Raw genomic sequence first — 57671 nt, 5'->3', positions numbered from 1 at the left:
AAACGAAACCATTGTAGGAATGCAATAACTATCAGAAAAAGTATAATAACGGAAATGACTAGCGGCTGAATCCAGCCAGGAATCCCTTCATTCTTCCCAGGAATAACGATTACTAATAAAAAAGGGATAACTAACTCCTTGATTGATTTAATAATGTTAAGCAATACAGCTATGGGGTGAAGCCTTTTAGGTTCAGACATCTTCTTCCTCCACACTCGCCATTCTGGAAATATAGTGCCGCAGTTCATCTGCCTCTTCAAGGTCCAGGGCAGGTATGACATGAAGGGTCGCGGCAGTGGAAATTTCAACGGAAGCTAAATCATATTTTCTTAATAATGGACCTTGCTTCGTTTCAACATGCTGAACCCTAATCATCGGTATGAGTGTTCTTTTAATGACAAAAATACCACTTTGGATATCAATTTCCGTATCCTTTACTTCGTAACGCCATCTCTTCCATTTCACCGAAGGAATGAGAAAAATGGACAGATAGGATTGGATTATCGAAATTATGATCAATGCTCCAAATATCCAATATGTCCAATCAAAAATGATTGTAAGCACGAGTACGGCAATGCTTATAATCCAAGTTATTGAACAGCTTATAAGACCACTGATTTTCCATACGGTTAAGGCCCTATTCGATATGCGATTTTCGGGTTCCATGGTTTCTCCTCTTCCGTCAAGGTATTTTTGAATGAATCTTCATCATCCATCCTTCACTTTCATCCATTATACTATAATTAAATGCTGGGATTTAACCACTTTTCAAACAAAGTCTTTGAACAGTTCATCCAAAAACCGCAACTCATTTGGAAACCATGGAATATGGAGATGCACATAAAAAAATGCCGCTCAATTGAGCGGCATTTCCAATTCAATTAAATCTTATTTGATTTTTCTCTTTTTTGGCTCGTGCTACGGTTTCCGTAACCATTCGATTTACGGTTCGTGCTTGGGCGTTTACTTGCCCCGCTACCGTAATCTTTTCTGCCTGAAGAACTGCGGCCATTGCGCTGTCTGTTACTAGAAGAACTGCTTCCTCCGCGATTACGACGCATTGGAGATGGAGACTCTTCCGTTAACTTGATTGGCGTTTGATCCGGTTCTTTTGTCATTGATTTAAGCATAGCTGCCACTAAATCCGCCGCGCTATGTTTTTGTAGTAATTCTTCCGCTTGACCAAGGTATAATGATAAATCATCATTCTCGATTGTAGTAAGGATTTTTTCCGTTACTGCTTTTTGTTGACCTTCCAACGCTTCAGTCAACGTTGGAGTCTTAAGTTTCTCCATACGTTTTTTCGTTGTATGTTCAACCGCATGCAGTTGGCCTCTTTCCCTTGGTGTTACAAACGTAATGGCAATACCGTGTTTACCCGCACGTCCTGTACGTCCAATACGGTGAACGTAACTTTCCGGATCTTGAGGGATATCAAAGTTGTATACGTGAGTTACGCCGGAAATATCAAGTCCACGTGCAGCCACATCAGTAGCGACAAGTACATCGATGTTTCCTTCTTTGAACTTTTTCAAAACGGAAAGACGTTTTGCCTGGCTAAGGTCACCATGAATGCCTTCAGCCATATAACCGCGGATATTCAATGCAGAAGCCAATTCATCCACACGGCGTTTCGTACGTCCGAAGACGATGGCAAGATCCGGTGTTTGAATATCGAAAAGACGTGCCAGTGTATCGAACTTTTCACTTTCTTTTAACTCCAAGTAATATTGTTCGATACGATCCACTGTCATTTCTTTCGCTTTTACACGAACAAGAACGGGTTCACGCATGAATCTTTCAGCAATTTTACGGATTGGATCAGGCATTGTAGCTGAGAAAAGCAATGTTTGCCTTTCGTCAGGAACTGTTGAAAGGATCAATTCGATATCCTCAATGAATCCCATGTTAAGCATTTCATCCGCTTCATCAAGAACTACAGTGTGAACTCCGCCCAATTTAATATTTTTACGTTTGATATGATCTAAAAGACGACCAGGTGTACCAACGATAATATGTGGTTTTTTCTTTAAAGCACGGATTTGACGGTCAATATCTTGTCCACCATAAACCGCTAATACACGAGCGCGTTTTCCGTAACCAAGTTTGAAAAGTTCTTCAGAAACTTGAATGGCAAGCTCACGTGTAGGTGCAATAACAATCCCTTGCACGTTTTCGTTATTAATATCGATGTTTTCCATCAATGGGATACCGAATGCTGCGGTTTTACCTGTTCCTGTTTGCGCTTGACCAATGATATCTTTACCTTCAAGTGCTAGTGGTATCGTTTGGGATTGAATCGGGCTCGCTTCTTCAAAACCCATTTTTTCTATTGATTTCATAGACGTTCTATCTAATCCTAATTCGCTAAACAATGTCAATGTTTTCGTACTCCTTTTTATATCGTAAATTTACACGTGCATTCATGAATCATGCACAGATGTTTTTGTTCAAATCCTCATCATCATGACGGATGTTCTACTTTATCTCTTATGAAAAAGTTTATCATTATCACCTAAAAGTATGTCTGCCTTTTAGTTCAAATGAACTCAATATGATTTTTTAAAAAGGAAATATACCAGCACGAACATTCACTGGCATTTTTAACTTCGCGCACGTGTAAACTTATCATTAACATACGCTCATCTTTTTAAAAGTACATGTAACCAAAATTAAATTCAATATGGAAAATTAAAAGTAGCATAAACGGGTGTTTCACCGTTTTATTCAGGTGAGGGCTGCTGCACCTATTATTCATCAGACTTAAAAAGACTGTATGAACAAAACTTGACGAGAGCCAAGATTCTTATACAAAACAGGCCCGGTGCGTTGAGGATTTGCAGAAGTGGAAAAGCGCTAATATGCGGCTTGATTCCCTAATAGCTACTAAAGCCGCCAAGAGATGCAGCTTTTATATATGACCAGACGCGCGGCCTATTTAATCTAAAATAATCTCAAGAATGAACTCATGAAACATGTAAGAACATACAATTTTGTTGCCTCAACCTGATTAATCTAAATAATCATCAATGATAAGACATTTAAACTCATACTTCATATTACCATTTTCAAACTGTTATTGCAATAAAGGATATCTCCCCATTCATGGTTACTAAAAACTTTAGATCGTTTCAAAAATAGGAAAATTGGTATATTCCTACATGGAAATGGCTGTCTTGATACGTTTGAGAAAGAATATAGCATGTTCATTCAATGTGCCATTTAATAAAGGGTTAAAATGTTCCGATTGATTTTTATTTTTCCTTTAGAGATGCTACATCGTCTGATTCTAGGATTACCGTAGTTACTATATCCATTTATGAGTAAATGGATTCTTAAAATTGGAGCGGAAATATTAAATGATTTTACAAAACGAACATCTATTTATATACATGATATGTGTTTTAATGAAATAGTTTCAACAATCCTATTGCAGGAGGTTTTATTCAAAAAAATTGGGTACCTTCCTCGTTTACTCCCATTGAAAAAGATAGGGCTTACTACCAATCCCCTTTACATTTCCAGGTATATAAGATCATCTAAAGTTCGAAATTTCCATTAATTCACCCGAAAATTATAGTAAATCAGCCTAAATGCAGTATGATTGACCTATCAACAAATTAATGGGGGGTTATATGAATATATACACAATAGATGTTCCTTTATGTAAGGATTTTGGTCTGATGTTAGAGTCACTGAACAAGAAAGTCACCTTTTTGGAGGATCCACTCAATCAAAGTGATCTATTCCAGGATTCAACGGACTTAATGCAATCATTATTTATTTTACCTTTACACATATCAAAAGATTCTTGGCAGCAAACCTCGTTGTTCGCCTTAGCTGAATCTCATGATATCCCTATCTTATTTATTTACAAACGTACTAAAGGAATGAGGCCCCCTCCGGCGTTGCCAAAAAGGACCTTTTATGAAACCATGGCAGTCCCTGCCGATTCAGTAGAAGTCAGGATTAAATTAAAATCACTCCAAAACATCAGCATGCAACTGTTTTCAGCAAAAATGAAGGGGCATGAGCTTGAAAAGATTAACCAGAAATCAGCAAGGAGCCTGCGAATTGCAAAGGACTTTCAACTTTCAGGTTTACCTTTGTCGATCAATAAAGAAGATATAGAGGTCAAAGGTCTTTCCCAGCCTTCCAGTGAGTTGTCGGGGGATTTATTTTACTGGACGGAAGTTGATGACAGGACATACGGCTTCATAATGATCGATGTATGGGGAAAGGGCATTCATACAGCACTTATTTACATGTCCATACGAACATTGATTCCTGAGCTTATCAAACGTGTAAAAGACCCTATTTTTATAACGAAGGAACTGAACAAACATATGCAGAATCTATTTCAAGGAGTTAAAAGGGAAAATAAAAACCATGTTTGTTATACAGCCTTCATTGCATACGTGAATACAAAGGATAGACTCATCGAATATGTGAACTGCGGGCTTCCTTCAGCCTTTTTGTATTCCCCATGCACCAATCAACTCCTCAATTTAAATGAAGGGTCTAACCCAATAGGACTAATTCCTGAAATGCCCATTAAAAAAATAGTATTTCATTATGAACCAGGAAGCCGTTTCATCATCTATACAGATGGACTCTCTAAAACGCCGGGACCTTCTGCCATTGACAGATCTGACAATATTGAGATGGACTTTATCGAAAATGTACATCTCGATACACATGACCTTCTTAAGGAGCTTTTGGTTTCAAGGATGAGGCATTCAGTTATTAACGATGATATCTGCATTATTGCCGGGACACTTTTTTAAATACGATAAAAAAGGCCGTTTCATAGAAACGGCCTTCAGACTATAGACTAACTCGATAATAATTGAGTTTGTCTGCATTCCTTTTTAGGTTTTTAAATTTTAACCGTTCTCACATAAAGGGAATTCCAAAAGGGGTTCTGAATTTTCAATTCCGAACCCCTTTTCTACTGAAGCCGTTAAAAAAAGAAACGGCTTTTCTACTCTTTTTTATTTTTGCAAGGCTTGAACGACTTCCTCCAGCTTCATGCCCCTAGAAGCTTTAACGAGAATGATATCATTCACCTGTGTTGACGATTTAAGTTCCTCAATAAGCTTCTGCTTATCTTGAAAAGGACGAACCTTCTCTGATGAAAAAGCCTTGCTCGCTCCCTTGGCAATAAATTCAGCCAAAGGACCATACGTGAAGATCTTATCAATCCGCTCACTTGAAATCAATTCACCAATTTTCAAATGAAAGTCTTTTTCCTGTGGCCCTAACTCCAACATATCTCCCAGTACAAGTATCTTTTTCTCAAAACCAGATAATCCCTCAATCAGCTCTATAGCGGCCTTAACTGAAGTTGGACTGGCATTATACGCATCATTGATGATTTTCTGCCCTTTTGCACCCTCGACCAATTCCATCCTCATATTAGTTAACTGAATGGTTAACAGACCTTTACGGATCGCCGAATCATCTACATGGAATTCTTTAGCCACCAAGATGGCCGCCAATGCATTAAGAACATTATGTTGGCCTAAAACAGGTATCTCATAGTCGATTTCCTTTTCATCAGATGCGATTGTAAACGTTGTACTGTCTGACCCTTGGTTAATAGTCTGCGGAAATAAATCATTTTGTTCTGTACGTCCAAAAGATATTACGTTTAAATCAGGAAAATCCTTTTTGATTCGACTGCGAAGCAATGGTTCATCACCATGATATATGAGCGTTCCATCTTCCGCCAAACCTTCGACAATTTCCAGCTTCGCATTCGCTATTTCCTCGCGTGATCCTAAATCCAATAAATGTGATTCACCGATATTGGTAATGATCGCTACATCTGGCTTTGCCATTTTGGATAAGAACTCGATTTCACCGCGGCTGCTCATTCCCATTTCCAAAACAGCGGCTTCAGTATCCTCTTCCATAGAAAGCACCGTTAGTGGTAAACCTAGATGATTATTGAAGTTACCATTGGTTTTATGAACTTTATAGGTAGTCGCCAGCAATGCAGCCGTCATATCTTTCGTAGTCGTCTTACCGTTACTGCCTGTTATCCCAATGACTTTTATATTCAATTGCTCACGGTAAGCACGCGCTAATTGCTGAAGTGCTTTTTCGGTATTTTCAACAATGACTATCGGTAAATCATTAGGGGGATTCGGAACATCCCTTTGCCAAAAAGAAGCCGACGCTCCTTGCGCTATAGCTTGCTTGACATACTGATGGCCGTCAACCTGCCCACCCTTAAGAGGAATGAACAAACAACCTTCCTTAACCGTTCTTGAATCGATGGTAACCCCATTGATCCCTATGGTCTGGAATGGAGTGATATCATTCAATCCATTTGCCATTTCATGTACTTGTTTTAACGTTCTCTTTATCATTTTGCTCCTCCTACATTCATCGAACCGGTAACCGCTCTCTTCTTCCATTAACCAAACGAAGCAGAAACCAGTGTAAATCGCACCGGCTCCTGCTGATTGGATCCATCAAATCAATTTTTGAAGGATTGTGAAGTTTACTGATACATTACCTGCATGGTCAAACTGTATATTTAATTTGTTGTTTTTCTTGATGACGTTCCAAGGCAAGTTTCACGAGTTTTTCAATTAATGTTGGATAGTCGACACCTGTGTGTTTCCACAATAACGGAAACATGCTGAATGGAGTGAACCCAGGCATTGTATTCACTTCATTAATATAGATTTGGCCCTCTTCCGTCAAGAAGAAATCAGCTCGAACCAATCCAGAGCAATCCAATGACTTAAAGGCCGTAATGGCCATTTCGGATAAAGCTGCATACTCGCTTTCCTTTATCTCCGCTGGGATGACCATTGCGGAATTACCGTCAACGTATTTTGCTGAATAATCATAGAAGGCAAAATCTTTCTTAGGGATGATTTCCCCTGCCACTGAACAAGACGGGTCATCATTACCAAGGATGCCAAACTCGAGTTCACGAGCTATTACCCCTTCTTCAATGATGATCTTCCTATCGAATTGAAAAGCTTCCACTACCGCTTTTTCCAATTCATCAGCATCATTACATTTGCTGATACCGACACTCGAGCCTAAGTTAGCGGGTTTGACAAAGCATGGGTACCCCAATTCATCCGCTACCTTTTTAATGGCGCTTTCAGTATTTTTCTCCCATTCAGAACGAATGAACCAAGTATATTTAACTTGAGGTAGTCCCGCCTGGGCAAAAATATTTTTCATGATAACCTTATCCATTCCAGCTGATGAGGCTAAAACGCCATTACCCACATAAGGAAGATTCAATAGTTCCAGCATCCCTTGCACGGTTCCATCTTCTCCATTTGGTCCGTGAAGCAATGGGAAAATTACGTCATACCCTGTTGATTCACTATTTTCATCAGTTGAATGCGCTTGTAAGGCAAGAGGCGAGCTCGATTTTTCCGGTGAAAAAGTCAAAGCCTCCACACTCTCAGCTGGTCCTGTCAACTTCGGTCCATTAATCCATGAACCCTCTTTTGTTATGTAAATCGGATATATATCAAACTTTGCTAAATCGAGAGCTTTAATGACTGCTAAAGCCGTCTGCATAGAAACTTCATGCTCCGCAGATTTTCCACCATAAAGCAAACCAAGTTTAGTTTTCATGAGTATTACCCTCCAATATTCTTTTAACCATGTTCATTGTATCATTTTACACTAAAACGGATAAAGCGAAACTTCCATCATTGATGCTTTTCCAATGATGGTTAGTTGAGCCAATCGGGCATTTACAGGCTGTTGGCCCACCACATTTCTTTTTCATTACATTTGCCATCCGTTCCCTTACAGCCTGTTAATGCGGGGTAAAGCGAAACTTCCATCATTGATGCTTTTCCAATGATTATAGGCCAACCCACTTCAGTGCGTCGTCCTCTCTAATCTTTTATGCATGAGATAGTAAGTCTTAAACCTGAAATATTCCAGGAGTTTAATAATCCAATCCACGAATCTGGAAGTTAGGATAATCAGGATAATTATATATTTTTTATAATGCTTTCCCATACTTTTTCTTTTCGATTGAACGTAATAAAGACATCCGGCTCCTTAATATTTCTATCCGAAAAGTCATCATGCATCTCATCCATATTTAAATAATCCCCTACGACCCATGCTGGTATCTCAATCTTCGTTCTCGAGTACTTAACATGCCGAAAGGAAAAAATGAGCCCCTCTGCCAGAATATGAGCCAAAGAAGAAATCATTTCTGGAGGGATGGCCGTCAGTTCTCTTTTCTTTCTGATTCCAAGCCACGACCTCTCCACTTTTAATGGCTCCAGCTTTAACGGAATCAAGCTTCCTAACATCATATAATATGTCGAAAGAGAACGAAAATAAATTTTATTGAACCAGCCATCATCCTGGGCAAGGTACACAAATTGATTATTCAATTTACGGAAAAATGGAGGTTCCAGATGGGTTTTAGCATGCCCTAAATATAAAAGTTCCGCTATTTCCCTGCCATCCAATTCATCCAGCCCTTCAGCTTCTTCAAAATCAATCCAACAGAAATCTCCATATGCCCGGACATTTTCTTTAACGAGCTTCGCAATATCCTCAGATGAAGCGCTCTCAAGCAGGACATTCAAATTGTATTCCCCACCATCGAATTGATGTTTCAATAATAAGATGGAATCCATGGTATATGGCAACGAATAAACAAATTCGCGGAAATTGAGTCCATTAAAAAGGACAAACCGTTCAGAAGCCTGCATATGCATATATAAGATATCATTGTTATCACTCTTCATAACCTGATCCCCTCCGAGCTCTCAATCATTAATGTTATTTTATCAAACTTTTGGGTTTTCACGTAAGTTATATAACCCAGAATATTAATCATCATCAGCATCGTCTATATAATGTGAAACCCGTCTCTATATTACCTATAAGGTCAAGGAACGAGTTCGACAATATCAAATATCTATATTATGGAAAAAATTAAAATTTGGAGGAATTGACGATGGATAAAATTGAAAAAGGTTTTATCAATAATTCTTTACATGAGGCCGCTTCACTTTATGCTGATGCAACAAAAAATTTAGATCTTTGGCAATCAGAAAAATATGCATTCGAAAAATATTTATATCAGGATGATACAATCCTTGATATTGGCTGTGGAACTGGAAGATCCACATTTGCACTGTATAAAAAAGGATTTCAAAGTATAACGGGATTCGATATAACACCTGCCACGCTTCATGAAGCCGAAAAAATATCGTACGAATATAACCTGGATATACCCTTTATCCTTGGAGATGCAACGAAATTCCCTTTCAACAATTCATCATTCGATAAAGCAATCTTCGCTTTTAATGGTTTAATGAAAATTCCCCAGCGAAAAAACCGTACATTAGCTTTAAAAGAAATCAATCGTATTTTAAAACCAGAAGGCATTTTCATTTTCACAACACACGACCGTGATAAAAACGAATATTATATGAATTTCTGGGAACAAGAGGAAATTATTTGGTGTGAAGGTAAACAAGATGAGAGGCTTTATGAGTTTGGGGATATTTTCACATTCGGAAAGACACCTCAAAAAGATACTTACCTCCATATCCCAACACAACTTGAAGTACTTGATGGCCTTGAAGAAGCAGGGTTTACAGTCATCGAGACCTTTTACAGAAGTGAATTATTCCATGAAAGCGATGATGTAAACGCTTTCCCTTCTGATTGCCGCTTCTGGATCGTTCAAAAATAAGGTACATTTTTTAAAATTCAAAAAAAATCCAGAGTGGCATATCACTCTGGATTTTTTGTATTAAGAAACTTGTTCTAGTTCTTTATCGGAAGGAGGGTTGAATTGACCTTCCCATTTAGAGATGACGATTGCTGCAAGTGAATTACCAATAACGTTTACTACTGTACGTCCCATATCAAGAATACGGTCGATACCAGCAATAAATGCTAGACCTTCAATAGGAATACCAACTGTTCCTAATGTCGCTAAAAGAACTACGAAAGATACACCTGGTACACCAGCAATCCCCTTAGACGTGATCATTAACACTAGCATTAGCGTAATTTGCTCATACGCGCTTAAATCAATTCCGTACATTTGAGCGATGAAGATAGCTGCTAACGCTTGGTATAATGTAGAACCATCAAGGTTAAAAGAGTATCCAGTCGGAATAACAAATGTAGCAATATGTTTCGGACATCCCGCTTTCTCCATTTTTTCCATGATTTTCGGAAGAACAGCTTCTGAACTTGCTGTAGAGAACGCAAGAATCAATTCTTCTTTTAGAAGTTTAATCAACGTAAAGATATTGAATCCTACAAATTTCGCAATAAGACCCAGAATGACAATTACAAAGAAAATCATTGTTCCGTATACAGAAAGCGCTAACTTACCTAACGGAATTAAAGATTCCAGACCGAACTTGGAGATGGTCACACCGATTAGTGCAAATACCCCGATTGGAGCGAATTTCATGACCATATTTGTTAGGTAAAACATTCCTTCAGCTGTTCCTTGGAAGAAACGGAATACTGGTTTACCTTTTTCACCGATAGCCGCAATACTAAGTCCAAACAATACGGAGAAGAAAATGATCGCTAGCATATCGCCTTCTACCATAGCTTTAACTGGATTGGATGGCACAATGTGAACAAGTGTATCTACAAACGACTCATGCTGCTTAGTTTCTGCTGTATCAACATAAGTGGAGATATCAGTTTGTTCCAGATTATTCATATTTACACCAGCACCAGGCTGAATGATATTCGCGGAAATTAAACCAACAGCAATCGCAATCATAGTTACCACAACAAAGTATGATAGTGATTTAGCACCTAGTTTACCTACTGCTTTCAAATCACCTACACCCGCAACAGCAACGATAAGGCTTGATACAATGATTGGCACAACTATCATTTTAATCATTCGTAGGAAAATGTCACCGAATGGCTGTAAAAAGTTTTGAGCCGTCTCATTACCATAAAAAATGGCACCCACGATAATTCCTAGAATTAAACCAATGAAAATTTGGCTAGCTAAACTTAATTTAAATTTCTTCATATACTTTCCTCACCTTCCATAAAGTCTTTGATGCAAAAACATTTTGTCTCGGTAAGGGAAACAAGATACTAATAAAAGAAAGTAATTTTTCTTTTTTTGAAAAACTCTGTCTTTACGCCGAAAAAAAAGACACTTCATGTGTCGATTTCTTATTGGCGTGAATATTCACACATGTTCCCTTAAAGACGCTGACGAGGTTAGCTGTCGGGTTAGGAATTGGAAACACAAATGCCCTTTCATTTCTGAATTCACCCCTAGCGGATAATAAAATCCACAATATTGGGTCCCCCGTTCTTGGAATAAGATTAAGCGAGTTAACTTATAATAAAATATTATACTAAAAACGTTAATCTGTAAATATTTATTCGCATTCATTCTTGAAAAAATCTTAAAATATGTCTGAATATTCTGTATCATTGACTATTGTATCTATAATTCCATTGCCCAATTTTAATTCATATAAGTTATATGGATATAGAAATAACAACTAATTTGACATCCTCTCTCCTGATGTAAGAAGCGATTATTTTTCCAAAATGCCAAGTAACAGATATCTTACTTTTTCCCTAGAGCTGAATTTCTTATAAGTATTAGTTTTCACTTTTTCAAATTGAATTGGAGTAATAAAATAAGAATGGTTCTTCACTACTCTTTTCGGTTCTAATAGGATGACGTCACCTACGGACGGTCCCTTTAAGAGTTCTTGCTTTCCTTCAGCTTTAAGTCCTTTTGTGATGTAGTGTTTATCCACAAAGCCTTTTTTAGTCAACTTGTAGACATGCGGCTGTTTTTTGTAATGGACTGCCTCTATAGGAATGGAGGGTACACCCGCTTTCTCATTGGTTATTACAGTAAGATTGACTTTGGATCCCACCAACAAAGGTTCGGTTTCTTCACCTTCAGGTTCGATTAAAGCCTGAAATGGAAATCTGTTATCTTTTTTTATGGACGGCTCTTCTGCCGGATAGGAATGGATACGGCCAATCTTTCCTTTCAAAGTCTTTTTTGAGTCAGAAGAACTTGCTTTTATAGTCATGCCCACTTCAGCCTTTTTCATCTCCTCTTCGGAGAAATCACCTTCAATTGCCATATTTGTCGAAACAATGGATATAATGGGATTATTCAGGTTTTCATTGATATTCTTAACTACACCATCAGCCTCACTCGTCGTCACAATCGCGCTGGACTGCTCCTCAATAGACCTTAATTTAGCATCAAGCATTTTAACTTTTTCATTCAAACTGTTTTTTTCGAGTTCCTGCTTGTACAATTCTTGCTCAATATTACTTTTAATAAGGTCCGAAGAGCTTGTTGTTATATCGATATTCAAGTTTCTTTCCACTGAATCATCAATGACCGCCTTATCGGGATCACGGGTCAATGTCCCTTGATAAGACCTCAACTTCCCTAAGTATTGGTCAATCCCTACAATTTCTCCCTCAGCGGCAGCTTTCTCCGATTCTACATTCGCTTTAAGCGCATCAAGTTCGGTTGCCGTATACTCAAACAACGAGGAGCCAGCCGTTACCACATCACCTTCTTTTACAAGGAATTTCTTAAAATCATTCTTCTTGGTATCGAAATAGATATCATACTCTTCCAAAGGTTTAATTACACCATTCGTTTGAATGGTATCCGTAATTGTATCTTTTTTTACCATTGTCCAGTTTTCCACGAAAACAGTTCGTTCCACTTTGCTTTCCTTTTTTTCAATAAGGTATAAGTTAACGGTTATCAAAACAGTCGACGCAATAGAGACCGCTGCTATTTTCCATTTCCCGCTCATTCTTTTCACCCCGCCTTATACAAATACGCCCACTTGGATATATGCTAAAAAGGCTTTAACAAACCAAGTGGCCAGATAGAATAGAACAATCATTAAAAAGATCAAATAATTATTTCGTTCTGAAAATTCCTTTAAATAAAAATATTGCAAGGCAATAATAAGAAATTGAAAAATGGTGATTTCGCTGAAAAAGTGAATAAAGTAATCACTTCTGAGAAAATACTGACTGATGATTCCTAAAGAAAAAGGATTGGCATCGTTGCCTATATCCATTAATACGAATAGAGGAATCAATAATATTTTTTCCACCAATTGCAAACCAAAAATGATCATTTGAACGATGACTATTTTTATGTACGGGATATCCGTAACGATCCAAAAGAATAGAGCTGATAAAAATATGTATATGGAAGGGTGGATTATGCCTGCTATTATATTGCCGCTCAATATCAGCAACTTTCCTGCTTCATATTCATTAACACCCATCTTCGTGATTTCTTTTGAAAATGATTCAGATCCAATGCCAAAATACCCCTCAATAGCAAATACTAAAAGACTAAGAAGATATAAAAATAGTAATTTCCAACCAAGTCGTGTGACTGCCTCTGCATTTTGCAGCTGATAACGACTCCGATTAGGCTCTAAAATGCCCTTTAACAATCTGACCTGGTACACCATATGTGTTCCTCCTGCAAAAAATGATATATCACCCTATATTTTATCTTATTTTGGAAACAAATGCAGAAATAAGGAATGATTGAAACAAAAAAAACACATAATCCTTACCCTCTATAATTAATCTTCCTCTAATTGGGAATTAATACTGATAAATGATGGTCAAGGACTTTAATTCGAGTAGGTGTTTGGCTATAGTTCTCTCCATCCATATCCACATCAAGTGGCCTCTTGGATTCAATAGTCAGGGTACTGGCCTGCACATATGTCACTCCAGCTTCCGAGCTCAGATTTTCTGTCCATGAACGTTTCATCGCTATTATTTCCAAAAATGCACCAAGGTTTGCGTTCTCCAAGATGGCAACGCCAAAGAGCCCATCGTCTGGACTAACCATGGGAAACGGCAATAAATTAGTACCGATAAAACATCCATTCAAGACCAAAATCATGATTGCTTTCCCTTCAATTAAATTCCCATCATATTCAAGTTTATAGGGAAAGGGGGCACTATCACCAATCGTCCTTACCGCACTTAATAAATACCCTATCTTTCCGAATCTGTTTTTTTCCTGCTCATCAATATTGCTTGAAGCTTCAGAAATAAGTCCAACTCCCCAAAAATTAGAAAAATAATCGTTATTGGCCTGCCCGATATCAATTGAACGAACCTTGCCATTTACTATTGTTTCTGCAGCTTGACGAACATTTTGAGGAATATTCAATGTTCTGGAGAAGTCATTGCAAGTCCCTCCAGGTAAAATCCCAAGTAATGGCCGCTTCTCCAGCGGCGAAAGGCCGTTTACACACTCATGTACAGTTCCATCTCCTCCTAATACGAAAACTACATCCATGTCTTCACCATATTCCGAGCAAAAACGAGATGCATCGCCTTTTTCCTTCGTTTGTAGAATGAGGAACTCATCAATATGAGGAGCTATAACTGGAAGACATGCCTCAAGATTCCTTTCGAGTTTACCATTTCCAGCATTTTTGTTATAAATCAGCATTCCCTTTTTCCATCTCATGATCTAGCCCCCATATTAATGAAAGAATTATCTTCTTCCTGCTACTTATACTTTTCCCTAACCCCCGCTTTTGAAACTCAATCATTATCAAATGGAAAAATTCATATGGCTTGAAATCTAAGTCATATCAAAAGTAAAAAGAGGCTATACGCCCCTTTTCAGTAAAGCCTTCATATATTCGTCAAATATTCCTTCATCGTCAAGATAAGCTTTGAACATAAGTGACTTCTTTTTTCATTTTTTTCCAAAAATAACAAAAGACTTTCCAAGATAATGGGACTTGGCCTCACTTTCGAAAACTCTTCTTGGATCACCTTTAGAGCTTCCGTATATTTATTTGTTTCCATTCCTTCTTCCTTACGTGTTTCCACTTCAAGCATCCTGCTTATGATTGAATGGATTTCCTCTTTTGGGCTCAAATCCCTCAGTGAGCATTCGTGTAAAGGAAATTGTTTCAATAATGGATCATCCTTGATCTGCAGGCTTGCGATAATCGAATCCATCCGATTCAAAATGAAGTTAGGTAACAATTCCACTTCGAAAGCATTTTTTTTCCTGATTAATATTCCGATATATCCTTTGAAAAGTGAATCTAACATTATTGTGCAATCCGGCAGAAGGTCAGCCGAAAGTCCTGGGTATAACTCAATGATTTTACGCTTGAACCAAATCATGCCCTCTTCATGGATATAATGTAAAAATCTATCTAGTTCTTTGCTGATATGAATCATTTGTTCCTGCATCATCATTTTGATTAAGTTGGTATTTCCCGTCACATGCTCAATATGAACAGTGATTTGCCTTAAAAACTTATCTTTACTTGATAATGAAGCATCCAGCTCAAGGTCAAGTAAAGAGTCCGTCAACGCTTCATAATAATATTTAAAAATGGAGACTAATAATTCTTCCTTCGATTTAAAATAATTATAAAAAGACCCCTTTGCTATCCCACATTTTTCAGCAATTTCCTGAACGGATGTAGCATGATAGCCTTTCTCCGCGAAAAGCTCTACAGACTTATCTATGATCATCTTATGTTTTTCATTCATCAAATTCATCCTATCTCTTAAAGATTGTTCACTTATGACCGCTCAGTCATTTCTTCCAAATTGTATCCCAAAACCCTTGGAATCACAACGATAAAACTCATGAATATTATCTGTTGCAATCATAATCCATATACTATATATTTGAGTTTATGACCGACTAGTCACAATTTTAAGTATGGAGGGTACAAGTTTGAATTCAATAATTAAATTTTCCTTAAAGAATAAATTGGCAATCTGGTTACTTACGATCATCATCGTTGGAGCGGGTTTATACTCCGGTTTAAACATGAAACAAGAAACCATTCCAAACATCTCGACTCCTTTAATAAGCATCTCCACTGTATACCCCGGAGCTGCACCTGAAGAAGTAGCAGATAAACTCACAGACCAGATAGAGCAGAAAGTCACGAATTTATCAGGAGTCGAATTAGTCAGTTCGTCTTCCATGGCTAATGTGTCTTCCATCCAATTACAATACGATTATGATACTAATATGGATGACGCTGTAAAAGAAGTGAAAGAAGCATTAGAGAAATTAGAATTGCCTGAAGGAGTGGATGACCCAAGCGTATCCAAATTGGAATTAAACGCTTTTCCTGTTGTTGCACTTAGTGTAACAGATAAGGATTCGGATTTACCTGCCCTTACTAAAAATGTCGAAGAAGTGTTAGTACCTAAACTTGAAGGAGTTGACGGCGTAACATCCGTATCAATTTCCGGACAACAAGTAAATGAAGGCAGTCTTATATTCGATCAAGAAAAGATGGCTCAATACGGGCTCGATGAAGACACCGTAAAGAAGGTAATCCAGGCGGCAAACGTCAACATGCCACTTGGTATATATAACTTTGATGATAAAGAAAAAACGATCGTTGTGGATGGAAACATCTCCACATTAAAAGACTTGAAAAATATAAAGATACCTTTAACGGGTGGCTCTAAAACAGGAACGCCAACACAAACCGTACCTGAAACCAATCAATTATCTCCTGAAATGGCACCGGCTACTGCCCAACTGCAAAATGTCAAATTATCAGACATTGCCGATGTTAAAATCACCGGTAAGGCTGAGTCGATATCAAGAACAAATGGTAGCGAATCGATTGGAATCCAGGTTACAAGATCGCCTGATGCCGATACAGTTGCGATTGTTGACGAAGTAAATAAAGAAGTTTCGAATTTCAAAGATGAATTTAAAGGCGTAAGTGTACATACTACGCTTGATCAAGCCAAACCGATCAAAGATTCTGTTGAAACCATGATCAGCAAGGCACTCTTCGGCTGTCTGTTTGCCGTCATTGTTATCATGCTGTTCCTTAGGAACTTTAAAACGACTCTCATTTCCGTCATTTCGATTCCACTATCCCTGTTAGCAGCCCTTTTGGTGCTCAAACAAATGGATATTTCATTGAATGTCATGACACTGGGGGCCATGACCGTTGCCATTGGCCGAGTCGTCGATGACTCCATCGTCGTCATTGAAAATATTTACAGGAGAATGGCTTTAAAAGGCGAACAATTAAAAGGCGGCGAATTAATACGATCAGCCACTAAGGAAATGTTCATCCCTATCCTTTCATCGACAATCGTTACTGTAGCGGTATACCTGCCTTTAGCAAGCGTTACAGGACCTGTCGGGGAACTATTCATGCCATTCGCCTTAACGATGGTGTTTGCATTAGTCGCTTCATTATTAATCGCCATCACACTTGTTCCGGCAATGGCAGACTCATTATTTAAAAAGGGACTATCTGAAAAGGAATTAAAATCACATGAAGAAAAACCAAGTAACCTATCTGCATTCTACCGAAAAGCACTGGATTGGTCATTAAGCCATAAGTTAATCACTTTCGGTACTGCCATTGTATTATTGGTCGGGAGCTTATTCCTAATTCCAAGCATCGGTGTCAGCTTCATGCCTGCAGATGAAGAAAAAACGATTATCGTTACTTACACCCCAGCACCTGGCGAATTAAAAGAGGATATTGAAAAGCAAACAGAAAAAGTAGAAAAATATTTCATGGATAAAGATGATGTGAAGACCGTTCAATACACACTAGGGGAAAACATGATGGGCGGCATGATGGGTGGATCGAGTAACTCAGCTCTCTTCTATGTACTCTATGATGAAGACACCGAAAATTTCGGAGACAAAAAAGAAAAGGTCATAAAAGATTTAACTGACCTTGATGCACCTGGAACATGGAAACAACAAGAATTCACGTCTACAGCGAGCAACGAAACCACTCTATTTGTTTACGGAAATACACAAAAAGACATTGAACCGGTAATCGATGATATTCAAAATATCATGAAGAAAAATAAAGATTTAAAAGATGTTGATACAAGTCTTTCCGATGCTTATGAGCAATATACTCTAGTTGCAGATCAGGAAAAGCTAAGTGATCTTGGACTGACAGCTGCACAAATTGGTATGTCCATTGCTAATACGAATAAAGATGATGCTTTAACTACAATTAAGAAAGATGGAGAAGAAGTCAAAGTATATGTCGAAACGGAAAAAACGACATTCGAAGATAAAAAAGACCTAGAAAATACGAAAATTTCTTCTCCAATGGGAATGGAAATCCCATTGAAAGAGCTTGTGAAAATCGAAGAGGGCAAAGCATCCGATACAATTAGCCGTCGCGATGGAAAAATTTATGCCGACGTGTCTGCAACAATCAAATCGGATGATGTAGCAGCAGTAACAGCTGAAGTACAAAAGGAAGTTGACAAATTAGACCTACCTGCAAGCGTCTCTGTAGACTACGGCGGAGTAACGGAAGATATCCAAGAGTCATTCACTCAACTTGGAATCGCTATGTTAGCAGCCATCGCTATCGTTTACTTTGTCCTAGTCGTTACTTTCCATGGTGGTTTAGCACCAATAGCCATTCTTTTCTCATTACCATTCACGGTAATTGGTGCATTGGCAGGCCTATTCGTTGCAGGTGAGACCATCAGCGTTTCCGCAATGATGGGTGTCCTGATGCTTATTGGTATCGTCGTAACCAATGCCATCGTATTGGTCGACCGCGTTATCAAAAATGAAGAATCAGGCTTATCTACCCGGGAAGCTTTACTCGAAGCAGGAACCACCCGCCTACGTCCAATCCTGATGACTGCCCTAGCCACAATCGGTGCTTTAATACCATTGGCCATCGGTGCAGAAGGCAGTGGATTAATATCACAGGGTCTTGGAATTACCGTTATCGGCGGACTGGTGAGCTCTACATTGCTAACACTTGTAATAGTACCTGTTGTATATGAAGTTATCATGAAAAAAGGTAAAAAGAAGAAAAAAACAAGTAAATAAAGAAGAAACAGAAAGAGGGCATCCTTTTATGGGGATGCCCTCTTTCTGCTCTCAATCCAACAAGAATACCTTGAACCTTTCTTTCCACACTCATTTTCAGTATCTTATTAAATCCAACTTCCTTAAGCTCATAATGCTTCTGGGACTCTTTAGACGGGCTTCAATTCTTTCTTTAACCCTACCCCCGCCTGATAAGGCAAAACTGTCCCATTCGTCATTTCCAAGGAAATTCATTTGTTTTTAACACCCTATTTTTATATAAACAAAAAAAGGAAAGAACTAGCCTTCCTTTTTAATTTCTATAGATTAGTGTTTGGTGAAGGTCTGGTCGATTGCATTTTCCAGATCCAGCGATTTTTCTTTTAAATAACGCTTCGTTACGTTTAAATCTTTATGACCGGCAAGCTTGGATATCGTTTGTATATCTATTCCATTATCCACTAACCTTTGGCAAAAGGTATGGCGAAGTTTATGTGGATGCACATTGTATTTTTTTAATATATATTGAACTGACCTCGGAGTGATCCTTTGATTATAACTTGAGATGAATAACGGATCTGCCTTTTCTTTTAAAGAATAAAGATAATTTTTCACATGTTGTATAGACGATAGTGTAAGGGGAACGGATCTATCGATTTCACCTTTTGCGTTCCTGACAAGAATATAATTTCGCTCTGTTTCCATGATGACGTCCCGACCATTTAAGTCACATAATTCAGATACACGGATTCCAGTATGTAACAAAAGGTAGACGATGGCAATGTTCCTTAGATTTCCTTCTGCTTCTATATCTCTTAACAGGATTTGCTGCTCTTTCATGCTTAAAGTTTCAGGTACCTCAAGCTTGTGCTCTTTAACCTTACGTTCCACAGAAAGCATTACTTGTGGTTTACCTAAAAATTTAAAGAATACATTTAGAGCGATATAGTGTTTTTCGATTGTCCCTGGACTTTTCTTGCAATTTTCTAAATAATCAAGATAATCCTGAACATCTTCAGAATGAATCTCCATCAATATCTTTTGTGTCTGGTCACAAAACTGTGAAAGGACACCAGTATACGTTTTGATCGTATTAGCTGATTTACCTTGGTCTCTCAACCATTCAGCAAACGAAAAAATCATTTCATCTTTAGCAGAGGTATCCATCGGCTATTCCCCCAATGACAGTTTCAGAACTACGTTAAGTTTAACATATATCCCTACAGAAACGAAGAATTCTGTCCCTTTGTCTTAAACAGATATGGATTATACAAATAGAAAGTAGGAATTATTTTTTATAAATAACAGGGATGCATTTATAGTATGTTCTACCATATTTACTATCCATATACTATATTACTTTCTTTATGCTCTTTACGAGTCTCTACCTATTAACAGTTTAAATAATATGATACTGAAGGAATAACAACCGTAAAAAAGACCAGCCGGATGGCTGATCTTAGAAATGGCTTGGCGGCGTCCTACTCTCACAGGGGGAAACCCCCAACTACCATCGGCGCTGAAGAGCTTAACTGCCGTGTTCGGAATGGGAACGGGTGTGACCTCTTCGCTATCGTCACCAAACAATAAAGGAACGTTGTTCCTTCAAAACTAGATAATAAGAAGGTATTTCATTTTTTAAAAAGCGTTGGTTAAGTCCTCGATCTATTAGTATCAGTCAGCTCCACATGTCGCCACGCTTCCACCTCTGACCTATCAACCTGATCATCTTTCAGGGATCTTACTAGCTTGCGCCATGGGAAATCTCATCTTGAGGGGGGCTTCATGCTTAGATGCTTTCAGCACTTATCCCGTCCGCACGTAGCTACCCAGCTATGCCTTTGGCAAGACAACTGGTACACCAGCGGTGCGTCCATCCCGGTCCTCTCGTACTAAGGACAGCTCCTCTCAAATTTCCTGCGCCCGCGACGGATAGGGACCGAACTGTCTCACGACGTTCTGAACCCAGCTCGCGTACCGCTTTAATGGGCGAACAGCCCAACCCTTGGGACCGACTACAGCCCCAGGATGCGATGAGCCGACATCGAGGTGCCAAACCTCCCCGTCGATGTGGACTCTTGGGGGAGATAAGCCTGTTATCCCCGGGGTAGCTTTTATCCGTTGAGCGATGGCCCTTCCATGCGGAACCACCGGATCACTAAGCCCGACTTTCGTCCCTGCTCGACTTGTAGGTCTCGCAGTCAAGCTCCCTTGTGCCTTTACACTCTACGAATGATTTCCAACCATTCTGAGGGAACCTTTGGGCGCCTCCGTTACTCTTTAGGAGGCGACCGCCCCAGTCAAACTGCCCACCTGACACTGTCTCCCACCCCGATAAGGGGCGCGGGTTAGAATTTCAATACAGCCAGGGTAGTATCCCACCAACGCCTCCACCGAAGCTAGCGCTCCGGCTTCTCAGGCTCCTACCTATCCTGTACAAGCTGTACCAAAATTCAATATCAGGCTGCAGTAAAGCTCCACGGGGTCTTTCCGTCCTGTCGCGGGTAACCTGCATCTTCACAGGTACTATAATTTCACCGAGTCTCTCGTTGAGACAGTGCCCAGATCGTTACACCTTTCGTGCGGGTCGGAACTTACCCGACAAGGAATTTCGCTACCTTAGGACCGTTATAGTTACGGCCGCCGTTTACTGGGGCTTCGGTTCAAAGCTTCGCTTGCGCTAACCTCTCCCCTTAACCTTCCAGCACCGGGCAGGTGTCAGCCCCTATACTTCGCCTTGCGGCTTCGCAGAGACCTGTGTTTTTGCTAAACAGTCGCCTGGGCCTATTCACTGCGGCTTTTCCGGGCTATTCACCCTAAAAAGCACCCCTTCTCCCGAAGTTACGGGGTCATTTTGCCGAGTTCCTTAACGAGAGTTCTCTCGCACACCTTAGGATTCTCTCCTCGCCTACCTGTGTCGGTTTGCGGTACGGGCACCTTACATCTCACTAGAGGCTTTTCTTGGCAGCGTGGAATCAGGAACTTCGGTACTATATTTCCCTCGCCATCACAGCTCCGCCTTAATGGAAACGGGATTTGCCTCGTTTCCGGCCTAACTGCTTGGACGCGCATATCCAACAGCGCGCTTACCCTATCCTTCTGCGTCCCCCCATCGTTCAAACGATGTATAGGTGGTACAGGAATATCAACCTGTTGTCCATCGCCTACGCCTTTCGGCCTCGGCTTAGGTCCCGACTAACCCTGAGCGGACGAGCCTTCCTCAGGAAACCTTAGGCATTCGGTGGAAGGGATTCTCACCCTTCTTTCGCTACTCATACCGGCATTCTCACTTCTAAGCGCTCCACCAGTCCTTCCGGTCTGACTTCAACGCCCTTAGAACGCTCTCCTACCATCGACACCTAATGGTGTCAATCCACAGCTTCGGTGATACGTTTAGCCCCGGTACATTTTCGGCGCGGAGTCACTCGACCAGTGAGCTATTACGCACTCTTTAAATGGTGGCTGCTTCTGAGCCAACATCCTGGTTGTCTAAGCAACTCCACATCCTTTTCCACTTAACGTATACTTTGGGACCTTAGCTGGTGGTCTGGGCTGTTTCCCTTTCGACTACGGATCTTATCACTCGCAGTCTGACTCCCAAGAATAAGTATTTGGCATTCGGAGTTTGACTGAATTCGGTAACCCGTTGGGGGCCCCTAGTCCAATCAGTGCTCTACCTCCAATACTCTCATCTTGAGGCTAGCCCTAAAGCTATTTCGGAGAGAACCAGCTATCTCCAGGTTCGATTGGAATTTCTCCGCTACCCACACCTCATCCCCGCACTTTTCAACGTGCGTGGGTTCGGGCCTCCATTCAGTGTTACCTGAACTTCACCCTGGACATGGGTAGATCACCTGGTTTCGGGTCTACGACCTCATACTCATTCGCCCTATTCAGACTCGCTTTCGCTGCGGCTCCGTCTTATCAACTTAACCTCGCATGAAATCGTAACTCGCCGGTTCATTCTACAAAAGGCACGCCATTACCCATTAACGGGCTTTGACTACTTGTAGGCACACGGTTTCAGGATCTATTTCACTCCCCTTCCGGGGTGCTTTTCACCTTTCCCTCACGGTACTGGTTCACTATCGGTCACTAGGGAGTATTTAGCCTTGGGAGATGGTCCTCCCTGCTTCCGACGGGATTTCTCGTGTCCCGCCGTACTCAGGATCCACTCAGGAGGGAACGAAGTTTCAACTACAGGGTTTTTACCTTCTTTGACGGACCTTTCCAGGTCACTTCATTTACCCCGTTCCTTTGTAACTCCATGTTGAGTGTCCTACAACCCCAAGAGGCAAGCCTCTTGGTTTGGGCTAATTCCGTTTCGCTCGCCGCTACTCAGGAAATCGCATTTGCTTTCTCTTCCTCCGGGTACTTAGATGTTTCAGTTCCCCGGGTCTGCCTTCAGTACCCTATGTATTCAGGTAAAGATACTGTTCCATTACGAACAGTGGGTTTCCCCATTCGGAAATCTCCGGATCAAAGCTTACTTACAGCTCCCCGAAGCATATCGGTGTTAGTCCCGTCCTTCATCGGCTCCTAGTGCCAAGGCATCCACCGTGCGCCCTTTCTAACTTAACCGTTAAAAAGATCTTACAGATGCTTTGAAAAAAATTAATTGCCTTCTATCTATTATCTAGTTTTCAAGGAACAAAGCAGAAAGAATCCATCACATCGTGATGTTTTTCTTCCCTATCTGAATGAATTACTCATTCAAAACTGAACAAAACAAAAGCGCTCTCGTAATTATCCTTAGAAAGGAGGTGATCCAGCCGCACCTTCCGATACGGCTACCTTGTTACGACTTCACCCCAATCATCTGTCCCACCTTAGGCGGCTGGCTCCATAAAGGTTACCTCACCGACTTCGGGTGTTACAAACTCTCGTGGTGTGACGGGCGGTGTGTACAAGGCCCGGGAACGTATTCACCGCGGCATGCTGATCCGCGATTACTAGCGATTCCGGCTTCATGTAGGCGAGTTGCAGCCTACAATCCGAACTGAGAATGGCTTTATGGGATTCGCTTACCTTCGCAGGTTTGCAGCCCTTTGTACCATCCATTGTAGCACGTGTGTAGCCCAGGTCATAAGGGGCATGATGATTTGACGTCATCCCCACCTTCCTCCGGTTTGTCACCGGCAGTCACCTTAGAGTGCCCAACTGAATGCTGGCAACTAAGATCAAGGGTTGCGCTCGTTGCGGGACTTAACCCAACATCTCACGACACGAGCTGACGACAACCATGCACCACCTGTCACTCTGTCCCCCGAAGGGGAAAGCCCTATCTCTAGGGTTGTCAGAGGATGTCAAGACCTGGTAAGGTTCTTCGCGTTGCTTCGAATTAAACCACATGCTCCACCGCTTGTGCGGGCCCCCGTCAATTCCTTTGAGTTTCAGCCTTGCGGCCGTACTCCCCAGGCGGAGTGCTTAATGCGTTAGCTGCAGCACTAAAGGGCGGAAACCCTCTAACACTTAGCACTCATCGTTTACGGCGTGGACTACCAGGGTATCTAATCCTGTTTGCTCCCCACGCTTTCGCGCCTCAGTGTCAGTTACAGACCAGAAAGTCGCCTTCGCCACTGGTGTTCCTCCAAATCTCTACGCATTTCACCGCTACACTTGGAATTCCACTTTCCTCTTCTGTACTCAAGTTCCCCAGTTTCCAATGACCCTCCACGGTTGAGCCGTGGGCTTTCACATCAGACTTAAAGAACCACCTGCGCGCGCTTTACGCCCAATAATTCCGGACAACGCTTGCCACCTACGTATTACCGCGGCTGCTGGCACGTAGTTAGCCGTGGCTTTCTGGTTAGGTACCGTCAAGGTACCAGCAGTTACTCTGGTACTTGTTCTTCCCTAACAACAGAACTTTACGACCCGAAGGCCTTCTTCGTTCACGCGGCGTTGCTCCGTCAGACTTTCGTCCATTGCGGAAGATTCCCTACTGCTGCCTCCCGTAGGAGTCTGGGCCGTGTCTCAGTCCCAGTGTGGCCGATCACCCTCTCAGGTCGGCTACGCATCGTCGCCTTGGTGAGCCATTACCTCACCAACTAGCTAATGCGCCGCGGGCCCATCTATAAGTGACAGCCGAAACCGTCTTTCCATCTTCTCTCATGCGAGAAAAGAACGTATCCGGTATTAGCTCCGGTTTCCCGAAGTTATCCCAGTCTTATAGGCAGGTTGCCCACGTGTTACTCACCCGTCCGCCGCTAATCTCAGGGAGCAAGCTCCCATCGATTCGCTCGACTTGCATGTATTAGGCACGCCGCCAGCGTTCGTCCTGAGCCAGGATCAAACTCTCCGAAGAAATGTTTGACTTGCTCATTTTGCTTTTTTGATAGTGTGTGCTCACTTAAAATTTAACGTTGGCGCTTTGTTTTGTTCAGTTTTCAAAGAGCAATTTCACAATCATTCTTTCGAACGGCTTGTTTATTCATCATAACATCTTATTGATTAGTTGTCAACTTCTGCGAAGTTTTAAACTTATTTTAAATCGCTGTGTTTTTCAGCGACCATTTCATCTTATCATTTTCATAGTAAGAAGTCAATAGTTATTATTTTTGTTTTGGTAATCTACCAAAAGCGGATGAAGTTGTTCGTTGTCTCAGTTGGTGCTTATTTATATTAATCCAATTTCACTTTAAAGTCAACACATTTCAAAATAAATAATTCCTTTTCTGAATGAAGGGTCTACTCCATCTGTTCCCCGTTGGCTTAAAAGATAAAAAACACGACTTTAATAAATATAATTCAGACAGAACTCCAAGGTATCCTTAATAAACCTTATAAGTCTTCATATATTGTACACGTCCTTATAAATGCAAAAAAAGACCAGCCAGATGGCTGATCTTAGAAATGGCTTGGCGGCGTCCTACTCTCACAGGGGGAAACCCCCAACTACCATCGGCGCTGAAGAGCTTAACTGCCGTGTTCGGAATGGGAACGGGTGTGACCTCTTCGCTATCGTCACCAAACAATAAAGGAACGTTGTTCCTTCAAAACTAGATAATAAGAAGGTATTTCATTTTTTAAAAAGCGTTGGTTAAGTCCTCGATCTATTAGTATCAGTCAGCTCCACATGTCGCCACGCTTCCACCTCTGACCTATCAACCTGATCATCTTTCAGGGATCTTACTAGCTTGCGCCATGGGAAATCTCATCTTGAGGGGGGCTTCATGCTTAGATGCTTTCAGCACTTATCCCGTCCGCACGTAGCTACCCAGCTATGCCTTTGGCAAGACAACTGGTACACCAGCGGTGCGTCCATCCCGGTCCTCTCGTACTAAGGACAGCTCCTCTCAAATTTCCTGCGCCCGCGACGGATAGGGACCGAACTGTCTCACGACGTTCTGAACCCAGCTCGCGTACCGCTTTAATGGGCGAACAGCCCAACCCTTGGGACCGACTACAGCCCCAGGATGCGATGAGCCGACATCGAGGTGCCAAACCTCCCCGTCGATGTGGACTCTTGGGGGAGATAAGCCTGTTATCCCCGGGGTAGCTTTTATCCGTTGAGCGATGGCCCTTCCATGCGGAACCACCGGATCACTAAGCCCGACTTTCGTCCCTGCTCGACTTGTAGGTCTCGCAGTCAAGCTCCCTTGTGCCTTTACACTCTACGAATGATTTCCAACCATTCTGAGGGAACCTTTGGGCGCCTCCGTTACTCTTTAGGAGGCGACCGCCCCAGTCAAACTGCCCACCTGACACTGTCTCCCACCCCGATAAGGGGCGCGGGTTAGAATTTCAATACAGCCAGGGTAGTATCCCACCAACGCCTCCACCGAAGCTAGCGCTCCGGCTTCTCAGGCTCCTACCTATCCTGTACAAGCTGTACCAAAATTCAATATCAGGCTGCAGTAAAGCTCCACGGGGTCTTTCCGTCCTGTCGCGGGTAACCTGCATCTTCACAGGTACTATAATTTCACCGAGTCTCTCGTTGAGACAGTGCCCAGATCGTTACACCTTTCGTGCGGGTCGGAACTTACCCGACAAGGAATTTCGCTACCTTAGGACCGTTATAGTTACGGCCGCCGTTTACTGGGGCTTCGGTTCAAAGCTTCGCTTGCGCTAACCTCTCCCCTTAACCTTCCAGCACCGGGCAGGTGTCAGCCCCTATACTTCGCCTTGCGGCTTCGCAGAGACCTGTGTTTTTGCTAAACAGTCGCCTGGGCCTATTCACTGCGGCTTTTCCGGGCTATTCACCCTAAAAAGCACCCCTTCTCCCGAAGTTACGGGGTCATTTTGCCGAGTTCCTTAACGAGAGTTCTCTCGCACACCTTAGGATTCTCTCCTCGCCTACCTGTGTCGGTTTGCGGTACGGGCACCTTACATCTCACTAGAGGCTTTTCTTGGCAGCGTGGAATCAGGAACTTCGGTACTATATTTCCCTCGCCATCACAGCTCCGCCTTAATGGAAACGGGATTTGCCTCGTTTCCGGCCTAACTGCTTGGACGCGCATATCCAACAGCGCGCTTACCCTATCCTTCTGCGTCCCCCCATCGTTCAAACGATGTATAGGTGGTACAGGAATATCAACCTGTTGTCCATCGCCTACGCCTTTCGGCCTCGGCTTAGGTCCCGACTAACCCTGAGCGGACGAGCCTTCCTCAGGAAACCTTAGGCATTCGGTGGAAGGGATTCTCACCCTTCTTTCGCTACTCATACCGGCATTCTCACTTCTAAGCGCTCCACCAGTCCTTCCGGTCTGACTTCAACGCCCTTAGAACGCTCTCCTACCATCGACACCTAATGGTGTCAATCCACAGCTTCGGTGATACGTTTAGCCCCGGTACATTTTCGGCGCGGAGTCACTCGACCAGTGAGCTATTACGCACTCTTTAAATGGTGGCTGCTTCTGAGCCAACATCCTGGTTGTCTAAGCAACTCCACATCCTTTTCCACTTAACGTATACTTTGGGACCTTAGCTGGTGGTCTGGGCTGTTTCCCTTTCGACTACGGATCTTATCACTCGCAGTCTGACTCCCAAGAATAAGTATTTGGCATTCGGAGTTTGACTGAATTCGGTAACCCGTTGGGGGCCCCTAGTCCAATCAGTGCTCTACCTCCAATACTCTCATCTTGAGGCTAGCCCTAAAGCTATTTCGGAGAGAACCAGCTATCTCCAGGTTCGATTGGAATTTCTCCGCTACCCACACCTCATCCCCGCACTTTTCAACGTGCGTGGGTTCGGGCCTCCATTCAGTGTTACCTGAACTTCACCCTGGACATGGGTAGATCACCTGGTTTCGGGTCTACGACCTCATACTCATTCGCCCTATTCAGACTCGCTTTCGCTGCGGCTCCGTCTTATCAACTTAACCTCGCATGAAATCGTAACTCGCCGGTTCATTCTACAAAAGGCACGCCATTACCCATTAACGGGCTTTGACTACTTGTAGGCACACGGTTTCAGGATCTATTTCACTCCCCTTCCGGGGTGCTTTTCACCTTTCCCTCACGGTACTGGTTCACTATCGGTCACTAGGGAGTATTTAGCCTTGGGAGATGGTCCTCCCTGCTTCCGACGGGATTTCTCGTGTCCCGCCGTACTCAGGATCCACTCAGGAGGGAACGAAGTTTCAACTACAGGGTTTTTACCTTCTTTGACGGACCTTTCCAGGTCACTTCATTTACCCCGTTCCTTTGTAACTCCATGTTGAGTGTCCTACAACCCCAAGAGGCAAGCCTCTTGGTTTGGGCTAATTCCGTTTCGCTCGCCGCTACTCAGGAAATCGCATTTGCTTTCTCTTCCTCCGGGTACTTAGATGTTTCAGTTCCCCGGGTCTGCCTTCAGTACCCTATGTATTCAGGTAAAGATACTGTTCCATTACGAACAGTGGGTTTCCCCATTCGGAAATCTCCGGATCAAAGCTTACTTACAGCTCCCCGAAGCATATCGGTGTTAGTCCCGTCCTTCATCGGCTCCTAGTGCCAAGGCATCCACCGTGCGCCCTTTCTAACTTAACCGTTAAAAAGATCTTACAGATGCTTTGAAAAAAATTAATTGCCTTCTATCTATTATCTAGTTTTCAAGGAACAAAGCAGAAAGAATCCATCACATCGTGATGTTTTTCTTCCCTATCTGAATGAATTACTCATTCAAAACTGAACAAAACAAAAGCGCTCTCGTAATTATCCTTAGAAAGGAGGTGATCCAGCCGCACCTTCCGATACGGCTACCTTGTTACGACTTCACCCCAATCATCTGTCCCACCTTAGGCGGCTGGCTCCATAAAGGTTACCTCACCGACTTCGGGTGTTACAAACTCTCGTGGTGTGACGGGCGGTGTGTACAAGGCCCGGGAACGTATTCACCGCGGCATGCTGATCCGCGATTACTAGCGATTCCGGCTTCATGTAGGCGAGTTGCAGCCTACAATCCGAACTGAGAATGGCTTTATGGGATTCGCTTACCTTCGCAGGTTTGCAGCCCTTTGTACCATCCATTGTAGCACGTGTGTAGCCCAGGTCATAAGGGGCATGATGATTTGACGTCATCCCCACCTTCCTCCGGTTTGTCACCGGCAGTCACCTTAGAGTGCCCAACTGAATGCTGGCAACTAAGATCAAGGGTTGCGCTCGTTGCGGGACTTAACCCAACATCTCACGACACGAGCTGACGACAACCATGCACCACCTGTCACTCTGTCCCCCGAAGGGGAAAGCCCTATCTCTAGGGTTGTCAGAGGATGTCAAGACCTGGTAAGGTTCTTCGCGTTGCTTCGAATTAAACCACATGCTCCACCGCTTGTGCGGGCCCCCGTCAATTCCTTTGAGTTTCAGCCTTGCGGCCGTACTCCCCAGGCGGAGTGCTTAATGCGTTAGCTGCAGCACTAAAGGGCGGAAACCCTCTAACACTTAGCACTCATCGTTTACGGCGTGGACTACCAGGGTATCTAATCCTGTTTGCTCCCCACGCTTTCGCGCCTCAGTGTCAGTTACAGACCAGAAAGTCGCCTTCGCCACTGGTGTTCCTCCAAATCTCTACGCATTTCACCGCTACACTTGGAATTCCACTTTCCTCTTCTGTACTCAAGTTCCCCAGTTTCCAATGACCCTCCACGGTTGAGCCGTGGGCTTTCACATCAGACTTAAAGAACCACCTGCGCGCGCTTTACGCCCAATAATTCCGGACAACGCTTGCCACCTACGTATTACCGCGGCTGCTGGCACGTAGTTAGCCGTGGCTTTCTGGTTAGGTACCGTCAAGGTACCAGCAGTTACTCTGGTACTTGTTCTTCCCTAACAACAGAACTTTACGACCCGAAGGCCTTCTTCGTTCACGCGGCGTTGCTCCGTCAGACTTTCGTCCATTGCGGAAGATTCCCTACTGCTGCCTCCCGTAGGAGTCTGGGCCGTGTCTCAGTCCCAGTGTGGCCGATCACCCTCTCAGGTCGGCTACGCATCGTCGCCTTGGTGAGCCATTACCTCACCAACTAGCTAATGCGCCGCGGGCCCATCTATAAGTGACAGCCGAAACCGTCTTTCCATCTTCTCTCATGCGAGAAAAGAACGTATCCGGTATTAGCTCCGGTTTCCCGAAGTTATCCCAGTCTTATAGGCAGGTTGCCCACGTGTTACTCACCCGTCCGCCGCTAATCTCAGGGAGCAAGCTCCCATCGATTCGCTCGACTTGCATGTATTAGGCACGCCGCCAGCGTTCGTCCTGAGCCAGGATCAAACTCTCCGAAGAAATGTTTGACTTGCTCATTTTGCTTTTTTGATAGTGTGTGCTCACTTAAAATTTAACGTTGGCGCTTTGTTTTGTTCAGTTTTCAAAGAGCAATTTCACAATCATTCTTTCGAACGGCTTGTTTATTCATCATAACATCTTATTGATTAGTTGTCAACTTCTGCGAAGTTTTAAACTTATTTTAAATCGCTGTGTTTCTCAGCGACCATTTCATCTTATCATTTTCATAGTAAGAAGTCAATAGTTATTATTTTTGTTTTGGTAATCTACCAAAAGCGGATGAAGTTGTTCGTTTGTCTTAGTTGGTGCTTATTTATATTAATCCAATTTCACTTTAAAGTCAACGCTTTTTCTTTATTTCTTATTTTAATATCCTGCACAGTTTATTAGCATCTTCAGTTTATCAACAATTCCAAGGCATTACTTATATAATAGGAAGAGTTGTAACCATACATTATTGCCTGTTGTTGATTGAGTAATCCCAAGCTGCTGGGACGCAAAGTATGAAATAGGGCCCTTGCTAGCTCCTTCATCTAAAACCTCTAAGCAGTTTATTTCTCTGCAACCATCTATACTGTGACCTTACCTACCAATAGGTCGAATACGTATCTTTCGTATCTTTATATCCTTTTTTATAAACTGCATCTTAATGGAATATAACCAAGTTGACTTCACAATTTCCATTATGCTATTATATAACCAAGTAATATAATCGGAATAGTTAATTTTATGCTTTTACATGCTAACTTTAAATAAAACTTAGCTATTGAATAAAGGAGATGGGAATATGACAGCAGCAATGGTAATACCAGGTGCGGAATCTTTTTTCATACCCGGCAATTCCATCGGCATTCTTATTTGCCATGGTTTTAATGGAACGCCACAAAGCGTAAGGTATTTAGGTGAAAAATTCGCTACAAAAGGCTTTACTGTCTTCGCTCCTAGACTGGCAGGCCACGGAACGGATGAATATGAGATGGAAACGATACATTATCAGGAATGGATAAAAGATGTAGAAATGGCCTATGCAAAATTAAAGCGTACATGCACCCATGTATTCGCTATTGGACAATCAATGGGAGGCGCCCTTGTCCTGGATTTGGCGACAAAAATGGCTTGTGATGGAATTCTCACCATAAATGCCGCTCTCGAAGTTCCTGAATATGAAATATATCGGAACCAGTCGGTTCCACGCTTCATTCCTGAAGGTAAGCCTGACATAAAAGACGATACAACTAAAGAAATCACATATAATCAAGTTCCGTCAAAAGCGATTAATCAATTGCTTGATATAATGGAGCATACCAGTCAAAAACTTATGGAGGTTTCGTGCCCCATACTTCTCTTCCATTCTCCAGAAGATCACGTTGTACCAGACTCTTGCTCCTATCAGATTTACGAAACTGTCATGTCCGTTGATAAGGAGATGGCGCCCCTTGAAAATTCATATCATGTGGCCTCGTTGGATCATGACAAAGATCATATCATTGAACGGTCATACCAGTTCATTCAAAAGTTAAGTAAAAGGGCAATAATCGCTTCTTAAACTCCTTTTCCTCCATATAAATTATGTTTACCCCTACACTCCATGGGTATATATAGTATATAAAGAAAAAGGAGGTAACATAATGAGCGGTTTATCAGACAAACTAAAAAGCACTGTAAATAAAGTTAAAGGTGAAACGAAAGACCAGGTCGGAAACGCGAAAAATGATCCTCACTTACAAGCAGAAGGTAAAGTCGATAAATTAAAAGGCAATCTCCAAGATGGCATTGGTAAACTGAAAAATAACCGTTAATTGCAATGCTGGATACTTCATTCACTCAATACTCTTAATTTGAACATTTCAATTCAATAAAATTGACCCCCCTTAAATAGAGAAGAGGCGGCAGATAATCTGCCGCCTCTTCTCTATTTAATTTGCTTGAATAACCACGACACACATATCATCAGGTTGATCTTGCTGCATTTCCGGGGACATCAATAAATCAATAGGAGGAGTTTCTTTGCAATCAAACCATCTTGTTGAGACCACTTCTCGTATTTGGTCGAGCCCTTCCGTCCCTTCTCGATCTATAGCTTCCATGACTCCATCCGTAAATAGCATAAGCTGAATCTTCTCTTCATAATGAATGATGGATTTCTCTATTTTCATCTCGGTGAAAAAACCGACAGGACATGTCCCTTTTGAAAGTGAGATCACTTTTCCATCATCTAATGAAGCGAAGCCTGGAGGATGCCCGGCATTCACATATTCCACTGTCTTTTGCTCTGTATCAATGATCATATAAATCGCGGTAAAATAATAATGCACTTGGTTTTCTTCTTTATTAAGGGTACTCATCCAGCGATTCATTTCGTTTATTACTGCCACTGGATCCGTATGTGTCCTGATGGCATCTCTCAAAACGGAGGAAATGAACATACAAACAAGTGAGGCTGATATGCCATGCCCCATCATATCCAATAGGATGATCCCATACCGATTTTCATCAACGCGGTGCCAATAGTACATATCCCCTGCTAATTTATTCGCAGGTAAGTATGATGCTCTAATAGTTAAGTGGTCATTTAAAATGGGCTCACTTAATAAACTGCTTTGGACCTGCATGGAGAGATCCAATTCGTTGCGAATTTTTTCATCCTGCATTTTATGCCAATCTTTTTCATATTTAAGTCTTAACCCCACACGAATTCGCGCAAGTAAATCTATTTTATTGATAGGCTTCATTATATAATCAATCCCGCCCACATCAAGTGCCTCGGCCACCTTGTTTGAATCTTCAAGAGCGGTCACAAAAATAACGGGTATATCTTTAAGGTGAGGAATGCTTTGAAGTCTCCTGCACGCCTCTATCCCATCGATCTCCGGCATCATGATATCAAGCAGAATGATATCAACTGAAGTCTCTTTAGGTTGCGGACTATCCACCTGTAAATATTCAAACATCTCAACTGCTGAAGTTAATGATAGAAAATCCGTATAGCCAGCTCGCTTTAGAATTTTCTCTATAACGAAAAGGTTAACCTGGTTATCATCTACGATTAAAATCGTCATTCTTTCATTCCCCTTTTGGCTTATATCGAGCGACAACATTTATCTTCATTATATGGATCAGTACTTGATTAAAGCTCCCATAACAGGGATATTTCCATTATATTATAACGAAGTTCGGTCTCTTTTAATAATAATAAACCACTATAGCTGTCCTGCATGGAGACCAACTCATTATTTATACCCCTTCCTCAGACACCTTAAACATAGAAATGCAAAAAAACGAAAAATAAATTATATGCTCTAAATTAAAAAGAAAGAGTCCGCAAATATGCGAACTCTTTCTTTTTACAACTTCCGGTAAATTCGTTCCTTTGAGTCAAATTCCTCATAATCTCCCGAAAAGGATGATGTATGAAGTGTTTCCTTACTACCAACTGCAAGAAAACCGTCTTTGCTAAGACTGTCATAAAACAACTGATTGACATAGGTCTGTAATTCACCAGTAAAGTAAATCATCACGTTCCTGCACATGATGATATGAAACTCATTGAACGAACCATCAGTAACTAAATTATGCTGAAAAAACACAATGTTTTTAAGGAGACTCGAATCAAGATAGGCATTTTGGTAATCGGTCGTGTAATACTCCGAAAATTCTTGGTTACCGCCTGCATGCAGATAGTTTTTCGTATAAGACTGCATTCTATTTAAAGGTAATATCCCTTTTTCCGCATGACGGAGGACTTCATCATTCATATCAGTGGCATAAATCCTCGCCTTATCATATAGTCCTTCTTCCTTGAGGATGATCGCCATGGAAAAGGCTTCTTCACCGGTCGAACAGCCCGCATGCCAAATTCTGATTTCCGGAAGGTTTTTCAGGAGCGGAACGATATTTAAACGAAAAGCTTTAAAGAAATCCGGATCGCGAAACATTTCAGTGACATTTATTGAAAAATCTTTCAAAAGCTTCTCGACATACCCTTTTTCATATAAAACCATTTCTATCATTCCGCTAATCCTGCGAATATGGTCCAGCCTCATTCTATTTTCAACTCTTCTTTTTATAGAAGAACGCATATACTTGCGAAAGTCAAACCCAGAAACGGAATAAATGGCCTCTAACAATAATTCGATTTCTATATCTTCTCTTTCTTCAATCGTTAAAGTATCCTTCATGCAAAACCTTCCTTTTTCGTACTATCAATCATTCAATTAATTAGTCAACCATACTCTTAGGACGGATAACAGCTGATCTAATTTTAATGGCTTGCTGACATAATCGGAAGCGCCAGCCTTCAGGCATTTTTCCCTATCGCCTTTCATCGCTTTGGCCGTTAGCGCGATGATTGGAAGATTCTCGAATTTACTTTGCTCACGAATTCTGGTCATCGTTTCGTAACCGTCCATGCCTGGCATCATGATATCCATCAATATTACATCTATATCGTTTCCTTTTTCAAGGAGTTCCAAACATTCGTACCCGTTTTCAGCTGTAAGGATTTCCATCCCCTCATGCTTAAGGGCATTTTTCAGTGCAAATATATTACGGTGGTCATCATCGACGACCAGCACTCTTTTATTGCAGAATGGTTTTGCCTTATTCTGATTTTCTTCATCCATTATTACTACATCCGGTTCTTCCTGACCGTCAAATGGTGCGGCAGAATCATCGTGGCTGGCTGCTGCCACTTCTGGGGAAGCAGCTATTGCTTCGCCTGCATTTTTGAAGCCCTCCGGCATGCTCGGAATAAAGAAAGTAAAGGTACTGCCTTGCCCTTCTTCACTATCTACGATGACCCATCCTCCTAGAAGTTTGGCAAACTCCCGGCAAATCGATAGCCCAAGTCCTGTACCGCCATATTTTCTCATTGTAGCTCCATCACCTTGCTGGAACGCTTCGAAGATAAGTTTTTGCTTATCTTTTGAAATTCCGATGCCCGTATCCGTCACCTTAATTTCAACCCAATTGCTAGCTCCTTTTGTCTGTATCCATTGTGCTACATTTTCTTCATCCGCTTTTTTGATTTGGACAGACACAGAACCCTTTTCTGTGAATTTAAAGGCATTGGATAATAGGTTTTTCAAAATTTGCTGGAAGCGCTGTTCATCCGTAAAGAAAATATCCGGCACATTTTTATCTTTTTCTATTTTAAAGTCAATGTTCTTTTTCTTCGCTACATGATCGAAGTTACGGTGTAATAACTCGGGAAGTTCACTCATATTCATTTCGTCAAAGACCACTTCGAGCTTTCCGACTTCAACTTTCGATAAATCCAAAATGTCATTGATCAACGTTAATAAATCTTGACCTGATGAGTTAATGACACGAGCGAATTCCTGTTGCTCTTCATTTAATTTACTATCATTTGGATCGGAAAGCATTTCTGATAAAATCAAAATACTATTGAGCGGCGTCCGCAATTCATGGGACATATTTGCCATGAACTCCGATTTATATTTTGAACTTAACTTCAATTCTTCCGCTTGTTTCTCAAGATTTAATTTTGTGACTTGAAGTTCTTTCGATTTTTCTTCAGTTTCACGATTTCTCTCTTCTAATTGTTCATTGATCATTCTCAACTCTTCAGCCTGTGTTTGCAGTTCCTCTGATTGGGCTTGCATTTCCTCTGACTGTGATTGCAATTCTTCCGATTGAGCCTGTAACTCTTCGGTCTGTGCCTGTGATTCTTTCAATAAACGCTCTATTTCCATCCGACCCTCAACATTATTAATCGTGATGCCCAGAGTATCAAGAACCTGGTTCAGGAAATGTTTTTGCAACTTCGTAAAGGTCTCCAAGCTTGCCAGTTCAACCATCGCCACAACTTCATCCTCAAAAACGACTGGCGCGATGGCAATGCTTTTCGGGCTTACTTCCCCTAATCCTGTTGTAACCAATTGGAAATCTTCAGGGATATCTTCAATGACCTTCGATTTCTTTTCAAGGGCGCATTGTCCGATCAAACCTTCGCCCATACGGAATTCACGTCTGCCTGAGTCTTCGCCGTCTCCCGCAAAGCTGGCAAGTTTAACAAAACGCATATCCTCGCCCTCACCCCGTTTGACGTAAAAAGCTCCAAGTGAAGCTCCCATCATCGGTGCAAGCCTGGTAATGAACCGGTCAGCAAGAACTTCCACATCAACAATGCGCTGATACATGGTAGCTATATCTGCAACCCGGGTCTGGATCCAGTTCTGTTCACTGATCTTTTCAGTGAAGTCTTTCTCTTTTTGATTATAGACTTCAAGCGATTCCGCCATATCATTGAACGATCTCGCGATATCACCAATTTCATCAGTAGTCCGAACCGGAATTCTTGGTACGACCGATAAATTTTTAAAATCGATGTTTTTGATGACCTTCGTAATGGATTGCAGATCCTTCGATGTACTGCGGATCATCCAAACAACCGTTACGGAAATAACCAAAATACTGAGAATAACCGCGAAAATCACAAAACCGATCATATCCTCATAGGTTTGTTTTGAATTTTTTAAGGTATCTTTCATGACACCTTCTTGGTAATCCTTAAAGTCATCCATCGTACTGATGACTTTCGTACGTTTTTCCCTCTGGTCGTCCATCAGGCTTGAAAGATTATCCGAAGAGTTTCCCGATTTTATCTTTTGGATGATCTCAGCCTCCGTTATGGAGTAAGAAGCATATTGAGTCTCGAACTCTTTCAATAATTGCTTTGCTTTCAACTTATTTAACGTACCTGATAAACCAGCAATTTTTGATTCAATCAAACTATGATTCTCATTGATGATTTCGAGGCTCTCTGCTCTTTCTTCTTTGTTTGCGTCATTAGCTGCAAACAGAATCTCACGGTCCGACCTTGAAAAAAGCTGACGGATTTCCATCGAAGCTTGAACTTTTTCATAACGATTTTCAACTATTTCAGTCATGCTGCTCTTTAAATTGTTAAGCGTGACCATCATGAAAGAAAGTAAAATAGCCAAGAAAAGCAAGATTAAACCAAACCCCAACATTTGCTTCTTCTTAAAACCCATTTTCCCGCCCACCTTCAATACTTATTTATAACAGCCCGAAATAAAAGGCATTGCAAAATAAATCTTAATACTATCATTAGCTTTTTAGAATTTCCCTTATGTCATAAAATGATATATGGATAGATTCATTACTCAAAATCAATTTTAACATTTTCCAATCTAAAATGCTTACCTACAGTGTTAATTTAAATGAATTCATTTTCCAATTAAGTAGCAGTCTGCCTTTTCCATTGTTTTGAAAACCAAAGGCCATTATTCGAACCGCGAAGCTTTTTTTATCAGTATTAATACATAATAAAAACCGAAAGTTTCCACCTTCGGCTCTTATTGTAATCCTTATTATTTTATCTTCTTCACTTCCACATATAAAACATGGTGGCCGTCCATTTCCTTTACAGTAAATTCATATCCGGCGTAATCAATTTTATCCCCGACGGCAATCTCAAATCTGCCTGTCAGGAACCATCCTCCCAATGTATCGATATCATCCTCTGGCAAATCGATCGCAAGGGTATCATTGACATCTTCAACCAATGTTTTTGCGTCGAATACATAATGTCCCTCATCAATTTTTTGAATAAGCGGACGTTCATCCTGATCAAACTCATCCCGGATTTCCCCGACGATTTCTTCAAGGATGTCTTCCACCGTAACAAGACCTGCAGTTCCGCCATATTCATCAGTCAAAACGGCCATATGGATCCGTTCTTTCTGCATTTTCAGCAGCAGATCATGAATTGCAATCGTTTCAAGAACGCGGATGACTGGTGTTACAAAGGAATCCACCGTCAAAGCTGTTACATTTTCTTCTGTAATCGTAGCTGTATAAAGTCGCTTGATATTGACCATTCCCACGACATTATCTTTATCACCTTCTATGACCGGGTACCTTGTGTATTGTTCTTCTTGAATCAGTTCAACAACTTCCAATAATGGCATGCCCTTTTCGATAACTGTCATTTCCGTACGCGGAACCATGATCTCATTGGCAATACGCTCATCAAATTCAAATATCTGGTTCACATATTTATATTCCGATTGGTTAATCTCACCGCTTTTATAGCTTTCCGATAAAATGATGCGCAGTTCTTCTTCAGAATGGGCCATTTCAGACTCAGAAGCAGGCTTTAATCCAAATATGCCTGTTAGGAGACGGGCAGAACCATTCAGTAACCAAATAAATGGGTACAAAATACGGTAAAAAAGAATTAACGGCTTTGCAAAAAGCAAGGTTACCTCTTCTGCCTTTTGAATCGCAACTGTTTTTGGTGCCAATTCCCCGACTACAACATGAAGGAATGTTACAGAACCGAATGCAATTACGAAAGAGATGATGTGACCTACAGATTCCTCTAAGCCCCATTTATGGAACAATGGTTTTAAGATCGCTTCTACTGTCGGTTCACCCAACACCCCTAAACCTAAGGCGGTTACTGTAATTCCCAATTGACAGGCCGATAAGTACTCATCGATATGGGATGTCACTTTTTTGGCTGCCAGTGCATTTCTATGCCCTTCTTCAATCAACTGATTGATTCGAGAACTTCTGACTTTCACGATTGCAAATTCCGATGCAACGAAAAATGCGGTTAATGCTATTAATACAGCTACTGCTAATAATTTTATAAAAATCTCCAATATGTGCGGGTTCACCATGTATAGTGCCTATCCTTTTGATTAGACATACACGGTTTAATCCCAAGCACCTCCTGTAATAAATGGTTATTTTCGTTTCACAAAGCGATTTCTGACATGAACCAAAACCATTTAGCCTATATCGTTAATATGCACCTTTGTGAATAAAACTATAGGGAATAAATTTCAATCATACCAGCAACACTAGTAATGATTGGATCAAGGCCATGCTTTCACGGGATATCTGTTTTTTTAGAAGGAGCTCATTTTTTTCATCCTTTTTGATCAAGCTGATGACTTCCTGAAGCTCCTCGTTCAGGCCATCCATTTTGTTCTTCAGTTGAAGACCCGTTTCCTCAATTGCTGATGAGGCTTCCATGTCCTGTTTAAATATTTCTTTTATGTCTTCCAATGAAAGGTTCTCTCTTTTATATCCCTCGATACGGCGGAGCCTTTCAAGTTCACCGACTGTATAATAACGGTAATTAGAGGCGGAACGTTCTGCTTTAAGCAGGCCTAAGTTCGTATAATAATCAACGGTCCGTTTCGTAACATTCGCCATTTCCGCCAACTCGCCAATTTTTAAAGTCTCGTTCCCAATATAACCCCTCCAAACCGTCACGTGATGGTTAAGGCAAACTAAAAGTATGCCTTTTCCGCCATGACGTTTTATTCTATTCCCTAATCGTACATCATTTTTATAGAAATGAAAAATATATATTATTGGATAAAAGGATATTCTCATCTTTACCCTTCATTGGAAAAACAAAAACCGATTAATTGAATAATCGGTTTAATTTATGATTTAATCATCATTCTATTTTTTTGTTTTAACTGAGAATTGATTGCTCAATATCTTAGGACCGCATTGGCATAGGGAAGAATGCTTCAGCTTTTTTATTGGTGTTCCGCATGTTTCACAGACTTTTGCTACCATATATACTGTCCACCTCACTTTAACTTCTTGTTATACATATTATATTACTTTGATATTATAATCAATACTAAATTAAAATAATTATTAATAAGAAGAGTCTTTGGATCTTCACTTGTTTTAATTAGCATCCCTCTTCACAACTAATTAAAATAAAGATAAACTGAAATAAAACATATCAGGAAGGTTGGTATTTGATGACAAGTGAAATTCGATCTATTCCCCGTCCCTTAGTACGTACGAATCAATGGATCATTTTGTTAAGCGTAGCCACTGCCTTATTAACGGGACAAATATGGATCTTAGCGATTCCTTTAGCAGCGGGACTTTTAGGTCTTTTCTTTAATTTCAATCCAGTCATGCGTCTCGCAAAGCTATTTCTGAAAAAGAAGCCCTCCGATTATATTCCTGAAGATCATTCACAGCAACAATTCAACCAGGCCATTGCAGTCGTTTGCTTAGGACTTGGATTGACTTCTTTTTTACTGGGTTGGAATGTTATCGGTTATATATTCACTTTGATGGTCGGAATGGCATCTCTCATAGCCATTCTAGGATTCTGCATCGGCTGCTTTATCCTTTATCAATGGAAGCAATATTCCTATCGCCGATCTCTTCGCTAAAAAGTGCATATAATGGGACTGACTAGCGTCAGTCCCATTTTATTATTCGGTTGCACGTAAGGAATTACTCTTTTTAACCCAAATAGTGGCCACTGCGATCAATAAAATTAAAACAGCTTGCGGCACCAGCGTTTCCATTGTTGGATAAAGACCTATCGTTTCTACAAACGGGAAGGTGCTGATCGTATTTGTCTGTATAACTTGCGAAACCTGAAGTGAATGGATAGAGACTCCAAGAATCTTGAAAGCCAAGGCATATATGAATATCGTTGCAACTTTAAAGAATAGGGTCATCGGTAATTTCACACTGTAGCGCAGCATGATGAAACCAATTACCACTAAAATGAGGAAGGCAAGGAAAATTCCGCTCAACAGCTGCTTTAATTCCATATAAGGAGCCATTCCAGCATAAAAGATAATGGTCTCCGCACCTTCACGGAATATCGACAGAAAACTGATTAAAGCGAAAGAGATGATGCTTCCCGTCGCAATAGCTTGGTTCATTTGCTTGCCGATATACCGGTTCCATGCATGAACATTCGATTTACTATGAAGCCAAAGGCCAATTGTCAACATCATAGATACTGCTATTATTCCAGTGATTCCCTCAATATATTCCCGGCTTGACGCAGCCGTGATCTGGGAGAAAACGATATTGATTATGATTGCCAATATGCAACTGGCAACTAAACCCGCACCAACCCCTGTCCAAATCCATTTTTGTTTGTCCGCTTGCCCGATTTTCTTTAGGAAAGACAGCAATGTAGCTACAATCAAGAGTGCTTCCAACCCTTCCCGCAAAAGGATCAGAGCTGCATCCCATGTTGTATAACCCGTATCCTCAATTAAAGGGAGTAACCTTGTGTTTAAATCGGATACGATTCCCTTTGCTTCATTCGCCTTTACCTTTTTCGATTGCAATAGGCTGATTGCGGTCGGGACTTTCGTTTCCATATCGCTGTAAAGCTTGCTGTCCCTTGTGGAAACCTCCCCTTCTACATTAGGCCAAATTGTTAAGATTTCATTTAGCTTATCAACGGCAGAATCGATTTCATCCTTTTCAATATCCGTTGCACTTCCTTGTAAAAGTTCTGTTACATCCCCAAGTGAATATGTGTTCTTCTGGCTTCCTACTTCAACTTTACCAGCAAGGAAATCCTCGATTAGACCCTTCAATTCAGTTAGATTTCTTTGGGCTTTTTCCGGATCAGGTGGGTCTTGGGTAATCGCTATCCGCACAAAGGCCATTTTCGTTTCAAACTCACCATATGTAGCAACACTTTTCTCCCTGACAATGACCTCTGCATCGGTCCATTGATTCAGGAGATTGGTATATTGAACTTTAGCTTGATCAAAGTCACCTTCATTTATCAAAGCTTCCAACTTATCTATTAAAGGAAGTATTGCTTCTAACCGTTCTTTATAGTCCGTATTATCAACAGGGTTTTCGTTTGTATCATAAATAACAAGAGTACTTGATAATGCCGATAATCGCTTTTTGATTTCATCTGTGGAGGCTTGGTCGCTCACAGCACTTTTTACAGCGGATAGCTTCTCGTCGACTTTCCTCGCACTCTCGCTGTCCGTTTTTATCGTTTTCCAATCTTGCTCGAATAGATCAATATTTTTCGATACTTCCTCAAGGTCGCCTGATTTTACCTTCATTAAACTATCGCCGATATAAACAAAAAGCTGATCATGGTTTTCACCCGCCGCAACCATCCTTATATCAGTTGAAAGAAATAAAAGGCTGACGACTAAAACCAATATCCCACTCTTCCATCTAGAAACAGTCATACTGGTACCTCCTTATTCATGAACTAAAATCGCCAACCGGATAATATCCATGCTGGCGATTTTCATGTCCTCATTTGTAATTCAATTTAGCCAAAAAGGGAATCGCCAATATAGCCACTCTTTTTCACGCCTGGTAAACAAGCGAACATGGCACTGCCCCTGTGAACGATATATTCGTTGAGCTTATCATTTTTCGCCAGTCGCTCCTGTATGGGAATGAATTGTTTACTTGGGTTTCGCTGATAACAAATGAATAGCAGGCCGGCATTGAAGCTTCCTGTTTTGGGATCCATTCCATCTGCATATGAATAGGGACGCCGCAGTATCTTTGCTTTTCCGTCCCCCCTGGATAGACTTATATGCGAATCTTCTGGAATGATCCGATTTCCATTTGGGTCTTTAGCTTTCAGATCAACGCTATCAAACTCATTCTTCATTCCTAGTGGAGCTCCACTGTCTCGATGGCGGCCAAACGTATTTTCTTGTTCTTTCAATATTGTGCGGTCCCAAACTTCAATGTACATCTGGATTCGGCGCACCACCATGTAACTGCCTCCAACAAGCCAGTCAGGTCCGTCCTCAGCCTTCACCCAGACATGCTCATTCATTTCACTGTCATTATTCGTATCCGGATTGACAGTCCCATCCTTAAACCCGAATAAGTTCCGCGGTGTCGTTTTTTGTGTATCGGCTTGCTTAGTTCGTTGAAACCCTGTCTGTGCCCAATGAATGATCGTTTTGCCTCTTCCGATTCTCACTAAGTTCCGAACGGCATGAAAAGCCACTTGAAGATCATCTGCACATGCTTGAATACAAATATCCCCGCCGCTCCATTCATCTTCTAACGCATCTAAAGGGAATTTGGGCAGGTCCTTTAATTCAGCAGGTCTTTTCGATTTCAAGCCAAATCGATCTTTGCCATCCTTCGAAAATAGGGTCGGACCCACTCCAAAAGTGATCGTTAAATTGGAAGGTGATAATTCTTTCGCTTCCCCCGTATCTTTTGGGGGCATATTCGTATTAAGAGATGCTTCACCAATCAAATTTCCCGCTGTCATCTGAGCCGCAGCCTCTGTCCAATCTTTAAACAACTGGATTAAGTCGGACCTTTTTTCTGTGGTTACTTCCAATGATGCGAAATAAAGGTTATCTTGCGCTTCAGTGGTGATACCAGCTTGATGCGCTCCATAAAAAGGAACAATATCCTTAGTTTGTCCCTTTGCCTCTTGTTCAGTAAGAGAAAGCAGCCCTCCAAATCCAGATGCTCCTATCACGACTCCGATTCCACCGACCCCTGCCGTTTTCAACACATTTCGACGACTCACCTTTTTTGTAAAAAGCCCGGTTGCATCTTTCGGCGTATTTTCTTTCAATTATGATTCCTCCGTTACAATCCCTATTTGCGAAAGTGGTTCAGCTAATGCATCAATTGCTTGGCTTAACTCTTTGACTTCAGATTCTTTTAAATCCGTATATGAGATGTAGCCATTCCCATCTTTATGCTTTTCAAGCAAACCGTATACATCGTCAAAACGTTGTTGGATTTCCGCAGCAAGCTTCGCATCCTTTTCTTTTAGCGCAGGAGTAAGCAGTTCATAGATCTTTTCTGCACCTTGAACATTTGCAACGAAATCATATAAATCGGTATGGGAGTATCGGTCCTCTTCTCCTGTAACCTTACTGGTAGAAACTTCATTCAATAAATCCACCGCACCCGTGATCAACAAATCAGGTGTTACCTTAACCGTTTCAACTTTGGCTCGAAGCAAATTGACATCACTCATTAATTGATCTGCATACTTTTCGTATCCCTTTGTTGTATTTTCTTGCCATAGCCCCATTTCAATCCGATGATAACCGCCCCATTCTGCATCTTTGACATCCCCTTCACGCGCATCGATTTTGGGATCAAGATCCCCAAATACTTCAGCGATGGGTTCCGCTCTCTCATAATGCATGCGGGCTGGTGCGTATATCTCCTTCGCTTTTTCAATATCACCGGAAGATACTGCCGTAGTGAATTCTTCCGTTGCGTTCACGAACTCTTCTATTTCACCAATCGCATATTCCCGGTACTCGCTAGATACATCATCAAGCTTACTCGCACTAGCTTCTTTGGCGTTATCGTCGGCCGGCTTGGCTTCTTCCTTTTCCTGCGCACAGCCAAATAATAGGCTGGTTGATAGTAAGACTGCTAATGACGCCTTTGCTTTCTTCATTTTGTATTCTCCCTTTGAAATGATTTGTAGATTCATATTAGCAGATACTGATAATCATTATCAATATATATTTTAATGGAAACGTGACAAATTCATTCTCTTTATAAAAATTCAACTATATCCCTTTTGCTTTCGTAGGATAAGTAGCTCCCAGCTGGCTAAAAATAAAAAAGGCAGCCTACATATCAGCTACCTTTCACGCTCACTCATTAACTTGTCATTTTCTTTGTCCATGATTTTTGTGATATCCTCCACAAATTGATTGATCAATATTAGCTCTTGCTCATTATAAGCGGAGCATAACTCCTTGGTGGCCATAGAGAGCGATTGATAGTGCGATTTAATCTGTTCCTGCCTTTCGGGTATCGGTGCAATCATTACCCGTCTTCCGTCCAATTGATCTCGTTCTCTTTTAACATAACCGGATTTCTCAAGGCGATTGATCAGTGCTGTAACCGATCCCGTGCTCAATCCTGTAATCTTGGATAATTCACCAGCGGTAATCGGTCCTGTTTCATTCAATATTTCAGCACTCTTTAAGTCCGTATGGGACACCCCTATTTTATGGGCCATATTTTGTTGAAATAAAACGGATCTCATTCCATACCGCTGCAATCTGTGTGTTAAACTCTCTAACAGTGCTGCATTCACCCTATTAACGCTTGACATAAAATGCCACCCCTTTTACACTTAAATTTATCTTGATTTTCAAGATAAATGTTTTGTTTCATCTTAACGTTTACCCTTCAACCATGTAAAGGGAATTCATGAGCTGGTTGATACGAAGGAGGAAAATAAATGAACGTTCAAAAAAAACAAAAATTCATTGTTGCCGGTTTACTATTGGGTATCTTGATGTCAGCAATGGATAATACGATTGTTGCGACTGCAATGGGAACGATCGTTTCTGATTTAGGTGGATTCGATAAGTTTGTATGGGTGACATCTGCCTATATGGTCGCCACGATGGCAAGTATGCCGATATTCGGAAAGCTTTCCGACATGTATGGAAGAAAGAGGTTTTTTATTTTTGGACTTATAGTCTTTTTAATCGGTTCCGCTTTATGTGGCATGGCTCAGAGCATCGTGCAGTTAAGTATCTTCCGTGCAATCCAAGGGATAGGCGGAGGCGCTTTGATGCCTATAGCCTTTACGATCATTTTTGATATTTTCCCACCTGAAAAACGCGGAAAATTAACTGGCCTATTCGGCGCTGTATTTGGGGCATCAAGCGTATTGGGACCACTTTTAGGTGCATATATTACTGAATACTCCAGCTGGCACTGGATTTTCTACGTCAATGTTCCGATTGGGATCATTTCTTTATTTTTCATCTGGAATTATTACAAGGAGTCACCCAACACCCAAGAGCAAAAAATTGATTGGGGTGGCGCAGCAACTCTCGTCATTGCGGTTATCAGCTTAATGTTCGCTCTCGAACTGGGCGGGGAGTATGGCTGGAGTTCCTCTCCTATCATAGGTCTGTTTGCCAGTTTTGTGGTTTTCTTCGTTTCATTTTTCTTTTTCGAAAAAAGAGCTAAAGATCCAATCATTTCATTATGGCTATTTAAAAGGCAATTATTTGCCACTTCTCAGATTTTAGCCATTCTTTATGGCGGTACATTCATTATTTTAACCGTCTATATTCCGATTTTCGTGCAGGCAGTTTACGGTGGTTCCGCAACAAATGCCGGATTGATCCTAACTCCCATGATGCTTGGTTCTGTATTCGGCAGTGCAGTTGGCGGGATATTCAATACAAAGACAAGCTTTCGCAACTTAATGACGATTTCCGTCATCTGTTATTTTGCAGGTATGCTTTTATTAGGGACCATCACCCCTGATACCAGCAGGACTTTATTAACTTTGTACATGATTTTGACTGGATTTGGCATGGGCTTTTCCTTCTCCCTTTTGCCTATTGCGTCCATTCACAACTTGGAACCTAGATTCCGGGGGTCGGCCAACTCAACAAACTCATTCCTCCGTTCTTTTGGGATGACACTCGGTGTAACGATTTATGGAGCGATTCAGAACAATGTATTCACAAGTAAAATGACGGATGCGTTTAAAGGAATGCAAAGGGGTCCGGATACAGCCGGGTTGATGGAGGACCCACGACAGCTCTTCCAATCGGACGCACGTGCCGAAATTCCGGACCTTATCCTGGATAAAATCGTTCATGCGATGTCCGATTCGATATCATTGATATTCACCTTGGCTCTCATTCCGATCGGTCTTGCAGCAATCACTGTGTTCTTTATGGGAAAAACAAGAGTGGAAACACCTTCGAAAGAGGAATCATTACAATAAATAAAAGCGCTGGAATTCCAGCGCTTTTTGTTTTTCTATATAGGAGGTAAAGTTTGCCGAAAAATCATTCCACTACTAAAATATAAGTAACACATTCACATACCGAGGTGAGAAGTTTGAAGATCGTATGTTTTGGAGACAGTTTAACCAGAGGCATTTCTTATGTTAAGGGCCGCCTTCGCATTATTAAAGAAAATTATCCGAACTCTTTAGCTAAGCTAACAGAATCTTTGCCATTCGTGGAAGTATTGAATAAAGGGGTTTTCAATGACAATTCCGACCTGTTGGTTAGCCGGATCGAGAAAGACGTCATGTCGGAAAATCCCGATATCGTATTAATAGAGGTCGGTGGAAACGACTGTAACTTCCATTGGGACGAAGTAGCCAAGAATCCAGAAGGTGACCATGAGCCTATCGTTCCAATCGAACGCTATCTGGAAAATATCACACAACTTGTCAAGCAGGTTCAGGACAAGCATGTAACACCTTTCCTTTTAACTCTCCCACCGCTGGATCCTGCCAGGTATTACAGAGCTATCGCTGATAAGTTCGGTCATTCGATCGGGCATTTCGTTTCACATGTCGGCGGTATTGAACATTGGCATGGGATGTATAATCGCCAATTGAAAAACCTTGCAGAGGAACTAAAGGTGCCTTTGATTGATGTCCGTTCCTATATTAAATCCTCCGGCGACTTGGATCGCTTGATTAGCGATGATGGCATCCACCTCACTTCCGAAGGGTACCAGCAAATGAGCATGGCCATATTCAGTGATTTACAGAAGCATATGGCAGAGGAAATACTTCCTCAGCCTTAAAACAGTAAAAAGGCAAAGCATGGCGCTTTGCCTTTTTGGGTTTTACAGACTTTTCACTTCCACGTTTTCCGGGAGCTTGAAAGGGTTCTCGGTATTGATCCGGTCATAAAACATCATCCCGTTTAAATGATCTAACTCATGTTGAAACACGATTGCAGCAAAGCCCTTCAGCCGCATCTCTATTTCCTCACCATTACCATCCACCGCTTTAATTTTAACTCGTTCATAACGCGGTACATATCCTTTAATATCACGGTCGACAGAAAGGCAGCCTTCACTTTGAGGTAAATAGATCATTGTCGCAGAATGACTGATAATTTTCGGATTCACAAGGGCATATTCAAACAGCTTCCCCTTTTCGTCTGGAAAATACATGACGAACATGCGTTTATTCAAGCCTATCTGATTGGCAGACAACCCAACGCCTTCACGCAAATTGTACTTCTTTTGGAGTTTTGGGTCCTGGCTATTTTTCAGGTATTGCATCATGCATTCCAACGTTTCACGATCTTCATCCGAAATCGGCAGGCTGACTTCATCCGTTACCTGACGCAGAATTTGATCTCCTTCTCTAACGATATCCTTCATCGTAATCATATAGTCTTTTATAAATTTACTCATAGAACTTCACACACTCTTCTACCATTTTATTTTTTCATGACTTAGACCATTTCACTTTAGCATTTCGCATTTAAAAAGTCTAATATGCAGGTTAGATAAACATCGGACTTTATCCTTTGAATTTTCATAATAAATGGTATTTTTAGATTTTAACATTATTTACCTAAATTTTAAGGTATAAAGACCTATAGATTACACGTTTAAAAATTTTATACTGGATATATACTCTTAAAGGAGATGAAATATTGAACTCTAACTCTAAATTAGTTTCGAAGTTACTGCCGTTCTTGACGGCTTTCATTGTGATAATTGCTGGAATCAGTTGGTATGTTGTTACTCAGTCAAAGGATATGGTCATTCCTTTTTCTTCCGTAGAAAAGACGATTAAAGCTCAAAATGGAGCCCTTGTCACCATTGAAGAAAAAATGAATGGCACTCTTCACATCTCCACACCAGATGGAGAATACGTTTCTAATATCCCTCCCAACAGTCAAATGATCAATAAACTTGTCGAAACTTATAACGTTCAATATTCTTTTTCATCAACTAATAAATCAGCATTATGGATTTTAGGCGGATTAATGGCAGCTCTCGTTGCAACCGCTGTAATTATACAGAAAAGATCAAAAGGCGGATTACGGGTCGGCAGCAAGAAACAAAGCCTTTCCAGCCCTAAGCCTCTACCAGAGATAACCATGGATGATGTAGGCGGTTTGCAAACCGAAATCAAACAGGAAATCCTACAGACACTCACTACACTAAAGGAACCTGAACGTTCAGCTAAAATTGGAATTAAGCCGCCTCAAGGCATTTTATTATACGGCCCCCCTGGAACGGGGAAAACGTTGCTTGCACAGGCAATTGCAAAAGAGCTTGGTGCAAATTTCTTCTCGACGAGCGGTTCAGCCTTCAACGAAATGTTTGTTGGAGTCGGTGCAGCCCGTGTCCGCAGCCTTTTCCAAAATGCACGTAAGCAATCGCCTGCTGTCATATTCATCGATGAAGTGGACGCGTTGGCTGGTAAAAGGAAAGCTCATGGCGGCGAAGAAGGCGAAAAAACGTTAACTGAACTGCTTGTGCAATTGGATGGAGGCCATCCAAACGAAGGCATTTTATTCATTGCAGCGACCAACCGGAAAGATATGCTCGATGAGGCATTTCTACGTCCGGGCAGGATAGATTTCTCTTTCCAAGTTCCACTTCCAGATACCCAAGGAAGAAAGGAAATCATCAATATCCATACGAAGGGAAAGCGTCTAGCAACAGATGTACTTTCATCATTGGATGAATTGGCTGAAAGTACTTCCGGCTTCTCCGGTGCTGACTTAAGTTCTCTATTCGATACAGCCTCACGTCATGCCCTGAGGAATGAACAGGAAATGATTCGTAAACAGGATATTGACTATGCCATTGACCGTACGATTCTTGGAGCCACATCACGTACCTTGAATGATGTGGATACGAAGCGGCGTGTGGCCATCCATGAAAGTGGACATGCCCTGATTGCAGCTCTGACAAAGCCAGGTTCCGTTCGAAAGGCGACCATCATTCCTCGTGGGGAAGCCCTTGGATATGTAGCGCCTATACCAAAAGAACTCCATCTGGCAACCGCCAGTGAATTGCTTGATCAAGTCAAAATGATCTTAGCAGGTGGTGTGGCTGAAAGAATGTATTTAGGGGAACACAGCATCGGTGTAGGCGGAGATGTCCAACAGGCGAAACATCTACTTGAACAAATGGTCGATACCGGAATGCTTCAAGACGGATTTACCCTCACCTTTAATAAAGGCGAGAGAGAGCAAAGGATGCAGGAATTATTCACTAAAGCGATTCAGGAAACGGAAATGTTGATTGATTCGAATCGCCAACAGTATGAAGAGCTCGTTGAAGAGTTATTGAAAAAAGAGACACTAGAGGGATCAGAAGTTCAGCGTATCGTTGATGCTTCAGAAATAACCACCATATGCTCGAATGCATAACGTGTTTAAAAGACTAATATTATGTTTAGAGCCTGTTCTAATCGAACAGGCTCTTTTTTATATATGGTAGTGAGCCGCAAAGCCAATCTTTAATTAATATTATGTAGGCAGTCCCTTTCCTGGCTAGAAAAATGAAAGGGAGGTCACTGGCAAAATCACCGTTATCCGCTTCTCACCTGTTTTACATCAAGGGATTTAGCCATATGCTGTTTCGGTATCTTGGCCTTAAAATCATCCTTTTTCAAACGCATCGCAAATAATAGGGCTATGACGAGCAAAGCTACAGAACCGAGGAGAGCAAATTGATAGGAAGTTAAATTAACATGCTGCTCCCCATTCGGTCCTATCGAGCTAGTGCCCACTGCCCCCAGAATGCTGGCTAGGATGGCTACACCAATGGCAGAGCCAATCCGGTTTTGGACATTGAACAATGTAGCCGCCATTCCCATCGAAGCCGAGTTGATATTGGTGAAAGTGGAAAACTGTACGGCCACAACAGTATGTCCCAAACATATACCGACGCTAAATAATAAGGCACGAAGAAACCAGGGGTTGGCTGTCGGCCCGACAATGCTAATCAATGTATAAATGATGATTGTGCCAAGCAGCCCTATCCGGATCACCTGATGTATGCCCAGTTTCTTCGTAGTCCAAGGCATCATCCGGGAGGCCACCATCAAACCTATAGCTTCCGGGAAAGTCGTCAGCCCGCTTTCTAAAGCCGAAGCATGAAGCGAACTTTGATACATTAACGGGAACACGAAGAGCATCCCCAATAAGCCCGCCATTGAAAATAATGAAATGATGCCCAATGTCCGAAACAATCGATCGGATAATAAACGCAAATCAAGCATCGGTTCGTTAACACGCAGCTCCAATAGAATAAATGAGCAAACAAGAATTACACCGATACAACCTGTATACATAATCACTGGGGAGTCCCATCCTTTAGATGGTCCTAAGCTCATTGCATACATCAACATGGAAAAGCCTGCAGCTGACATTAAAAATCCTGGAAGGTCCAACCTGCCAGCAGTTGGCTCTTTATGTTCTTTTAAAAGCCATACACCTAATAAAAGGACCATAATTCCGAAAGGCACATTTATATAAAATGCCCAACGCCAAGACAGCTGCTCAGCAAGGAATCCACCAACAATCGGACCAACAGCTGGTGCGAATGCAATGGGGAGCACAAGGGAACGGGAAACCTTTGGGCGTTCTTCAGCAGAGAACGTTCTAAATAATATGGCCATTCCAACTGGTGTCAGGATCCCGCCTCCTGCCCCCTGCAAAACCCTGAACAAGTTCAAGGTTTGTAGATTATTAGCGAATCCGCATAAAAAGGAGGCTGCCGTAAAGACACCCAATGCCATCAAGAAGATTTTCTTGGTTCCAAAACGATCCCCAAGCCAACCAGCTACCGGAAGGAATACAGCCAGGCTTACTAAATATCCAACATTAATGCCACTGGCTGAAGAGGGATCAAGGTTAAATTCATTACTGATCGTTGGCAAGATCACATTGACAATCGTCCCGTCCATCGAAACCATGAACATCGCTATGACATAAACGATGCTCACTACTATTTTAGGGTCTAACTGTATCTTGGATTTCACTGTGTTCCATCACTGCTGGCAACTAGTTTTAAACTATTGGGCAGCAAATCCATCCATTTTTTGTTGATGCATTTCCAGCAATCCTCTCGATATATCACGGACCAGCCTTCTGGAATAACCAAAAATTCGGGCCAAATGGAATGCCGACCTTCTTCATTTATAAATTCATTGTAGATGCCATTTTCATTCACGAAACGGTTGGTCATCAGTTATTGTCCTCCTTCATAATTTTTCAAATTCTTGATAGTGAATGTTTGTTAGCAATCTCCTAGCCAATTTCAGCACGCTGCATTTACAACTAATAATGATAATCGTTATCAACTGTAATCTACAGGTAATGATATATATTTATAACTTAATGGTCAAGTGCCTTCCATGGATTTACTGAGAAGGACCTATTCCTTACAAGGTACATTTCTCTTCAAAGCAAAACGTAAGGCCCTGTTAATCAAAGGTGGCAAGACTGAAAGATGCCCTTCCCCTTCAAACTCCTTGAATTGAACATTCACTCCGCTATCCTTCAAAGATAATCTTTTTGATAATTCCAAAGCATTTTCGTTCATGCCGCTTTTATGGGTGCCTTCCAGCTCCCCCACGCCAAGCATTAAGGAAATATGACCATTTCCTTGATTCAATCGGAAAAGAAAACTATCCTCCTCCTCACGGAACCACTTTTTGTTCCAATGGAGAGATGGGCTCCCAGCTATATATGTTTGGAAAGCATACGGATTTTCAAAAAGAACATATAAAGTGAAAAGGCCACCAAGGGAATGCCCGAAGAGCGTTTGGCTATTGTGATCGACCTTAAATCTTTTACCGATTTCCGGTTTTAAATCCTCTTCTATGAATTTCAGAAAGTTTTCCGCTCCTCCATGCGAAGGCCATGGACTTCCGTCTGGTCTTACAGGTAACTCGCTAACCGCAACGGGCAGAGTGAAATCATAATAACGTTCAGAAGAAAATGGTGCATTGGTGGCATACCCAATACCCACAATGATGGCGGGAACCACCCCTGACTTTTCCGGCCGGCGAGATTGCAATCGTACCGCCTCAACCATCGTTCCAAATACAGAATTGGCATCCAGCAAATAAATGACTGGATATCCCGAGGGTGGCGGCTCTTCCAATGGCTTTGATACAAAGATTTGGTACTCACGTTTCCCAGTACTCGACTCCATGAGAAACTGTTGGGTTCCTGTTTTCACATGAAATCATAACAATGAAGGAAGGAGAAATCGTTAAAATCGGAACCCCGGGCGAAATCATTACACCAGCCGTTTTAGAAGAAGTCTTTCGTATTAATGCAAGGGTCATGATAGATCCTGCCACTGGGGCTCCCGTTTGTTTTGGTTATGACAATTTATCACAGCAAGAAGTCTATAAAGAAGCCGTTTCATCCATTTAAAAGTTGTGACTCTAAAAGTGGGTATATTTCATCAAATGATATTCCCGAATCAACTGACCCAAACCAACACCTCCAATTTCTCAGGTATGGTTTCCATCTGAATTTTATAACATAGTTGATTGGAGAGAAAGGTGCGAGACTCCTGCGGGGAAAGCGCGTCTAGGGGAGACCCCGCAAGCGAAAGCCGAGGAGGCTCCACGACCGCCCGCGGAAAGCGAGTTTCTTGAGCGGAAATCAACATCCAAATTGTACAAGCCATAAAAAAAACCGCAGGCAAACTCGCTTTTCTTTGAGTTTGTCTACAGTCTAAAGTTAAAGGGATGTCGACAAGTCGACACCCCTTTTTTTACAAATTCATAGTTTTTCCAACTGGATTATACCTGCTGTATTTTGTTTCTGAATCCCTGCCTTTTGTAATTTCACTGCCGTTCCCTCAGGTAAGTTAGTGAATATAATAGGAGTGACCGTAGATGGAGCATTCCGCTTTATGAAATCTAAATCAATTTCCAAAAGAGGTGTTCCTTTTGTTATCCTTTGACCTTCTTGCACAAGAGATGTAAACCCTTCTCCATTTAATTTAACTGTATCTAAGCCAACATGGATCAGAATTTCCAGACCATTATCCATTTTCAATCCCAGTGCATGATTTGTCGGGAAGATACTTAGCACTTCCCCATCGATTGGGGATACTAGTTTTCCATTGACTGGCTCGATAGCAAAGCCATCCCCCATCATTTTCATCGCAAACACTTGATCGGGAACTTGTTCTATCGGTATCACGGTTCCTTCAATCGGAAGGACAAAGTCATTTGCACCCAAAGCTTGGTTCTCTTCCACTCTTTCCTCTGCCACTTGTGCAGATGGACCTGTTTTCACTTGGCTTGGATCGACGCCATTCTTGACAAGTTGTTTCATTGCATTTGCAACGAATTCAACATTCGTTCCAACAATGACTTGCACACTCGATTTATTCAACTTCATGACACCGCGAGCACCATGCCTTTTTAAGGCGGCTTCATTCACATTTCCTGAATCGGCCACTTGTAAACGTAAGCGTGTTGCACAGTTATCAATTAGCTTTATATTCTCTTTACCGCCAAGATCTTGAATGAAAAGCGATCCCATATCGGTATATTTATCCCCTGTTTTCACAATAGTTTCTTCTTCCACTTCTTCTTCATCGTCTTCACGGCCAGGTGTTTTTAAATCCATGATCTTGATGACAAAATAGAAAATCACGAAGTAAACTGCCGCGTAAACCAATCCAATTGGTATTAACCAAAGTGGTTTTTGCGCAATACCAAAGTTCAAGAAATAATCAATGGCTCCTGCGGAGAATCCAAAACCATGATGGATATCCAATATAACGGCGAGTGCCAGAGAGACACCTGTTAAAAGGGCATGTATTACATATAATACTGGTGCGATGAACATGAACAGAAATTCAATCGGTTCAGTTATTCCTGTTAAGAAAGAAGTGAAAGCTAACCCAACAAGCATCCCCGTCACCAATTTACGTTTCTCTTTCTTAGCAGCTGCGATCATTGCTAATGCTGCTGCTGGAAGACCGAACATCATGATCGGGAAAAAGCCGGTCATGAAGGGACCAGCTGTCGGGTCCCCTGCGAAGAAACGATTTATATCACCTGTCGCTCCATTGTATTCACCAAAAACGAACCAAACCATACTATTCAAGACATGATGCAATCCTACTGGAAGCAATAAGCGATTCAATACGCCGAATACGCCGGCACCCAATGCCCCTGCACCTGTAATCCAGTCTCCAACACTATTGATTACGTCTTGAATCGGCGGCCAAACAAAACCGAATATTCCCGCAAGTATAATCATCGCAAGCGAAGTGATGATCGGGACGAATCGTTTCCCTGAAAAGAATCCAAGCCATTCTGGGAGTCTTATGTCGGAGTATCTATTATATAGAAGAGCGGCAACTATACCTGATATAATACCGCCTAAAACAGCCATGTTAATATCTTCATTAATCGCTTTTGTACCATTCGTTAAAACAAAGTAACCAACAAGACCTGCCAATGCCGCAGCACCGCTTCCATCTTTGGATAATCCAATCGCTATACCTAAAGCGAACAATATGGCAAGGTTATCAAAAATAGCTTGTCCCGAGGCAGCCATAAATGGAATATCAAGTAAATCAGGTTGCCCTAAACGAAGCAATAAAGCCGCTGCTGGCAAAACAGCAATCGGTAACATTAAAGCCTTCCCAATCTTTTGTAAAAAATTTAACATCGAACTCATCTCCCTTGTTCCTAACTTCTTTTAATTCAGCAGAACGAAAAGACGTATAAAGCGTTTTCATTTTATCAATATAATAACTTTTCTTTGGCTTATACTAGCACAGAAAATATATAGATGTCTATACCAATTTACTTGAAAACATACTATTTTCTTCGAAAATAAAGCAAAAATATCTTTTTTATTCATGATACACCCTAACTGGTCTAGACAACCTTTAATAAAAACGATAAAATGAGGGCAAAATATATGAGACCATTTCATGACTCATTCATTAAGTTTTACTTTCATAAAGGAGATTATGTATGAAAACATTCATTATTAATAATCTAACAGTTCATAGCGAAAAGGAAACATACCAAAATGGGTATATTAAATTCGTGGATGGAAAAATTGCCGAAGTTGGTCCAGTCAGCCAATACAAACAGGACGATGATGCCAAGGTAATTACTCTTTCACCGGATTATCAGGTAATTCCGGGTGCGATTGACATTCATATTCACGGAGCATCCAATTCCGATGCAATGGATGCCACACATGAAGCTTTATCCACAATGGCAGAGACTCTTCCTAAAGAAGGAACCACCAGCTTTCTGGCCACTACAATGACTCAATCTACCCAAGCCATTGAATCAGCACTTCTTAATGCTGGTAAATATATCGAAAATCAAACACAAGAACACGCTGAAATAGTTGGGATCCATTTAGAAGGTCCTTTCATTTCACCGGTCCGTAAAGGAGCACAGCCTGAAGAGCATATCGTTGACCCTGATGTCACTCTATTTAAAAGGTGGCAGGAAATGGCCGAAAATCAAATCAAGCTTGTAACGCTTGCTCCTGAACAACCAAACGGATTAGATCTTGCCGCTCACTTAAGGGAAACTGGCGTCGTCGCTTCCATTGGACATTCAGATGCAACATATGACCAAATTGATGAAGCAATCCAAGCAGGGACTACCCACGTTACACATCTTTATAATGGGATGCGGGGACTCCATCACCGCGAACCTGGTGTTTTGGGAGCTGCTTATCTTCGAGACGAGCTATATGTTGAACTTATTGCTGACGGCATTCACTGCAGGCCGGAAATGGTGAAGCTGGCATATAACCAAATTACCAGTGAACGCATGATTTTGATAACGGACTCGCTTCGTGCAAAATGGCTCGAAAAAGGTACCTATGATTTAGGTGGCCAGCCTGTGTATGTTAACGAAACGAAAGCAACGCTTTCAAACGGTACACTAGCCGGCAGTATATTGAAAATGAACGATGCCATAAAAAACACCTTAAAATATACCGATTGTTCCATGAGAGACATTATAAAAATGACGGCAGAAAACCCTGCCAAGCAGCTTCGAATTTTTGACAGAAAAGGAAGCATCCAAGTCGGCAAAGACGCCGATTTTGTAATATTGAATGACCGATTGGACGTTGAAATGACGTTCTGTAGAGGTAATTTAGCTTTTAAAAAGGAGAATGTATAATGAATATCATTAAAGTGCAGGACTATGAAGAAATGAGCCGGACAGCTGCTGAAATAGTAATCGGAAAAGTCAAAGGAAATCCGGATATCAAATTGGGCCTTGCAACAGGCGGTACCCCTAAAGGGATGTACGATAATATGATTGAAGATCACGTGAGCAATAATACTTCTTATGAAAATGTAACGTCTTTCAATCTTGATGAGTATATCGGCTTAAGTCCAAATGATCCAAACAGTTATCATTACTATATGGATGACTCCTTATTCACTCACATCAATATAAATAAAGAGCGCACTCACCTTCCGAATGGCACAGCCGATGACACCTCTGAAGAATGTAAACGGTATGACGAAATGATTGATTCCGTGGGAGGAA

The 57671-nt window shown here is 41.5% G+C and carries 37 protein-coding genes, 6 rRNA genes, 1 pseudogene and 1 riboswitch (2 of these 45 running past the window's edge); of the genes and pseudogenes, 12 read left to right on the top strand and 32 right to left on the bottom strand.

Annotated elements, in window-relative coordinates; all coding sequences use genetic code 11:
• The 3 genes from QUF78_RS02225 to cshA form a co-directional block, all read right to left on the bottom strand.
• Positions 1–200, bottom strand: partial view of a PH domain-containing protein gene (locus QUF78_RS02225; RefSeq protein ID WP_289323415.1) — the beginning only. It extends 1273 nt beyond the left edge of the window; only the first 200 of its 1473 coding nucleotides appear in the window; the start codon lies at positions 198–200; its stop codon lies off the left edge, out of view.
• On the bottom strand, positions 193–666 hold the full coding sequence (locus QUF78_RS02220) for a PH domain-containing protein (protein ID WP_289323414.1): 474 nt from the start codon (positions 664–666) through the stop codon (positions 193–195). Before QUF78_RS02220 ends, QUF78_RS02225 begins: the two co-directional genes overlap by 8 nt.
• A 215-nt stretch (positions 667–881) precedes the next feature.
• Positions 882–2381, bottom strand: coding sequence for a degradosome RNA helicase CshA (gene cshA, locus QUF78_RS02215; RefSeq protein WP_289323413.1), 1500 nt, complete (start codon positions 2379–2381; stop codon positions 882–884).
• A gap of 1254 nt (positions 2382–3635) precedes the next feature.
• Between cshA and QUF78_RS02210 the strand changes: the two genes are divergently transcribed.
• Complete coding sequence (locus QUF78_RS02210) at positions 3636–4787, top strand: PP2C family protein-serine/threonine phosphatase (RefSeq protein WP_289323412.1); 1152 nt, start codon at positions 3636–3638, stop codon at positions 4785–4787.
• A 207-nt stretch (positions 4788–4994) separates the two neighbouring features.
• On the opposite strand, the gene QUF78_RS02205 is transcribed toward QUF78_RS02210, so the two are convergent.
• The 3 genes from QUF78_RS02205 to QUF78_RS02195 all read right to left on the bottom strand — a co-directional run bounded on the left by QUF78_RS02205 (position 4995) and on the right by QUF78_RS02195 (position 8759).
• Complete coding sequence (locus QUF78_RS02205) at positions 4995–6377, bottom strand: UDP-N-acetylmuramoyl-tripeptide--D-alanyl-D-alanine ligase (RefSeq protein ID WP_289323411.1); 1383 nt, start codon at positions 6375–6377, stop codon at positions 4995–4997.
• 157 nt (positions 6378–6534) lie between these two features.
• Positions 6535–7617: a D-alanine--D-alanine ligase gene (locus QUF78_RS02200; protein WP_289318747.1), complete on the bottom strand. Its 1083-nt coding sequence runs from the start codon at positions 7615–7617 to the stop codon at positions 6535–6537.
• A gap of 368 nt (positions 7618–7985) precedes the next feature.
• On the bottom strand, positions 7986–8759 hold the full coding sequence (locus tag QUF78_RS02195; protein WP_289323410.1) for a hypothetical protein: 774 nt from the start codon (positions 8757–8759) through the stop codon (positions 7986–7988).
• Positions 8760–8971: 212 nt separating this feature from the next.
• Between QUF78_RS02195 and QUF78_RS02190 the strand changes: the two genes are divergently transcribed.
• Positions 8972–9715, top strand: a complete 744-nt coding sequence (locus tag QUF78_RS02190; protein ID WP_289323409.1) for a class I SAM-dependent methyltransferase — start codon at positions 8972–8974, stop codon at positions 9713–9715.
• Positions 9716–9775: 60 nt separating this feature from the next.
• On the opposite strand, the gene QUF78_RS02185 is transcribed toward QUF78_RS02190, so the two are convergent.
• The 5 genes from QUF78_RS02185 to QUF78_RS02165 form a co-directional block, all read right to left on the bottom strand.
• Positions 9776–11035: a cation:dicarboxylate symporter family transporter gene (locus tag QUF78_RS02185; protein WP_289323408.1), complete on the bottom strand. Its 1260-nt coding sequence runs from the start codon at positions 11033–11035 to the stop codon at positions 9776–9778.
• A gap of 171 nt (positions 11036–11206) precedes the next feature.
• A riboswitch (cyclic di-AMP (ydaO/yuaA leader) is annotated at positions 11207–11357 on the bottom strand.
• Between the two features lie 201 nt (positions 11358–11558).
• A complete protein-coding gene (locus tag QUF78_RS02180; protein WP_289323407.1) occupies positions 11559–12821 on the bottom strand; it encodes an efflux RND transporter periplasmic adaptor subunit in 1263 nt (420 codons plus the stop codon).
• Between the two features lie 15 nt (positions 12822–12836).
• Positions 12837–13499, bottom strand: a complete 663-nt coding sequence (locus tag QUF78_RS02175) for a hypothetical protein (RefSeq protein ID WP_289323406.1) — start codon at positions 13497–13499, stop codon at positions 12837–12839.
• 128 nt (positions 13500–13627) lie between these two features.
• Positions 13628–14521, bottom strand: a complete 894-nt coding sequence (locus QUF78_RS02170; protein ID WP_289323405.1) for a YegS/Rv2252/BmrU family lipid kinase — start codon at positions 14519–14521, stop codon at positions 13628–13630.
• A 170-nt stretch (positions 14522–14691) separates the two neighbouring features.
• On the bottom strand, positions 14692–15570 hold the full coding sequence (locus QUF78_RS02165; protein WP_289323404.1) for a TetR/AcrR family transcriptional regulator: 879 nt from the start codon (positions 15568–15570) through the stop codon (positions 14692–14694).
• Between the two features lie 190 nt (positions 15571–15760).
• On the opposite strand from QUF78_RS02165, the gene QUF78_RS02160 reads away from it, so the two are divergent.
• Positions 15761–18889 (top strand): efflux RND transporter permease subunit, encoded by a 3129-nt coding sequence (locus tag QUF78_RS02160; protein ID WP_289323403.1) that lies wholly within the window; start codon positions 15761–15763, stop codon positions 18887–18889.
• 306 nt (positions 18890–19195) lie between these two features.
• On the opposite strand, the gene QUF78_RS02155 is transcribed toward QUF78_RS02160, so the two are convergent.
• From QUF78_RS02155 to QUF78_RS02125, 7 genes are all read right to left on the bottom strand, one after another.
• Positions 19196–20035, bottom strand: coding sequence for a tyrosine-type recombinase/integrase (locus QUF78_RS02155; protein ID WP_289318738.1), 840 nt, complete (start codon positions 20033–20035; stop codon positions 19196–19198).
• A 301-nt stretch (positions 20036–20336) separates the two neighbouring features.
• Positions 20337–20452 (bottom strand): 5S ribosomal RNA (rrf, locus tag QUF78_RS02150).
• A gap of 64 nt (positions 20453–20516) precedes the next feature.
• Positions 20517–23449: ribosomal RNA gene (locus tag QUF78_RS02145) — 23S ribosomal RNA — on the bottom strand.
• Between the two features lie 175 nt (positions 23450–23624).
• Positions 23625–25175: ribosomal RNA gene (locus tag QUF78_RS02140) — 16S ribosomal RNA — on the bottom strand.
• A gap of 551 nt (positions 25176–25726) precedes the next feature.
• Positions 25727–25842, bottom strand: a 5S ribosomal RNA gene (gene rrf, locus QUF78_RS02135).
• Positions 25843–25906: 64 nt separating this feature from the next.
• Positions 25907–28839 (bottom strand): 23S ribosomal RNA (locus QUF78_RS02130).
• A gap of 175 nt (positions 28840–29014) precedes the next feature.
• Positions 29015–30565 (bottom strand): 16S ribosomal RNA (locus tag QUF78_RS02125).
• The 16S, 23S and 5S rRNA genes sit together here, the layout of an rRNA operon.
• Before the next feature lie 787 nt (positions 30566–31352).
• On the opposite strand from QUF78_RS02125, the gene QUF78_RS02120 reads away from it, so the two are divergent.
• Positions 31353–32111 (top strand): alpha/beta hydrolase, encoded by a 759-nt coding sequence (locus QUF78_RS02120; RefSeq protein WP_289323402.1) that lies wholly within the window; start codon positions 31353–31355, stop codon positions 32109–32111.
• An 82-nt stretch (positions 32112–32193) separates the two neighbouring features.
• Positions 32194–32364, top strand: a complete 171-nt coding sequence (locus QUF78_RS02115; protein WP_289318736.1) for a CsbD family protein — start codon at positions 32194–32196, stop codon at positions 32362–32364.
• 117 nt (positions 32365–32481) lie between these two features.
• Here QUF78_RS02115 and QUF78_RS02110 read toward each other — a convergent pair whose 3' ends face one another.
• The 5 genes from QUF78_RS02110 to QUF78_RS02090 all read right to left on the bottom strand — a co-directional run bounded on the left by QUF78_RS02110 (position 32482) and on the right by QUF78_RS02090 (position 39838).
• Entirely contained in the window at positions 32482–33624 is a 1143-nt protein-coding gene (locus QUF78_RS02110; protein WP_289323401.1) for a PP2C family protein-serine/threonine phosphatase, read from the bottom strand.
• 285 nt (positions 33625–33909) lie between these two features.
• A complete protein-coding gene (locus QUF78_RS02105) occupies positions 33910–34743 on the bottom strand; it encodes a CheR family methyltransferase (protein WP_289323400.1) in 834 nt (277 codons plus the stop codon).
• A gap of 36 nt (positions 34744–34779) precedes the next feature.
• Positions 34780–37581: a response regulator gene (locus QUF78_RS02100; RefSeq protein WP_289323399.1), complete on the bottom strand. Its 2802-nt coding sequence runs from the start codon at positions 37579–37581 to the stop codon at positions 34780–34782.
• 339 nt (positions 37582–37920) lie between these two features.
• Complete coding sequence (locus QUF78_RS02095) at positions 37921–39219, bottom strand: hemolysin family protein (RefSeq protein WP_289323398.1); 1299 nt, start codon at positions 39217–39219, stop codon at positions 37921–37923.
• A gap of 187 nt (positions 39220–39406) precedes the next feature.
• Positions 39407–39838, bottom strand: a complete 432-nt coding sequence (locus QUF78_RS02090; protein ID WP_289323397.1) for a MerR family transcriptional regulator — start codon at positions 39836–39838, stop codon at positions 39407–39409.
• Between the two features lie 509 nt (positions 39839–40347).
• Between QUF78_RS02090 and QUF78_RS02085 the strand changes: the two genes are divergently transcribed.
• Complete coding sequence (locus tag QUF78_RS02085; RefSeq protein WP_289323396.1) at positions 40348–40773, top strand: DUF4395 domain-containing protein; 426 nt, start codon at positions 40348–40350, stop codon at positions 40771–40773.
• Positions 40774–40815: 42 nt separating this feature from the next.
• Here QUF78_RS02085 and QUF78_RS02080 read toward each other — a convergent pair whose 3' ends face one another.
• The 4 genes from QUF78_RS02080 to QUF78_RS02065 form a co-directional block, all read right to left on the bottom strand.
• The gene (locus QUF78_RS02080) at positions 40816–42570 is read right to left on the bottom strand and encodes an FTR1 family iron permease (RefSeq protein WP_289323395.1); all 1755 of its coding nucleotides are present in this window, start codon (positions 42568–42570) and stop codon (positions 40816–40818) included.
• A gap of 86 nt (positions 42571–42656) precedes the next feature.
• Positions 42657–43943: an iron uptake transporter deferrochelatase/peroxidase subunit gene (gene efeB / locus QUF78_RS02075; protein WP_289323394.1), complete on the bottom strand. Its 1287-nt coding sequence runs from the start codon at positions 43941–43943 to the stop codon at positions 42657–42659.
• A complete protein-coding gene (efeO, locus tag QUF78_RS02070; protein ID WP_289323393.1) occupies positions 43944–44789 on the bottom strand; it encodes an iron uptake system protein EfeO in 846 nt (281 codons plus the stop codon). It lies immediately after the preceding gene.
• 189 nt (positions 44790–44978) lie between these two features.
• A complete protein-coding gene (locus QUF78_RS02065) occupies positions 44979–45458 on the bottom strand; it encodes a MarR family winged helix-turn-helix transcriptional regulator (protein ID WP_289323392.1) in 480 nt (159 codons plus the stop codon).
• A 129-nt stretch (positions 45459–45587) separates the two neighbouring features.
• Between QUF78_RS02065 and QUF78_RS02060 the strand changes: the two genes are divergently transcribed.
• Both QUF78_RS02060 and QUF78_RS02055 read left to right on the top strand, forming a co-directional pair.
• Positions 45588–47102, top strand: coding sequence for an MDR family MFS transporter (locus QUF78_RS02060; RefSeq protein WP_289323391.1), 1515 nt, complete (start codon positions 45588–45590; stop codon positions 47100–47102).
• A 116-nt stretch (positions 47103–47218) separates the two neighbouring features.
• Positions 47219–47920: an SGNH/GDSL hydrolase family protein gene (locus tag QUF78_RS02055; protein ID WP_289318724.1), complete on the top strand. Its 702-nt coding sequence runs from the start codon at positions 47219–47221 to the stop codon at positions 47918–47920.
• Between the two features lie 42 nt (positions 47921–47962).
• Here the strand turns inward: QUF78_RS02055 and def are convergent, their stop codons facing one another.
• Complete coding sequence (gene def, locus QUF78_RS02050; protein ID WP_289323390.1) at positions 47963–48541, bottom strand: peptide deformylase; 579 nt, start codon at positions 48539–48541, stop codon at positions 47963–47965.
• A gap of 245 nt (positions 48542–48786) precedes the next feature.
• Here def and QUF78_RS02045 point away from each other — a divergent pair, with 245 nt between their 5' ends.
• Positions 48787–50520: an AAA family ATPase gene (locus QUF78_RS02045; protein WP_289323389.1), complete on the top strand. Its 1734-nt coding sequence runs from the start codon at positions 48787–48789 to the stop codon at positions 50518–50520.
• A gap of 161 nt (positions 50521–50681) precedes the next feature.
• Here the strand turns inward: QUF78_RS02045 and QUF78_RS02040 are convergent, their stop codons facing one another.
• The 3 genes from QUF78_RS02040 to QUF78_RS02030 all read right to left on the bottom strand — a co-directional run bounded on the left by QUF78_RS02040 (position 50682) and on the right by QUF78_RS02030 (position 53314).
• On the bottom strand, positions 50682–52136 hold the full coding sequence (locus tag QUF78_RS02040; RefSeq protein ID WP_353957885.1) for an MDR family MFS transporter: 1455 nt from the start codon (positions 52134–52136) through the stop codon (positions 50682–50684).
• The gene (locus tag QUF78_RS02035) at positions 52133–52342 is read right to left on the bottom strand and encodes an MbtH family NRPS accessory protein (RefSeq protein WP_289323388.1); all 210 of its coding nucleotides are present in this window, start codon (positions 52340–52342) and stop codon (positions 52133–52135) included. The genes QUF78_RS02040 and QUF78_RS02035 overlap by 4 nt, the downstream gene beginning before the upstream one ends.
• Before the next feature lie 189 nt (positions 52343–52531).
• Positions 52532–53314 (bottom strand): alpha/beta hydrolase, encoded by a 783-nt coding sequence (locus QUF78_RS02030; RefSeq protein WP_289327211.1) that lies wholly within the window; start codon positions 53312–53314, stop codon positions 52532–52534.
• Positions 53315–53334: 20 nt separating this feature from the next.
• Here QUF78_RS02030 and QUF78_RS02025 point away from each other — a divergent pair.
• Positions 53335–53541 (top strand): annotated as a pseudogene (locus tag QUF78_RS02025) (ABC transporter ATP-binding protein); the annotation flags it as partial.
• Between the two features lie 354 nt (positions 53542–53895).
• Here the strand turns inward: QUF78_RS02025 and nagE are convergent.
• Complete coding sequence (gene nagE / locus QUF78_RS02020; RefSeq protein WP_289323387.1) at positions 53896–55806, bottom strand: N-acetylglucosamine-specific PTS transporter subunit IIBC; 1911 nt, start codon at positions 55804–55806, stop codon at positions 53896–53898.
• Between the two features lie 311 nt (positions 55807–56117).
• On the opposite strand from nagE, the gene nagA reads away from it, so the two are divergent.
• Positions 56118–57296 (top strand): N-acetylglucosamine-6-phosphate deacetylase, encoded by a 1179-nt coding sequence (gene nagA / locus QUF78_RS02015; protein ID WP_289323386.1) that lies wholly within the window; start codon positions 56118–56120, stop codon positions 57294–57296.
• Positions 57296–57671, top strand: partial view of a glucosamine-6-phosphate deaminase gene (gene nagB / locus QUF78_RS02010; RefSeq protein WP_289323385.1) — the 5' portion only. The gene runs 359 nt beyond the window's last position; the window shows 376 of its 735 coding nt (coding positions 1–376); the start codon lies at positions 57296–57298; its stop codon lies beyond the right edge, outside the window. The genes nagA and nagB overlap by 1 nt, the downstream gene beginning before the upstream one ends.

Origin of the sequence: Peribacillus sp. ACCC06369, assembly GCF_030348945.1 — a bacterium.
GTDB lineage: Bacteria > Bacillota > Bacilli > Bacillales > DSM-1321 > Peribacillus.
This window is presented reverse-complemented; position numbering and strand designations above follow the sequence as displayed.

What these genes read in the sequence shown, in the direction of transcription:
- QUF78_RS02220 (WP_289323414.1), bottom strand. Translation starts at nt 666, where the DNA reads ATGGAACCCGAAAATCGCATATCGAATAGGGCCTTAACCGTATGGAAA.
- QUF78_RS02210 (WP_289323412.1), top strand. Translation starts at nt 3,636, where the DNA reads ATGAATATATACACAATAGATGTTCCTTTATGTAAGGATTTTGGTCTG.
- QUF78_RS02205 (WP_289323411.1), bottom strand. Translation starts at nt 6,377, where the DNA reads ATGATAAAGAGAACGTTAAAACAAGTACATGAAATGGCAAATGGATTG.
- QUF78_RS02200 (WP_289318747.1), bottom strand. Translation starts at nt 7,617, where the DNA reads ATGAAAACTAAACTTGGTTTGCTTTATGGTGGAAAATCTGCGGAGCAT.
- QUF78_RS02195 (WP_289323410.1), bottom strand. Translation starts at nt 8,759, where the DNA reads ATGAAGAGTGATAACAATGATATCTTATATATGCATATGCAGGCTTCT.
- QUF78_RS02190 (WP_289323409.1), top strand. Translation starts at nt 8,972, where the DNA reads ATGGATAAAATTGAAAAAGGTTTTATCAATAATTCTTTACATGAGGCC.
- QUF78_RS02185 (WP_289323408.1), bottom strand. Translation starts at nt 11,035, where the DNA reads ATGAAGAAATTTAAATTAAGTTTAGCTAGCCAAATTTTCATTGGTTTA.
- QUF78_RS02180 (WP_289323407.1), bottom strand. Translation starts at nt 12,821, where the DNA reads ATGAGCGGGAAATGGAAAATAGCAGCGGTCTCTATTGCGTCGACTGTT.
- QUF78_RS02175 (WP_289323406.1), bottom strand. Translation starts at nt 13,499, where the DNA reads ATGGTGTACCAGGTCAGATTGTTAAAGGGCATTTTAGAGCCTAATCGG.
- QUF78_RS02170 (WP_289323405.1), bottom strand. Translation starts at nt 14,521, where the DNA reads ATGAGATGGAAAAAGGGAATGCTGATTTATAACAAAAATGCTGGAAAT.
- QUF78_RS02165 (WP_289323404.1), bottom strand. Translation starts at nt 15,570, where the DNA reads ATGAATGAAAAACATAAGATGATCATAGATAAGTCTGTAGAGCTTTTC.
- QUF78_RS02155 (WP_289318738.1), bottom strand. Translation starts at nt 20,035, where the DNA reads ATGGATACCTCTGCTAAAGATGAAATGATTTTTTCGTTTGCTGAATGG.
- QUF78_RS02120 (WP_289323402.1), top strand. Translation starts at nt 31,353, where the DNA reads ATGACAGCAGCAATGGTAATACCAGGTGCGGAATCTTTTTTCATACCC.
- QUF78_RS02115 (WP_289318736.1), top strand. Translation starts at nt 32,194, where the DNA reads ATGAGCGGTTTATCAGACAAACTAAAAAGCACTGTAAATAAAGTTAAA.
- QUF78_RS02110 (WP_289323401.1), bottom strand. Translation starts at nt 33,624, where the DNA reads ATGACGATTTTAATCGTAGATGATAACCAGGTTAACCTTTTCGTTATA.
- QUF78_RS02105 (WP_289323400.1), bottom strand. Translation starts at nt 34,743, where the DNA reads ATGAAGGATACTTTAACGATTGAAGAAAGAGAAGATATAGAAATCGAA.
- QUF78_RS02100 (WP_289323399.1), bottom strand. Translation starts at nt 37,581, where the DNA reads ATGGGTTTTAAGAAGAAGCAAATGTTGGGGTTTGGTTTAATCTTGCTT.
- QUF78_RS02085 (WP_289323396.1), top strand. Translation starts at nt 40,348, where the DNA reads ATGACAAGTGAAATTCGATCTATTCCCCGTCCCTTAGTACGTACGAAT.
- QUF78_RS02080 (WP_289323395.1), bottom strand. Translation starts at nt 42,570, where the DNA reads ATGACTGTTTCTAGATGGAAGAGTGGGATATTGGTTTTAGTCGTCAGC.
- efeO (WP_289323393.1), bottom strand. Translation starts at nt 44,789, where the DNA reads ATGAAGAAAGCAAAGGCGTCATTAGCAGTCTTACTATCAACCAGCCTA.
- QUF78_RS02065 (WP_289323392.1), bottom strand. Translation starts at nt 45,458, where the DNA reads ATGTCAAGCGTTAATAGGGTGAATGCAGCACTGTTAGAGAGTTTAACA.
- QUF78_RS02060 (WP_289323391.1), top strand. Translation starts at nt 45,588, where the DNA reads ATGAACGTTCAAAAAAAACAAAAATTCATTGTTGCCGGTTTACTATTG.
- def (WP_289323390.1), bottom strand. Translation starts at nt 48,541, where the DNA reads ATGAGTAAATTTATAAAAGACTATATGATTACGATGAAGGATATCGTT.
- QUF78_RS02035 (WP_289323388.1), bottom strand. Translation starts at nt 52,342, where the DNA reads ATGACCAACCGTTTCGTGAATGAAAATGGCATCTACAATGAATTTATA.
- QUF78_RS02030 (WP_289327211.1), bottom strand. Translation starts at nt 53,314, where the DNA reads ATGGAGTCGAGTACTGGGAAACGTGAGTACCAAATCTTTGTATCAAAG.
- nagE (WP_289323387.1), bottom strand. Translation starts at nt 55,806, where the DNA reads ATGTTAAATTTTTTACAAAAGATTGGGAAGGCTTTAATGTTACCGATT.
- nagA (WP_289323386.1), top strand. Translation starts at nt 56,118, where the DNA reads ATGAAAACATTCATTATTAATAATCTAACAGTTCATAGCGAAAAGGAA.